A 57,671-nucleotide genomic window follows, 5' to 3' on the forward strand; every position below is an offset into this window, starting at 1 on the left:
CGGAATCATGGAGTGAACCAATGAAAGGTCTTTATTTTCCAAACGCTTCAAATAACGCATCATTTTGGATTCCGAATGATACTTGTTGAATGTTGCGTGTGTGAATACTGCATCTGTTCTCAACACAGAAGCGCTCAATGCTGATTCTGCTGTCGGTGCGCTTGCTCCGAAAATGTCCAAAATCGCTGCAACATCTTCTTTTGTATGAGGTTCTCCGAAGCTGATAGTCAATTCAGAGTCATTGATGATGCGGAAGTTCATTTCCTTCGCTTCTGCAGCTGCTTTGATTTTTGCCGTATCTACTCCTTTCACCCAAACAGTGTCGAAGAAAGAATCGGAACCAACCTGGATCCCTGCTGCTTTCAATCCGAGAGCAGTTGAAGTTGCCAGGCTGTTTACATGCTCAGCAATTTCTTTCATTCCTGCAGGACCGTGGTACACTGCATACATGGAAGCCATTACTGCAAGCAATGCCTGCGCCGTACAAATATTGGATGTTGCTTTATCTCTTTTAATGTGCTGCTCACGTGTCTGCAAAGCCATACGCAAAGCCATGTTGTCATCCGCATCTTTCGATACCCCGATGATACGGCCCGGCATGGAGCGCTTGTATTCGTCTTTTGCCGCAAAAAATGCTGCGTGAGGTCCTCCGTAACCCATCGGAACTCCAAAACGCTGGGAAGAACCAAATACGACATCAGCTCCCAGTGACCCCGGTGATTTCAACAGAACAAGCGACAATATGTCTGCAGCTACTGCTGTTCTCAACCCGTTGTTTCGGCTGATAAATCCTGCAACATCAGTAATATGTCCGTGAACATCCGGATATTGAACGATTGCTCCGAAATAAGTTCCGTCATTTGTAAAGGTTGTTTCGTCACCTTCGATCAATTCGATCCCCAGGTTCAATGCACGGCCCAACACCACTTCTTTTGTTTGTGGGAATGCATTTTTAGAAATGAAGAATTTATTCACTCCGTCTTTAATCTCCTGGCGGGAACGTGAGTTCCAGAACAAGATCATTGCTTCGGAAGCCGCTGTTCCTTCATCCAATAAGGATGCGTTTGCGATTTCCATTCCTGTTAGTTCCATCACCATCGTCTGGAAGTTCAACAAAGCCTCTAAACGGCCCTGGGAAATTTCAGCCTGGTACGGAGTATATGCCGTATACCATCCCGGATTCTCCAATACGTTACGCAAAATCACGGAAGGAACGATCGTTTCGTTGTATCCTAAACCGATGAAAGACCTATATACTTTATTCTGAGCACCCAATGCGGTGATATGCTGCAGGTATTCCTGCTCGCTCAACGCATTGTCGATCTTCAATTCTCCTGATAAACGGATGTGTGAAGGAATGGTTTTATCGATTAATTCTTGAATTGATTGAACACCAATAGCAGCTAACATCTCAGATTTCTCAGCTGAATCAGGGCCAATGTGGCGGGATGAAAATGCACTCATAAAAATTTCACTTCTTTTTTGAAACTTACTTTTACTAGTAAGCAGGTGCAAAGATAGCGAATTTCACGTTTTATTATTTCGATTTAGTTTGGAATATTTGTTAACCGGAAATGGAGACTTTCCATAGCCGTTCAAGAATGGATTTTAAATCATTGACCGAACTGAAATCCAGGCAAAAAAGATTGTGGCTTACTCCTTACAGCTTGCCTTTCTTTCGAGCATTTCCGGACCGCTCATCTGCTCAAACTCCTTGCATTTAGCCTTCTTTGTTTGGATCAATTCTTTGACTTCTTTTTGTCCTTTGTTGCTCAATGCTTTTGTACGCAGCTCATCATATTTTGCATTCAATTCATCACTGGCGCGAATACAATCACAGATAGAATCTTCACTACAGGAGGTGAATAAGAGGCTAAAAAATACCGGGAAAGCTAAAAAACGGAGTTTCATTCAGTTCATTTTAAGTGAATTCCCGTTAAAATATGCCTGTTTGCATACCATATAAAGCAGGAATGATTTACTTTGCTACTGCAAACAAATGTAATCCATGCAGACAAAACTTCCAAAAGTAGGAACCACCATATTTTCAACGATGAGCCAGTTGGCCAATCAATACCAGGCAATTAATCTCTCACAAGGCTTTCCAAATTTCCCGATTGATCCTTTGATTGAAGAATTATTGGCTAAAAACAGTACTGAAAACGTGCATCAGTATGCCCCAATGGCCGGGCTTCCGGCTTTGTTGGAAGGAATTGCGCAAATGGTACACCGTGTTTACAACAGAGAGGTTAATCCTTCTACCGAAATTTTGGTTACTTCCGGAGCTACTCAGGGAATTTTTACAACACTTCAGGCATTGGTTCATCCCGGAGACGAAGTTGTTATCCTGGATCCGGCCTATGATTGTTACAGTCCGGCGGTTCATTTGGCCGGCGGGAAGGCAATCCATATTCCCATGCGGGAAGATTTCACGATCGACTGGCGCGAGCTCAGACAAACAGTGAATCAAAAAACGTGCATTTTGATCATCAATAACCCGCACAATCCTTCCGGGAAAATGATGGACCAGGAAGACTTTGACGCATTGGTACAGGTCATGACGGATCACCCCAACCTGATTTTGTGTTCCGACGAAGTTTATGAATTCATTACTTTTGAAAAGAAGCATTTTTCCGCACATCATCATGAAATCTTGCGGAATAGAAGCATTATTGTTTCATCATTCGGAAAAACTTTCCATTTAACCGGATGGAAGGTTGGTTACCTGATCGCACCGGAACCTATCCTGAAAGAAATCAAAAAAGTACACCAGTACCTGGTGTTTTCCGTGAACAGCGTGGCACAAAAAACATTGGCGGACTACATTTCCGCAACCGATGTGACAAACCTAGGTGGATTCTACCAGGATAAACGCGATCGTTTTAGACAACTCATGACCAAGAGTAAGTTTGAATTCCTGCCCAGTGAAGGGACTTATTTTCAAACGGTGCGGTACAATGCAATTTCCGATCTTCCGGATGTTTCCTTTTGCGAATGGCTGGTAAAAGATATCGGGGTGGCAGCTATACCACTCTCTGTTTTCTACGAGGAATTGAACGATTATCACACCATCCGTTTTTGTTTTGCGAAAACAGATGAAACATTAATCCGGGCAGCAGAAAGATTATGCAAAATCTAAGAATAACATTCGTCCAGGCAGATCAGCGGTGGGAAGACAAAACTGCCAACTTCGAACATTACGAGGAACTATTGAAATCGGTTTCGGAAACAGACATCATCCTCTTACCTGAAATGTTCCAAACCGGGTTTTCCATGAATGCGAAACAACTTTCCGAAAAAATGGAAAGCAGCGCAAGCATTTCATGGTTAAAGGGGAAGGCAAAAGAAAAAAGAGCGGCGTTCTATACTTCACTTATTATTGAAGAGGAAGGAAAATACTACAACCGTGGCGTATTCATTGAGCCCGACGGAAAGATCACTTGTTATGACAAGCGGAAACTATTCGGAATGGCAGAGGAATCGATTCACTTCACTGCCGGCTCAAAAGAAGTCATTGTGGATTACCTTGGATGGAAAATAAACTTACAGATTTGTTACGACCTTCGCTTCCCGGAAAATATACGCAATGGAGAAACGGATGGGAAGCCTGCTTATGATCTTTTGCTCTATGTAGCAAACTGGCCGGAAAGAAGGATTCATCACTGGTCAACACTTTTGCCCGCACGTGCAATTGAAAACCAATGCTACGTTGCAGGATTGAATCGTGTTGGGAATGATCATTCAGGTTTGTCCTACAACGGACAGAGCAAATTAATTAACCTGCTTGGCGAGGAACTTTCCAACCTTTTGAATTCCGAAAGCGTCATTACACAGGACATTAGCTACGATGAACTGGGTCGACTCCGGGAGAAATTACCTTTCTTAAAGGACAGTGATTACCGTTTATTTCGTAATTAATACCGTTTAATAAATAAACAGACCTTTTATGGGTCAAATAATTAAATTTAGAACTTCGTAAATTAAAGAAAACATGAAAAAACAAATTACTTTGTTATCGGGATTGTTGCTGGTTACAGGTGCTTTTGCTCAAAATGCGAAAGTAACGGCATCACCTCGAATGGCACAAACAATTAGTACTGCAAACCACAAAGCAGCTCCGGTTTCCGCTCCGAAAGCTCTAGGAACTACTGTCTGGTCAAGTGACTTTTCAACTCCAGGTGATTGGACTATCGACAACGACAACCAAACGGGTGGAAACTTCGGTTGGAATATCAACGCAACAAAAGAAGGTTGGGCAAACAATGCTACGCAAGGAATTATCCTTTCTACTTCCGGAGGTAACTTCGCTGAATTAGGGAATGGAAACCCGGCTGCAACTCCTGCAACTCAGAAATTGGATGTTGATTACTATTTAACAACAGCAGCTCCGATCGATATCACAGGACAGCCAAACCTTATTTTATCTTTCATGCAGAACGGTGCATTGTTCAATGACCTGCAGGAATTCCAAATTTCTTTGGATGGTACTACATGGGTTACTGTAGGTGATAACACAGATAAAGGTACTTTATCTCAGGCAGGTGGAGATGCTTATGCGAATCCAACTGAGGAAATAATCAACATCACTTCTTATGTTCCAAACGGATCAACTGACCTTTGGGTTCGTTTCCACTGGACAACTCGTTTCCCTCAATCCGCAACAAATCCTAACGTTTGGATTACTTACGGATGGAACATTGACGATGTAAAAATTACTACACCTGCTGAATACGATTTAGCAATCACTAATGATTACTGGGGTACTGAAGGATTGGCATATTTCAAAATCCCTACCACTCAAATCGCTCCTATCGATTTCTCTTTGAATGTTAAGAACGAGGGCTCATTGTCCATGACAAACGTAGTATACAATGTTGCAATAACTGGTGCTGCTACTTTCAACGGGTCAAATACTCCTGCAACTATCGCTTCCGGAGCTGATGACAGCTTATTCATGTCTACTCAGTTTACTCCAAGCGTTGTTGGTACTTATAACGTAGCAAGAACATTGAATTCGACAAATCCGGATGATGTTCCAGCTAATAATTCACTGGGGGCAAACTTCTCTTTCGATGTAACAAACCACATCTATGCAAGAGATAACGGTGTTGCTGACGGATACACAACTAACGGTGCAGATTTGTTCCAGGCTGGAAACTTCTATGATATCTGGACTGCTCAAACTTTAAAAGGTGTTGATGTGCGTTTTGCAACTGGAACTCCTGTAAACTCTGAAGTTTATGCTAGAATTCACAAGATTGATCCGGTATCCGGAGATATCGTTTACGCTGGAGAATCTGCTGTTATTTCATTGACAGCTGCACAAATCGGTACTAACATTACGCTTCTTTTGACTAGCCCTATTCAAATGGAGGCAGGTACAACTTACTTCGTAATGGTTGGTAGCTACTCTCCGGATGTTAGAATTGCAAACGCTGGAACTTCAGTTCCTCAAACTTCATTCTTCGTAGACGGAGATGATATCACAACTCAAGCAAACAGATTCTACCAATTGGAGACTCCATGGGTTCGTTTGAACTTCGATCCTTCATTAAGTGTTGAGGAATTGACTACTGCATCTAACTTATCTGTTTACCCGAACCCGTTCGCTGGTACAACAGAAGTTAAGTTCGATTTGAAAGCTGACGCTAGCGTTTCTGCTGTTGTTACAGATCTTTCAGGACGTACAGTTGCAACAGTTCCTGCTTCTAAAATGGCTGCTGGTTCTCAAACTATCGCTATCGATGGTACTAGCTTCCAGGCTGGAATCTACAACGTAACTTTGACTGTTGGTAACGAAACAACAACAAAACGTATCGTTAAGAAATAATTTTCTTTAGAAAAAACGAAATGGGGATCTGCTGTGGTAGATCCCCATTTTTTGTTTCGTAAGTTTGCAGCATGATCGAATGGGGTTTAATTGGATTGTTCTTGTTATGCTTTCTGGCATCAACCATTATTCCGTTTCCTTCCGAAGCCACACTTTTATTCTTTTTGAATTCGGGAGACTACTCACCGGTTTCTGTTCTAATTACGGCAAGTCTTGGAAACTGCCTGGGCGGAAGTACCAATTACTTACTGGGATATTATGGTCGTAAAATACTCGGAAAAAAGCAGTTGATACGCAGTGAATCACTGGTTCAGCGCTATGGTTTTTGGACAGCCCTGTTTTCATGGGTGCCCGTTATCGGCGATCCTTTATTGGTTGTACTGGGAATTTACCGGGTATCTTTCCGGAAAACGATGACTTTAATGTCTCTCGGAAAAATTGTTCGCTATTTGGTGGTTTTCTGGGCTTATCTTACAGTTGCTTAAATACAATCTCACGCGCAATCCGGTCTGTTTCCACATAATCTTCATAACCCGGCGCCGCAATAAACGGAGTCTGCAGCATTACCTGCTCATTGATCCGTGCAATATCCAAAAAACCGATTTTTTCTTCCAGGAAAAGCTGCACGGAAATCTCATTGGCTGCATTTAAAGCACAAGCCGCTGTTCCGCCTTTTTCCAAAGCATCATAAGCCAATTGCAAATTCCGGAAAGTATCCGGATCAGCCTTTTCAAAGGTAAGCTGGGGATAATCCAAAAAGTTGAACCGCGGAAAATCTGTTTTAAAACGCTCCGGGTAAGTTAACGCAAACTGGATTGGCAATCTCATATCCGGAAGGCCCATCTGCGCTTTCAAACTCCCATCCTGAAACTGCACCAGCGAATGGACAACCGACTGCGGATGAACGATCACATCAATTTGTTCGTTCTTCAACCCAAACAGCCACTTTGCCTCGATCACTTCCAGTCCTTTATTCATCATTGAAGCGGAATCAATGGTAATCTTCGCTCCCATAGACCAATTCGGATGTTTCAATGCCTGTGCCGGAGTTACCGATTTCAACGTTTCTGCTTTCCAGCCCCTGAAAGGTCCACCCGAAGCTGTGAGGTAAATTTTCTCCACCGGATTATGAAACTCTCCTACCAAACATTGGAAAATGGCAGAATGTTCCGAATCAACCGGGTAAATATTAATTCCTTTGGCACGTGCACGTGCAGTGACCAATTCACCGGCAACTACGAGTGTTTCTTTGTTGGCCAGGGCAATATCCTTTCCTGCGTCTATTGCTGCAAGTGTCGGTTTCAATCCTGCATATCCAACCAAAGCTGTCAGGACTACATTCACTTCATGGAATTCCACCACCTGGCAGAGTGCCTTGTTTCCGGCATAAACGTGAATATCCTCCGAAAAAAGAGCTTCTTTTACTTCCTGGTATTTACTTTCGTCAGCGATCACTACCGCGTTTGGCTGAAATTTCCTTGCCTGTTCGATCAGTAGTTTTGCATTTGACTGAGCGGTAATTACTTGCAGGTCGAATTTATCCGGATAAGCCCGGATAACCTCCAAAGCCTGTGTCCCGATAGAACCCGTAGAACCAAGAATTGCAACGCCTTTTTTCTGCATAAAACAAAAATACCTATTTTAGCCAGATTTGCACCGTAACCAAAACCGGATTTCAACTTATTGAACAAAACCTAAAACAATTACTTATGAAAAAAGTATTTCTCCTGGCATTATTGCTGCCCGGTGTCTCTTTTGCCTGGAAAGGCCCTCATTCAGACGAATATATGTTGAGTTACCTCCGCTGGGGAGCAAAATATGAATTCGGAAATGAGTATCAGCAAAATATGTATTACGGTGCGAAACCAGAAGTTATAAAACAAAATAAAGTTGGTACGGTGAAAGCGTTCAATATCACTAAAAAAGGACACAAAAAGGATTGGTATGAGCGCACCTACGATGTTTCAGGAAGATTAGTCCGAATGAAAACCGAATACGGCACTGTGAATTACAAATTCATGGATACTTTATTGAGCGAAATCCATAACACCACGAAAAAGTATGCTTTCAAGACACTGATTTCCTATGATTCGGAGTCCCGGATTACAAAAATCCAATCCTTCAAGGACGAAAAGTTAACCGCAGAAACCAATTATGTCTATTTCAACGGGAACCAGGCCTCATTGGTGGAAAAGAAAATCTTTGGAAAGAAAGAAAAAACCTACAGGCTTGAAACTGATTATGACGACTTATTGAAGAAAGCCACGGAAACGCGATACGTAATCAATGGTGAATTGAAAAAGCGATGGACCTACAGCTGTGACGAAAAAGGAAAGGTACAGGAAATAAAAGTGGAAGAGGTAACCCAGTGCCAGTACTACAGTTCCAACAACGACGGATCATACATCAGTTATATGCGAACGATCGAAGACGGAAAAGACTATTTACAGGAAACTTCGTTCAGCAAAGACTCCGTGCTTACTGAATACAAACGTTTCCTGCATGATTCCATTTTGGTGAATCACAATACTTACTCAAAAGAAAAAGATGTATTTGAAGGGTATTCCAAAAAAGGGAAGCGGAGTTACCGGCTGATAGAAGAAAAAGACCATCTTGGAAATATTGTGAAACGCATGGACCTTTACAAAAGATCGGATAAACACACCATTACAACCACCTCCAGCTATTCGGAAAAGAACCTGATCCGGGAGGTAACTTATAACGACGGAAGGAAAGTACAATTCGAGTATACCTATTTGTAAGGGAACACTAACTTTGCAGTATGAAATACCGCATTTTATCCGACGAAGAACTACAGCACCTGGAAGGTGATCTAAAGGCTTTTTTGATCATCAACGGTGTTCATGGTGAAGAATGGGCTGAACTCAATCAAAAGGAACCTCAAAAGGCTTTGGAACTCGTTGAGCTTTTTTCGGACCAGGTCTTACAGACCGTTTATGAAAAGGTGAAATTCCTGGAACACCGTACCCCCGATTCCTGTATTGTATTTCATTTGGGTGAAAATGAGCAGGAATTGATAGCTATTCAGAAGAACCCGGGATCTGCTGTTGATCTTTCGAGCGTGGACGGAATTCATGAAGCACTGACCAAAACACCAAAGGATCTTTCTTTTTTTACCAGTAAGAAAAACTACAACGATTCACGGGAAATGGAAATTCATCAGCTAATCACGCAAGGTGCCGTTCTATCTGATGCTGTTTTTTGGAATTCCCTGAAGGAAATTTTGTAGAATTTTCACCCAATACTAGGAAAGCATAAGTAAATTGCACAGTCAAATCGGACAATTGCTCACTCAAAATTTGCTTAAATACAATCTGCAAAAAAAGTAGTTGGAACTCTGTTGAGAAAGCTTAGTTTTACCCAAGCACCCCGGCTTAATTATTATGAAAATTCGTTTTACTTACTTACTATTCGGACTGCTTTTCTTAGTCCTTGCTGCTTGCTCAAACTCCAATATAGATGATCGACTGGTCAAGAAATGGACACTTGTAAAAGTAGATGGTTTTGGTCCCGACAAAGACAAGATCTTAGGGATCAACAATATTTATTTTGATCTGAAAGACGACGAGACCTTTACAGGTCGTTGGTATGATCAAAACAACATGACAGATTTTATCGAAATGGAAGGAAAGTGGCTCAGCACCCAATATGACGATAAGATCGATCTGTTCTTATTCTACGGTCCCAACCAAAAAAAGTCAATCATTTTCAACATCTCAAAAGTTGAAGGAGATGATATGACTATGCGCATTTCAGAAATAGACCATTTCTTTAAGGCGAAATAAACAATATAAACCAATAACCGATGAGGGGCTTCGGCCCCTTTTTTATTGCAGATACTTCAGGAAAGGATATGCAGAAAGCAAGACGGATACACTATATTTGTCCTCATGGAACTTATCAAGGCATTTGAAAACCGTTTTGGAGCTCACCGGGTGAAAGCTATCCAAAATCCTTTGCACAACGAACAGGAATTAATTCTCCTGTTTCTTGAGCTGGATGTTCCTGTAACTATTTTAATGACTGCCCGGCTTTCCGAATACCAAATGCCGGTGTTGGATAAATGGGTCGGCAGGGAGTTTAACGAGATTTATTTTTGCTTACCTGCTTATTGGAATTTCGAGGACTATGACAATCCCAATTTTTCCTGGATATATACATGGATCTACAAATTGGAACGTTTTGTACGGGACAAAAATACCTGGTTCGGTCCGGGGCATACTATTCCAACCGGAAATCCGGAAGTTCCGATTTCCAATTTGATGAAACAGGAATATTTCATTTTCCTGGATCCTATCCTGCTTCAAAAAGAGCTTAGCCCTGTTTCTGTCTCTGGCAAAAACATTCATTTTCTAAGCATCGTTCCTATTTTCGGAGACGAACTTGATTTCAAGATGGGCAAGGGTACGCAAAAATTTGTACGCCGCTTCATTCAGCGAAACCTGGATGAAAAATTAGACGATTACCGCAGCTCCGTACTAAACAGTCGTCTGCGATTCTTCTGATTACTTTAAGTTTGCGAAAAATGTACTGGCAGACTCCACTTCTTTTTTGGCGTTTCCAATCCAGATATGATCATCATAAATGACAAAGGGGCGCTTCAAAAAAGTATATTCTTCCAGCATGTATTTGCGGTAATCCGCTTCCGCCAAGTTCATTTCGTGTAATCCCATAGACCGGAATTTCATGGCTCTCTTGGAGAACATTCCCTCATAAGAGCCTACTTTTTCCTTCAGCCAATCGAGGGTTGCCGCATCAATATTGGTTTGTTTGATATCGATCAGTTCCACATCTTTCGGTAAGTCCAAAGCCTTCATAATCTTTTGACAGGTGTCACAAGAGCTTAAGTAGTAAAATCTTCTCATGGAATCAGCTATTAACGGTTTTGCATGTATTCGTCGTTTCTTTTTCGGTCTTCCGGTGTTCCCGTGTTACAACCATTCGATTTTTTAGTGAAATGGTGGATCCAGCGAATTTGGAACTGCACCGGCCAGTAGTTACTTGAAAACCACTGAATAGTTGGTCTTGCACGGTTCGGCTCATAAATACCGATTGCAGGGACCAGGAACCCGAATGTCAAATAATCACCTCTGCGGATCGTTCTCGTAAAGCCTAAATGCAGGTGGAACTGCGCCATAAAATCCTGCTGGAACTTTAAAGGTGCAACTGTGGGAGCGTAAGGTGCTTTGGGAGCCGGAAGTGCATTAAACAGGAAGTTAAAGCCTAAACCGGTTTCCAAATGCCAGCCATCTGCAATCTTGGTAAAGCGGTCGATCGTCACGCGAGCCGTCAAATATCCGTTGTAGAAAGAACCTGTACTTTCATCAAATGAAGAAGCTCCTGTACCCGGATTGAATAATTCAAAGCGTGTTCGCTCACTTCCACCGATGTAATTAAAGCCCAGGCCCCAATCCAGGCGGTGGAACAAATTTGCCCCAATCCACTTGATTTCTCCCTTGTCTCCACGTTTTTTGTACCATGCATCCAAAACACGCGACTTTTTCAAGCGGTAATGTGCCGCTCCTATTTCAATAAACGCCCCTGGTTTTCCAATTGGGTCGACTTGCGCCGTAACCGGCCTTCCATTGGCATCCGTTCCGGAATACTCCGTGATTTTCGGATTGGTAAAGGTATAATTCGGCCCCACTGAAATTTGTATCCCGTCTTTTGTCAACTGTCGGTAATCACGCGCACCCCCGAAAAAATCTTTCCGGCTTTTCCCTCTAAGGTTCCGGGATTGAGCGAACGAAGTTCCGGCCAGGGTTAAACAAACAATTGCAAGGACAAATCTCATGATCGAATTTTTTTATAAATATGACAAGTTTCGGGATTGGTTACGAAATAAGTTCTAACATTTTTTCCATAACGAACGGTTCATCCCATCTTTCATGAATGTTTTCGATCTTCAAAATCTGCTGCATCAAAGCATCTTGTTTTCTTCCATTTCGCAATGCATCGCTGTAACGGGTATTGCTGAATGTAACCTGTGAATAAAGCGGAGTCCATTTATCCGGGTGTAATCGGGAGAATTTTCCTTCGATCTTTTTCTGCAGCAAAAACTCAGGATCCGCAGTTTTATCACGCATTTCCACGTAATTATCCAAAGCCAGGTCTAAAATTGCATTGGCATCCGGAACCCGCTGGTCGGAAAAACGGCTCAACAAACCGGTCCAGTCTCCTTTGCTTTCATCGTACATTTCATTGAAAACCGTGCAGTCCTCGAACCCGCAGTTCATTCCTTGCCCGTAGAAAGGAACAATAGCATGTGCTGCATCTCCAAGTAAAACGATGTTGTCTTTGTAGTTCCATGGCTCACAACGAACCATAATCAATGAACTGGTAGGATTCGCGAAGTAATCATCCAACAAAGTCGGCATCATCTCTACCGCATCCGGGAATGTTTTATCAAAAAAGGCCGCTACCTGCTCACGTGTTTCAAGCGTTGCAAAAGATGTTTCCCCTTCCATCGGGAAGAATAAAGTACAAGTGAAGCTCCCGTCCAGGTTCGCCAGTGCGATCATCATGAACTCACCTCTCGGCCAGATATGCAAACAGTTCTTGTCCAATTTATGGCTTCCGTCTTCGTTAGCAGGAATAACCAATTCTTTATATCCGTGGTCCAAATATTTCTGGGAATAATCGAAGGTCATGGATTTCTGCATCCGCATACGAACTGCTGAATAAGCTCCGTCAGTAGCAAAGATCTTATCCGATTCGAATTGTTCTACCTGATTCGTTTTCTCGTTTTGGAATGAAAGTGTATTTGTTTTCAGGTTTACATCCAGGCATTTCCTGTCGAAAAAATATTCAATATTCGGATAATTATCTGCCAGGTTCATCAACTTCTGATTCAAACCTCCACGTGAAACCGAATAGATCGCTTCGTTGTTCACCCCATAAGGCTGGTAAGTCAGGGTTCCGTCCAGGGCATGCATACAGCGGTTATACATCGGAATGGCAATTTTGCGAATATCTTCGGCGATGCCAGCAATTTCAAGTGCTTTCCACCCGCGGTCCGATAGTGCTAAGTTGATTGACTTCCCACCAACCAAAGCTGCTTTTCTTAAGTCCGGTCTTCTTTCAAATACAGAAACCTGGTATCCCTTCTGTGCCAGTAAAATGGCTTGTAAACTTCCTACAAGTCCTGCTCCTACTACTGCTATTTTTTTCATACTACTAATTTCTCATTTACCACATAGGTCACATAGTAAATCTGCGTTCTTCTGCGTCCTCTGCGGGAGATTTTTAAATGCCTTTTGTGGTTAAAATATATGCTGCTCCTACTGCTCTATGATTGCTTCTTCCAAATACTTCCCCAGGAAATAAACATCCTCAAATGAATTGTATAAGGGAACCGGCGCTACACGAATCACATTTGGTTCTCTCCAATCTGCAACTACTCCCTTTTCAGAGATCGCATCAAAAATTTGTTTTCCTTTTCCATGTACCAGGATAGATAACTGAGCTCCTCTGCGTTTCGGTTCTTTCGGTGTGATGATTTCAAAACGGCATTTATCTGCGTATTTTTCCGATAATCCATCCAAAATAAATTCCAGGTAACCAGTCAGGGCCTCGCTTTTTGCTTTGAGTTTGTCCATTCCGACTTCGTCAAAAATCTCCAGGGAAGCCCAATGAGCTGCCATTCCCAAAACCGGTGCATTACTCAGCTGCCAGCCTTCTGCTCCTTCCATTGGAACAAAGCCGGGCTCCATTTGAAAACGGGTGCTTTTATCGTATCCCCACCATCCTGCAAAACGTGGAAGTGATGCGTTTTTCGCATGTTTTTCATGAACAAACATCCCCGAAACTCCTCCAGGACTAGAGTTTAAATATTTATACGAACACCAGGCAGCAAAATCTACTCCCCAATCGTGTAATTTAACCGGAATATTCCCGGCAGCGTGAGCCAGGTCAAATCCGACCATTGCCCCAACTCCTTTTCCGGCTTTGGTGATTGCTTCCATATCCAGCAATTGTCCGGTATAATAATTCACTCCCCCAAACATAACAAGTGCCAGAGAATCTCCCATTTCAAGGATCTTCGCCAGGATATCTTCATCTCTTAAGGTATGCTCTCCTTCTCTCGGGCTCATTCCCACCAAGTCAGTTTCCGGGTCCAAACCGTGGAAACGAACCTGGGATTCCAGGGCGTACAAATCACTCGGAAATGCCTTTGCTTCACACAAAATTTTGGTTCTTGTTCCTTTTGGCTGATAGAATGAAACCATCAATAAGTGCAGGTTGGTTGTCAGGGAATGTGTTACAACAACTTCCTTTGGCAATGCACCCACAATTCTCGCAGAAGCATCTGTGAGGAATTCATGGTATTTGTACCAGGGATTTGTCCCGTGGAAATGCCCTTCTACTCCCCATTTTGCCCAATCGTCCAATTCAAGATTGACTTTCTCTCTCGTCGATTTTGGTTGTAAACCCAAAGAGTTTCCAGTGAAATATCTCACAGGATTGCTTGTGAAAGTTGGAAAATGGAAACGGTCTCTATAGGCTTTCAATGGATCTGCTGCGTCCATTTGTGCAGCAAACTCGGGAGTAAATTCGTATTTCATCTGATAAATCGATTGTTCTGTTGAGAACGGGTAAAAAATATGTTTCAAATGTAACCAATCTTCGCGATTTTTTAACGACAGAACCAGCATGTTTCGCTACAATACTTTGAAAAAAAATTCTTTTAATTCTTCAAAGTATAAATCAGCATTTCAAGAATAAATTCACCGTGACGTACTATTGCGGAATTACGTCTTGCCTGACAGATGGGATGATTCCGGATTTTAACCCCACTAAACCCCTGCTTTCACAGACTTTAGAGTTTCAAGATCCCTTTTTTAACTTAGAATCATTCAAAATTCCTCCTTTCTTCTATAAGTCTGCCAATCGATTAGTACCTTTGTATCAAATTAAAACATCGTCACAATGGCAGCAAATAAACTCAACAGAGCAACCTCCGAAGCACTTTACGAAAAAGCGAAAAATTACTTCCCGGGAGGAGTGAATTCACCTGTAAGAGCATTTAAATCTGTTGAGGGTTCTCCTTTGTTTATTAAAAAAGGAGACGGCGCTTACATTTGGGACGAAGACGGAAACCAATTCATTGATTTTTGCGGAAGCTGGGGACCCCTTATTTTAGGTCACAACCATCCGAATGTATATGCGGGCATCGTTGCTGCTCTTGGAAACGGAGCGAGTTTCGGGGCGCCGACACGCCTGGAAAATGACCTGGCGGAATTGATCCTTTCGAAGAATCCGTTTATTGATAAGATTCGATTTACCAGTTCGGGAACGGAAGCCGTTATGTCTGCAATCCGCCTGGCAAGAGGTTATACCGGAAGAAATAAGATCGTAAAATTTGAAGGATGCTATCACGGTCACAGTGATTCCTTACTGGTAAAAGCAGGTTCCGGTTTGGTTACTTTCGGGAATACTTCCAGTGCCGGAGTACCTGAAGTATTCGCCAATGAAACATTGGTTCTTCCGTTGAATGATTCCGAAGCTTTACAAAGCTGTTTTGAACAGTTCGGAAAAGAGATTGCCTGTGTAATTATAGAACCGATTCCCGCAAATAACGGATTGTTACTGCAAGAATTGAGCTTCCTGAAAGAATTGCGCGAAACATGTACTAAATATGGCGCTTTATTGTTCTTCGACGAAGTTATTTCAGGATTCCGGGTAGCATTTTCAGGAGCGGCCGAATACTATGGAATTGCTCCGGATTTGGTTACCTACGGAAAAATCATCGGAGGCGGACTGCCGGTTGGAGCTTATGGTGCGAAAAAAGAGATCATGGCCAGTGTTGCTCCCGACGGACCGGTTTACCAGGCTGGAACTCTATCCGGAAACCCGGTTGCCATGGCAGCAGGTTTGGCACAATTGACCGAATTGAGCAAACCCGGATTTTACGAAGACCAGGAGCGCAGGACTAAATTGTTCACAGATCAAATCAACTCGCATGCTAAAACGAAAGGATATGCTTTTGAATTGGTAACGATCGGTTCTATTTTCTGGATTTCCTTCGATAACTCCAAACACATTCGTGCAGCCGAAGAGATTAACCCGGATATGACAAACTTCAAGCATTTACACCTTGCATTGCTGGAAGAAGGATTCTACATGGGACCAAGCGGATATGAAGTTGGCTTCATTTCCCACGCACATACGGATGAGATTTTAGAAACAGCTGCACAACGATTCATCGCAGCGTTAGACCGTATTATGAATTGAAAATAATCAGAGGACTTCGACTCCACTCAGTCGCCTGCCTTTAACATCATAAAAAAGGTCGTTGAGCAGAGTCGAAACGCACTTTTCAATTTTACATTCTCAATTTTCAATTAGTTGTATCTTTCGGATATGAAATCTGCAGTGGAACTATTACCGGTCGGAACGTACTTTTACTTCCGCAAGGACTCGCTTTATTACCTGTTCCAGTTATTGGAAGTTTCCCCGAACCAAATCCTGGCGCAAACTTTTTGGTCCACGACCAATGTTCCTTCCATGGACAAGTTCTACCAATTCGATGTTAAAAGCGCCTGCTCGGAATTTGACGAACAATTCGATGAACTGGTTGAAATCGGGAAGGAAGAAATTACAGCAGAACAGCAAAAAGAAATCATCCAATTCCGGAAAATAAAAGCAAGCAAGGTTGCCCGGGAAGCCGGATTCCTAACCCTCAAAAGAGAAGCTCTCGAAGCATTTGAAAAAGGAGAGTACCGGGAAGCAGTGCGCTTATTTTCCCTGGCAGCACCTTATTCCAAATACGACATCGAACTTTACGAAAAGCGCGGTTTATCTTACCTGAAACTCGGACAGTATGCCGATGCCCTGGCTGATTTCGATTACTACCTCATCCACGATCCGGAGAACGAAATTGTGCGGATAGCTATGAATGAGGCTATCTCAAAAAAAAAGTAGGGGTGAAAAATTTTTCACCCCTACTTTTTTAGATCCAGTCTTTCACAACCTTCTTCGCTAGTTTCTTGCGCAGTTTTCGCAATACTTTATCCCGCGAGTTAATCCCGCCGATTTTCAGCAAATCCGTGTAAACCAATTTTCCTTCCCTATAGAAATGAAATTCGAAGGTTACCGAAACAATGTCTTCTTTATAAATCGGAAACAGGTTATCTGCTGCCAGGTCTTCTGCCAAAGTCATATTTCCGCTTGAAGGTCTGAAACGATTATCGAAACCACGAACCGAAACCAGCATCAGGGTATTAATCCCTTTTGCTTTCAATAGCTGTGTCAAAGAATCTGTCATCAAAACCTGCGGATCTCCGCCGGCCTTCAATACATTCAGCGAAACTGTATTCTTAATCTTGGTTTTTGAAAGCACATCAGACACAGCAATTTCTAATGAAAACTGATCCGATTCCTTGTCTAAATGACTAACAACAAGCGCGTTATTTAGTTTTAAAGGTGGAAACTTTGCCTGTGAAAATCCAAGCAGGCAGGCGCCCAAAAACAAGAAGCTTAAAAGTGATTTTTTCATAATTAGAATATTTGTTCTGCAATCGTCTTAACGCTTTCAGAGGTTGACATCGTATAATAATGGATTCCCGGTACATTGGCCTTTTTAAGTTCCTGCGACTGATGGATTCCCCACGCAACACCCACTTCAAAAACCTCTTTATTACTCTTACACTTAATCAGGTCCTTGCTTAGTTCTTCCGGAAAGTCAATGTGGAAAACCTTTGGCAAGAAGGAAATATGGTTCAGTGTTGTGATCGGTTTGATTCCCGGAATAATCGGAACAGTAATTCCAATTGCGCGGCATGCGTCTACAAAGTCGAAATACTTCTGATTGTTAAAGAACATCTGCGTTACAATGTACTCAGCACCTGCATCCACTTTGGCTTTCAGATAAAGCAAGTCTGTGCTCAGGTTCATAGCTTCGAAATGCTTTTCCGGATAACCGGCCGCCCCGATACAGAAATCTGTAGGTGCCAGTTGAATATCATCTACCAGGTAATTTCCTTTATTCATTTCCGCGATTTGCTCAATAAGCTCAACTGCGTACTTGTGTCCTTCCGGATCCGGTTTGAATGTAGACTCTGTTTTGATCGAGTCGCCTCGTAATGCCAGCACGTTGTCAATTCCCAGGAATTGCAAGTCGATTAAGGCATTTTCAGTTTCTTCGCGGGAAAATCCGCCGCAAATTAAATGCGGAACTGCATCTACATAATATTTGTTCATAATCGCCGCACAGATACCAACCGTTCCCGGTCTTTTTCGGATGGCGATCTTTTCAAGCAATCCTTTCTCGCGCTCTTTGTAGATAAATTCTTCGCGGTGATAGGTTACATTGATGTACTTCGGTTTGAATTCCATTAAGGGGTCAATGCCGTCGTAAATGGATTGAATATTCGCTCCTTTTAACGGAGGTAGAATTTCAAATGAAAATAGCGTGTCTTTCGCTGCGTTTAAATGATCGATAACTTTCATGCCTTCAGAGAGGATATATTATAATTCGTCGTCAAAGATACATGAAATCTTATCTTAAGCGCCTATTTCAGTAAATTTCCCGATTTCCAATTAATGTTAAAAAGAACTTAGTTATGAAACAAAATCGAAATGTGTCCGTTATCTTTGTATACGCTATCATCAGAAACAAATAAAATACTTTGGTACATTATTTGTTATGATTTTAGAGGTTAGTTTTCATAAGTAGTAGTAGTTTAGGTTGGAACAAGAGAGGAGCGCCTGCTTCTCTCTTGTTGTTTTTAGGAAAGTTTGGACTTATCTATCAATTAACGAAAGACGCTGAAAAGAATATGAACGACCTTAAGGATACAAATTTAAGAACACTCTATACTCCTGTTCAGCCAACAGTCAGACAATCCGATGGTAACGTTACGTACACCGAATTTCTGCCGGAGCTCAGACTTCAATCATTCATTTATTGTTATTGGCAGCTTAAAACCACACGGGAACTTTCCGAACCATTTAATTACCGGGTTGTGGCCGACGGTTGTATGGATGTTTACTTTGAACTCACTAATCCGGAGCACAATTATGTGATGGGATTCTGTAAAAAGTTTACGGAATTTCCACTTGCCAACAGCTTCAATTATGTAGGTGTTCGTTTCCTGCCAACGATGTTTCCGCAGCTCTTCAAAATAAACGCAATGGAATTGAGCAATCGGTACGAATCTTTAGCGTCCGTTGTGCCACATTTATCAGACTTTATTTCCAACCAGTTCAATGAAACACACCACCCCGAAAAAATAAAGAAAATCCTCGACGAATACTTCCTGGAATTAATTTCAAAAACAACTTTCGATAACGACAGCCGATTATACGATGCTTTAGAAATCATTTTGAAAAATTTTGGCGTAATCGACATTGAAACAGATTTAGATACCGGTATCAGTTCAAGACAGCTACGCAGGCTTTTTGAATTTTATATCGGCGACACCGCCAAGACGTTCAGCAAAGTTGTAAGGTTTCAAAACATTTTGAGAGCCAAACCTTCCAAACAAAGTTTACAGCAAAACAAATTGTTCTTTGATGCAGGTTATTATGACCAGTCGCACTTCATAAAGGAATTCAAGAATTTTTACGGTGTAACGCCCAGCAAGGCATTCGGCAGATAAACTTGTCCGATTTTTACTATTCCTTCATTTTTGCTTATCCGAACTTTGTAGGGTAATCAAATTCGAAAAGATGAAGCGAATCCTTTTATTGATGAGTACATTTTTCTTAGCGTTAAGTGTATTTTCACAAGCAAGTTCAACAACTAAAAATCAAATCAAGATGAAATTAAATGCAGGAATCATCACGCCAAAATTGGCAGAAACAAAAGCGTTCTACACAGAAATCCTGGGATTTGGTGTAACCTTTGAAAACGAATTCTACCTGTTGCTGCATACACCCAACCACGAAGCAGAAATTAGTTTTTTACTTCCCAATCATCCGAGTCAGCAGCCTGTTTTCCAATCGCCTTTTCAAAACCAGGGAGTTTATCTGACCATTGAAGTAGAAGATATTGACAGTCTTTACAAAGAACTGAAACAAAAAAATGTTGAATTAAAAGTCGATCTCCGGGATGAACCATGGGGTGACAGGCATTTTGCGATCCAGGACCCCAACGGAATTGGCATTGACATTGTAAAATACTCACCAACAGAAGATTAATGAACTCATGGAAGTGGTTGAAGTAGGCACACGATGCATCGCACGCCTATAAGATTAGTTAAAAGACGTTAATTACACCTTTCACATGTACCAAATGGCAAAAACCTGCGTTAATAGATGTATAAGTAGTAGTAGTTAGGTTTAGTTAGGTAGCGTGTGAAGAGAGATCTTATTTCCGGTCTCTCTTCTTTTTTGGCCAATACTGAAAGTTTAATGGTTCAAAAAGTTTAAAGGGTTCAATTTGAACATTTGAACATTTGAACATTTGAACATTTTGATCCTTTTCTACTCTTTAATCAATGCTCCGGACAAATCCACCAAATAGGATTCGTTATTCCCCAGGTTTTCCCAAACCAGCTTGATTCGTTTTGTGTTGATATAATCTACCCGATAAGCAATACTCAGGTTTTCAAAGAAATGAGCATCCAGTTCTTTAAATGGAAGATCCCCGAACGCTGCATCGGAAGGAACTTTGTTCCCCGGCAAAACAAACAGGTATTCCCCGATATTGATTTTCCACTCCGCAAGCGTTTTTGCAGCAACATAGGAAGTATAAACCGGTTCTTGCTTATTATTCTGAAAAACCACGATCAATACCATTCGGTCCGTCTCATTGTGTAATTCCACCGCAATTTCCCCGGATTTTCGGTCCAAATCCCTTGTTTTTACATAGGGTTTCCCGTAAGTTTTTCCCTGGGTGAAGAATTTTGTAAACGGAACAGAATCATTACCTGCCCAGTTTTGGTACAATTTATTGAAAAGTTCATTCCTCCATTCGCGCTTTTGAACCAGGTCAATTCCTACAAAGGGTAAATTCGAGTCGAGCTGTGCGTCATTGATCATCCGTTCTTCACTTTTGATTTCTGTGATCAGTGAATCCAATTTCAGGCGCTCTTCCCTGCTGAATTCCATGTAAGCTGTTTTCTCCTGGAGCATGTCTGTTTCCGGATCAGCCTCTACGAAGAAAAGGGCAATAATTCCACTTATACAAAGCAGCAGGATCAAAATCACCAGGCTCAGCCGCAGCCAGGAAACACGTGTTGATTCAACTACGATCTTTCCTTTTTTTACATCCGTCCCAAAATTGCCGAGCTGTTTTTTGTGTTCGTCCGTAAACCGGATCTCCAACAATTTATTGGTCAAAAACATCAAAAACCGCGTAGAACTTTTCGGGTGATAGGCCAAACTCATGAAGAACTCCAATAATTGGGTTTTTACGCGGTAATGGTTCACATTCAATAAATCCAGGGCTGTGATCATATTCGAACTCAGGAATGAATGAACCAGGCGATGCAGATCCGTATCTTTTTTAGCTTTATTAATTGCCAGGCTGAGCTCCTCTTTCTGCTTGAAAATCCAATCGGATAAAGAATCCTGCACCAAATTTTGTTGGTAATCGGGCAACAAGACCGAGTAACTCATAAAAAAATGAATGTTCTTTGAAGAAACAGCTGAAAATCGAGCGGTGAAAATCGGGAACAGGTACAATTCCAGGAATACTCTGTACTCTTCAAAAAGAGCATGTTCGCTGATTTTGGAGGAATCTACGAACAGTTCCGAAAAATCCTGCTTCCTGAGAGTATTGATCAAACTGGTGTTTTCCTCCGTCCATGAAGCAAAAATGACTCCTTTCGGATTCGAGCAAACGCTCCAAAGCTGCACTTCGTCCATTTCAGAAGCATCCGGAAAAAGGGTTTTAACTATTTCGAGGAACTCTTCCTTCTGACCTTCGGAAAGCGGAAACTGCAGATTCGGATTTTCTTTTTTTACAGCTCCCAACGGAAAATACTTCATGACTTGTGATTTTGAAGTGAAGTTAAACATTAAACTGCAATTGTTCTCAAACAGCACATGTTACGCCTTAAGATTAAACTTATCCGGAAAAGAAAGATCTCACCGATTATCCGGCAAGAAGTTTCCGGCTTTAAAAATTTCAATTAATTGGAAATCAACAGATATTCTCTTAGATTTAATTTTGAAAAACGAATACTATGAAAAAACTAGCCTTTCTGATGCTCTTTGCGAGCTCTTCAGTTGCTGCACAAACCTGGAGCGACAATACGGCCTCCATTGTGTACAATAAATGCGCTACCTGTCATCATCCGGGTGGAATTGCCCCCTTCTCGCTAATGAGCTATGCAGAGGTAAGCCCGATGGCAACAGCTATTCATGATGCAATTTCTATGAACGAAATGCCTCCATGGCCTCCGGATGAAAACTACCAGCAATACAGTCATTCCCGAGCTCTGAGTGCAGCGGATAAAACCACGATGCTGGACTGGATAGCAAACGGAGCACCCGAAGGAAACCCGGCAAATGCACCGGCACCCCCGGTTTTTAATTCCGGAAGCATTTTAGGAAACGGCGATCTGACGCTGCAAATTCCATTGTATCAAAGTAAAGCTAACGGACAAGATGATTACGTCTGCTTCAGTCTTCCTACAGGTTTGACCCAAAATCGCTACGTGCGCGCCATGGAAATCGTTCCCGGAAACCGGGAAATCGTGCATCATGCATTGATCTACATTGATCCAACAGGATCTTACCAGGGCGACACTATCGGCGGAAATTGCGGAGGTCCCCCCCAGTCATCTACGATGATCGGTGGATATACTCCCGGGGCTTCACCTTTGATATTCCCTTCCGCGACCGGGTTTAAACTCGGTATGTCGATTCCCGCCAACAGCAATATTGTATTCGCGATGCATTATCCGGATGGAAGTTTCGGACAATACGACAGTACGAAAGTCATTCTGCACTTCTATCCTCCGGGTGAAACGGGTATCCGGGAAGTGTATGCTGCACCGGTACTTCAAAATTGGTCACTTTCCATTCCTCCGAACCAGGTGACATCCTTTACGGCACAATACCCCAATTCAGGCGGAGTTCCGATTAATTACAGTGTGCTGAGTGTCTTCCCGCACATGCATTTACTGGGGAATAACATTCGTGCCTATGCCGTAACTCCGGCCAATGATACGGTAAAATTTGCCGATATCCCACACTGGGATTTCCACTGGCAGGATTTCTATTTCTTCAAGTATTTGCAGAAAGTCCCTGTAGGATCAGTTATGAAAGGTGAGGCTACTTACGACAATACTGTCAACAATATGCACAATCCGAACAATCCGCCGGTGTGGGTATTTGCGGGTGAAAGCACCACAGATGAAATGTTCCTGGTCTACTTCCATTTTCTACAGTACCAGCAAGGAGATGAATTAATTGACCTGGAAAGCCTGATTTCACTCGGTATGCAGGAGCTTACATCTGACGATGACTGGAAAATACATCCGGTTCCATTCTCGGAAAGTGTTTCTATCAAACCTGCAGATCTGAAGGCCGGAGATGTGGTTTCACTGGCGATTTACGATTACCAGGGAAGATTGGTACGCACCCTTTGCAGCAAACAAACCATTCAGTCGGTATTCAGCGGATTTGAATGGGACGGTTTGTCGGATACAGGCTCGGAAGTAAAAGCCGGGACCTATTTCATTTCGATGAACTGCAACGGATCGCTGAGTTCACATCCGGTCCTTAAACGATAAAACAGAAAAGATCAGCGCTTCAGGAACTGGAGCGCTTTTTGAACTTCCTTGTCATACGAAGCGACGATAAAGAAATAGCCTTCCTCGATAAACAGCTGACGGGCAATTTCTGCTTTCATCGCCTGTTTGATCAATCCCTCACTTCGTTTGTAATCTGCCGCACTGTATGGAATTTTCATTTTTTCGCCCTCTTTGATCAACTTTTGCAAAAGCGGCTTGGTTGTTTCAAATTCCTTCGTGAATTCCTGTATTGAAGACCACTCGTGTCGTTTGTTTGCCACAAAATCAAAAGCAACCTGCTGAAACACTCCCGAATAACGTAAGGTCAAATAATAAATCGTCGAATTCGATGTGTCCAGGGGAACAAAAATATCCGGGCTGATTCCTCCGCCGTCATAAACGATTCTTCCTTTGAGTGTTTTGAATTTGTTGGCATTCTTGAAAATGGTCGAATCCGGGGCGAAATATTCCCCGTTATCCCTGCGCTTCTCATTGCTGTGGTAATAATCCTCATAGCTTTCCCCGAAAGGTTTTTGGATGCATCGCCCCGATGGCGTGTAATAACGCGCAATTGTCAATCTCAGGTCACTTTTATCCATCAGCGAGAAATCCTGCTGCACCAATCCTTTTCCAAAAGATCTCCGTCCGACAATCATTCCTCGGTCGTTATCCTGGATAGCACCGGCTACAATTTCAGAAGCCGAAGCAGAGTTTTCATTGATCAATATTACCAATGGCGTTTTTTCCAATAATCCGCCCGCTCTTGCATAGCGAGTGGTATTCAGGAATTTTTTTCCTTTGATCATCACAATCTTTTGACCTTCGGGTAAAAATTCATCTGCAATCTTTACTGCTCCATCAAGAACTCCGCCACCGTTGTCTCTGAGGTCGAAAATAAGTTTTTGCATTCCATCCCGCTTTAACTGTAAGGCTGCATAATGGAATTCTTCCGCACTGGTAACCGAGAAATTATCCAAGCGGATATACCCGGTTTTTTCATCCAGCATCTGGGCGCATACAATGGAAGGTATTGGAATAACCCCACGTACTATGTTTTTTTCGATCTTCTTTTTATTGCGGTAAAGCTGGACTCTTACTTTCGTATCCGGCTCGCCTTTCAACTTACCCAATACGTCTTCATTCTTGATTTTCTTGCCGGCAACATTCTTTCCGTCGATCATCAGGATCTTATCTCCGGCCAAAACTCCCGTACCGAAAGAGGGAGAATTGGGAATCACATTGGTAACACACAAGGTATCACGGATAATTGCAAAACGAATTCCGATTCCGCCGAACTTCCCGTCAATTTGTTCATTTACAGTCTGCAGGTCCTCATACGGGATATAATTCGAATGCGGATCGAGTTCATGAAGCATATCCGAGATGGTTTTCTCGAATAATTTCTTGCTTTCGATCGAATCCACATATTCCCTGTCCAGCAAGCCGATGATTTCCTGCATTTTGGAATAATTACCGGAAACTTGCTGCTGAGCAGGCTGGTTTAATTTAGATCCAAGCAGCAAACCAATGGCCAAAAAAACCATCAGCAGGATTGGATAAACAAAGGCATATTTTCTATTCATTCGTTCGGATCTGAGATATGGACAACTTCAACGCCGGCGCTTTTTAAGAAATCAACACCAGTCGTATCTTTATATTCCGTCATGTAAACAACTCTTTTTATTCCGGCCTGCAGGACAAGCTTGCTGCAATCCTTACAAGGGGAAAGTGTAATGAACAAGGTTGCACCGCTGCAGTCGTTGGTAGAGCGGGCTACTTTTAAAATGGCATTTGCTTCCGCGTGCAATACGTACCATTCGGTTTCTCCCTGTTGATTTTCGCAGCAGTTGGGGAAACCTGCCGGTGTTCCGTTATAACCGTCAGAAATAATTCTCCCGTCGCGCACTATCAAAGCGCCCACTTTTTTCCGTTCACAATGCGATAGTTCCGCCCAGGTTTGAGCCATTCTCAAATAGGCTTTATCGTAACGCAGTCTTTTTTCTTCTGTTATTTCTCTGTCAAGTTCTACAACCATGCTGCAAAGATAGGATTAATCAGGTAAGGTAAATTTATATCCGACACCGCGGATCGAATGAAAAAACTGCGGATTCTTCGGGTCTTCTTCGAATAATTTCCGGAAGCTCAAAATGTAATTATCAATCGTTCTTCCCGTTGGAAACTGGTCATTGGTCCATAAGGTATTCAGGATTTCATCGCGGGAAACTACCTCATCCTTCCGGGAAAAGAAAAGCTGAATGAGTTCCATCTCGCGTTTGCTCAATTCCTGTTTCGCACCGGTAAGCATACTTTCTACTTCAAAAGAAGCCGGCAGTATCCGGTAATTTCCAATTTTTATTTCAGAAGGAATGTGGATCTGTTTTTTATTGGGCTGCACCAAAACAGAGCAACGCAGAATAAATTCCTCCAGATCGAACGGTTTTGGCAGGTAATCATTTGCTCCCAGTTTCAATCCTGCAATCCGGTCGATGGTATTTCCTTTCGCCGAAATAAAAATAATCGGGACATTCGACACTTCCCTGTAAGCACGGCAAATATCCAATCCGCTCACTTCCGGAAGCATCACATCCAAAATCACCAGGTCATAGTTATCCAATCGGTTTTTCATTGTTAAAGCTTCTCTTCCGTTGTTAATGGTAGATACGGAATAGCCTTCCAATTCCAGGTTAAATTGAATGATTTCAAGCAAACTTTGCTCATCTTCGATAACTAGAACTTTATTCATTCGACAAACTTCAATAAAAAAGCGTTTTTAAGTTTGGTTTCTTGTGTTAAAAGAGTGTAATTTTGAGAAAACTACACATAAATATAAGCACAATGCTAAAATATCTTTTAATGCTCGGCATATTCCTGTCGCTTGGTACAGCATTAAATGCACAGATAAGTGAGGGCGGACTTCCGATCGGGTTGCAAAAAGTGACCGCTGACGGCGTTGCTCCGTTTCAATATGCTCCTTCTGTTTATATCCTTAGCAAACCGAATGTTGCGGCGGCAAAGAATGAAGATGCAGTAAATGATTCCAAAGGTGCTTACCGGGTTGGTTTGAATGTTCCGGTTTCTATCACCATGAACAATTCAGGTGGCTGGACTTTATTACCTGACGGAACGAAAGTCTGGAGATTGGTCATTTCAGGAAAAGGCGCTCTTGCACTTGGGTTGTATTTCTCCGAAACTGTTCAGATTCCCGCAGGCGGAAAGTTATTTGCCTACAACGCAAACGGAAAACAAGTGTTGGGAGCCTACAGCTCTGCAACCGATGACTTCCAGGCGATGGAAATGGTGCAGGGAGAAGACATGTACCTGGAATACAGTGCACCGGCATGGGTTCAGGAAACTCCTGTTTTCACTATTCAGGAAGTTGTTTATTTCTACCGCGGCGTTGAAGAACATGTGGACGCTTTTAGCACCGGTGAACAAACTTCTGAGAAAGCCGGAAACTGTGAAGTGGATGTGGCTTGTTCGGAAGGAAACAACTGGGGAAACCAGATCAGATCAGTTGTACATTATACTTTTAATGACGGGACCGGAACGTATGTTTGTTCGGCTTCTACCATCAATAACACTGCAAATAACTGCAAACCTTACATCTTAACAGCGTGGCATTGCGGTGAACGTGTAGCAGGGCAGTCCATTGCTACATGGGTTTGGTACTGGAAATACCAAAAAACAACCTGTTCACCCGGATCAGGGAATTATACAGACCCTTCAAAGGGATCAAAAACAATGACCGGCGGAATCGTAAGAGCATCTTCCGGAAACGGAACACTGAATAATCCTCCGGGACCTTCCGGAGTTGCGGGATCTGATTTTTACCTCGTAGAACTAAACGCACAACCGCCTTCCTCTTATGAAGTGTTTTATGCCGGTTGGGACAGAACGAATACTACTTCTTCAAACGGAGTAGGAATCCACCATCCGGCAGGAAGTTCCAAAAAAATCTCTACTTATACGGAAGAGTTGGATTCCGAAACATACAATGGCGGAGCTCCCAATGCACATTGGAAAGTTTACTGGTCTGCCACAGCAAATGGTCATGGAGTTACGGAAGGCGGATCTTCAGGTTCTCCTATTTTTAACGCTGCCGGAAGAATTGTCGGACAGCTTTCAGGAGGTAGGTCTGCTTGTTCGAACAACGGACAAACCGGACCTGACATGCCCGATCTGTATGGAAAATTCTATTCCGACTGGGATCAAAATGGTTCTACTTACAGCTCTCAGCTAAAACCCTGGTTGGATCCCAATAGTACAGGAGCTACCTACCTGAATGGAATAGCTGCTCCGTGCGTTATTAATTCAACTCCTGTGGCACAGTTTGTAGCAAATCCAACAACTGTTAGCATTGGTGGTACTTCTCAATTTACAGATCAGTCTACCGGAACTCCTGCTTCCTGGTCCTGGACAATCACTCCCGCCACCGGTTGGAGTTTTATAGGGGGAACAAACGCAAATTCACAGAATCCGCAACTTATTTTTACTGCAGTTGGATCTTACACTGTTGAACTAACGGTTGCGAATAGCGCCGGTTCAGACTCTGAGCTAAAAACTGATTACATCTATGTGACAACTGCTACGTCTCCATGCACAGCAGCTTCTACGTATTGCGATGAGTTCATTCAGCAGGTGATCCTGGAAACCATTAACAATGAAAGCGAATGTACCAACTACAGCAATTATAATTTAAGTACAACATTGGTCAAGGGTCAAACCTACAGCATTGCAATCATTCCTCAAATTAGCGGAGGACCTCCCGGTAGTGCTTATGTTGGAGATGAGATTGCTGCCTGGATCGATTTCAACAGTGATTTTGACTTCGATGATCCCAACGAGCGCATCGCTTTTGTATCCATTGTTGCAGGCTCATCACTCGTTTTCAATTTTACAGTTCCTTCCAACGCAGTAACGGGAATTGTTAAGATGCGTACACGGATTGTTTTCAACCCTGCACAAGGAGGAGAAGGCCCGATACAACCTTGTGGAAATACCAATTACGGTGAAGTAGAAGATTACAACATCATTCTTACCAATCCGCTTGGACTGGAGCAAAGTCACCTGGCATCGGTATCCATTTATCCGAACCCGGTATCTGATGAGCTAAAAATTGACTTATCCGGAATCTCCGGTGAAAACATTTCCCTGGAATTGTTGGATATGACCGGAAAAAGAATTCAAATCCAGCAAACTATTTCAGGAGGTATCAGCGTTTTTGATTTGAGCACCGTTGCAAAAGGCAGTTACCAGGTCCGCATTTCTGACGGAACACTGCAACGCATTGAACGCATCGTAAAACTATAGATTGAAAAAACCAACAGTTATTGTCAGCGTTATCAATGATTTGAACACCGATCAGCGTGTCCATAAGGTTTGTTCGTTTATTGAAAACCAGGGATACGACGTGCTGCTCGTTGGGCGCAAACTCAAATCGAGCCAGGAAATGGAATACCGGAGTTACCGCACCAAACGTTTCCGGATGTATTATGAAAAAGGTGCTTTGTTCTATGCATGGTTCAACTTTCGCCTGTTTTGGTTCCTGCTTTTTCGTCGGTCAACTATTTTGGTGTCCAATGACCTGGACACATTACTTCCGAATTACCTGGTCTCGAAACTGAAAGGAAAAAAACTGGTTTACGATTCCCACGAGTATTTCACAGAAGTTCCCGAATTGATCAGCAGGCCGAAAGTAAAAGCTGTCTGGGAGCGGATCGAACGTTTCATTTTTCCCAAACTGAAGTTCGTGAGCACCGTCAATCAATCGATTGCTGAAAAATACCGCGAAAAATACGGTGTTTCGCTCAAAGTGGTCCGCAATGTTTCTCCACTTTGGAACCCTGCTCAAATCCGCTCAAAAAAAGAACTGGGAATTCCGGAAGGGAAACACATCCTGATCATGCAGGGTGCCGGATTGAATGTCGACAGAGGAGTTGAAGAAGCAATCCGGATGATGCCTTTCCTGGAGAATGTTGTTTTAATCATTGTTGGGAACGGCGATATTATCCCCGATATGAAAAAACTGGTTGAAAAAGAAAACTGGCAGGATCGGGTACTTTTCTTTGGAAAACGGCCTTATTCGGAATTACTTCAATACACGCAGCAAGCTGATCTGGGTTTGAGCTTCGACCAGCCCACAAACCCGAATTACTTGTTTTCATTACCCAATAAAATTTTCGACTACATCCATACTTCAACGCCCATTATTTGTTCCGACCTGGTAGAAGTTGCTAAATTGGTAAAAAGTTACGAGGTTGGGGAAATCGTAAGCGATTTCGACCCGCAACAACTGGCTCAGCAAGTACAGGCCGTTCTAAACAATCCCGAATTGATGGACCGCTGGAAAAACAACTGTAAAATTGCTGCCGGCAAAGAGAATTGGGAGGTTGAAGTACAGCAGTTAAACGAATTCTATCCGAAAGTCCATGCATAAAAAAATCCACGTTGTTTCTTTTGATGTTCCGTTTCCACCGGATTACGGCGGTGTGCTGGATGTATTCCTGAGAGCAAAAGGATTAAAGGTACTGGGATATTCCGTAATCCTTCACTGCTACGAATACGGGCGCGGAAGAAATCACGATTTTTCTGAAATCGCCGATGAAATTTATTACTACGATCGAAAAAACGGGGTGAAATCGGCACTGTCGAGCCTTCCCTACATTGTAAAAAGCAGGAACTCGGAAGAATTACTCAAGCGTTTACTCGCGGATGATGCTCCCATTTTACTGGAAGGACAGCACAGTACCTTTTGGGTCGATGAGCTCATCAAAAATAACCGGAAAGTAGCCGTTCGCATGCACAACATTGAATGGCAGTATTATCGGGACCTAACAGCTGACGCAAAGACTACTTCCGAGCGCTTATTTTTCGGTTTGGAATCCCGAAAACTGCGAAAGCAGGAATTGAAACTGAAAGGAATTCCGCTTCTATGCATTTCGAAAAGCGACCGGGAATATTACCAAAACGGGGGTTTTCAGACTGTTTATCTTCCCGTTACAATCCATCCTGATTTGGTATTATCACCCATCGAATCGGAACCATTTGGATTGTATCACGGAAATTTATCCGTTCCCGAAAACCGGGAAGCTATTGAGAAACTGATCGAAGAAAACAAACGGGAGAAATTCGATCTTCCAATCGTAATTGCCGGGAAGAACCCAAGTGTCAACCTCGTAAAGAAAATTGAGGGGCAAGGCTGGAAATGCGTTGCAAATCCGGGCGATTCCGAATTGAATGATCTGATGAGAAGCTGTTCACTGCACTTGTTGATCGGTTTTAAATCCAGTGGGGTCAAATTGAAAGTTATCCGTGCATTGCTTACCGGAAAAACGTGCATTGCCACCAAAGAAATGACCGGGACAAGCGGTTTGGAGAAACACTGTGAAATCTGGGATCCTGTATTGCCATTAGCCTCAAAAATAAAACAGGTATTGGCGGAAAACCGTCCGGCGGAAAATCGGCTGGAAGATCTGGAGAAAGCGTTTGGAGTTGAGAAATTGAAAGAAGTTCTGGAAGAGATCGGATTTTTAACCACAATAGGTCACATAGGAACATAGAAAATATCCATTTAGAACTATGTGTTCTATGCTTCTATGTGGTTTTATTAATCAAACAGCGGCTGGAACGGATCGAAGCGATGCATCGTATCCAAAGCCTTTAATTCGCGGTTTTCTACTTTGTAAACCCTTCCCGGGAATTTTTCAATCAAAGACATATCGTGTGTTGCCATGATCACGGCAGCTTTTTCTTCTTTTGCTACGGCAACGATCAGGTGCATGATTTCCGTAGATGTTTCCGGGTCCAGGTTTCCTGTCGGCTCATCGGCAATAATTACTTTGGGATGATTGATCAAAGCTCTTGCAATCGCCACGCGCTGCTGTTCTCCTCCGGAAAGCCGGTGAGGCTGAACATGTTCTTTTCCTTCCAAACCCACCATGGATAAAACCGTCCGGATTCGCTGATCCATTTCGCGCTTGTCCTTCCAGCCCGTAGCTTTCATTACAAAACGCAGGTTGTCATTGATCGAACGATCGGAAAGCAACTGGAAATCCTGGAAAACAACCCCCAATTTGCGGCGAAGGTTTGGAATCTGCCGCTTGGAAAGCTTTTTCAGGTCATAATCTACCATGGATCCCGAACCTTCAGTCAGGTCCAATTCCCCGTAAAGTACTTTCAACAAGCTGCTTTTCCCGGAACCTGTTTTACCGATTAGAAAAACCAATTCATCCGATTCCACCTCGAAATTGATGTTATCAAGAACTGTCTGACCAAGCTGATCAATTCTCCCGTTTTGAATACGAATAACTTTCTCCACTTCTTTTCAATTTATTGAATTATGTCATTTCTCCCGAAAGCCAACTAATCCGAGTTTTCTATCAATACTTCAGTTCAAAGGGTTCAAATCTTCTTTCACTGACGACCTTCGGTGTCAGGATTTGAAAACGTTCTTCGAACTTCGAAGGTTCAAAAGAGTTTAAAAAGTTCCATTTGAACATTTGAACATTTGAACATTTTCCATTGTAAAATTCGGGTTTCCGATTCGTAAAATTCAGGTGTAACGAGATTATCTCTTAACAGTTATAAGTTTAAAACTTTTGAACACGCGCGCCCTTTCTCCCTCAGGGACTACTTAATTTTAGGATCTTAAAATAGTTGTAATGCGTTTTCTTTTTATCCTTTTTCTACTTGTTGCAAGCTCTTCGGCATGGTCCCAGGCAAGTGAGAAGTACCATTCTCCGCTTAGTGGGTTCTACAAAGCAGAAGATTTGTTTGAGAAAGAACAATACAGTGCAGCACGCAAAGAATTTCGTCTGTTTATCACAGATTACAAGGGTTCCAAAAATGATTCATACTACATCAAAGCCTTGTATTATGAAGGTCTTTCCGCATTGGAACTCTTCAATAATGATGCTATTGATCTCCTGGAAACCTTCAACAGGGAATACCCGGAAAGCATTTACCGCAGCAATATCCTCTTCCAGATCGGTCGGTATTACTACCAAAAAAAGGATTACAAAAAATCCATCGAATACTTCAAACAGCTAAACAGATCTACTGTAGATAAAGAGAACCAGGAAGAATATTACTTCAAATTGGGGTATGCTTACTTTGACGAAAAAAATTATCCGGAATCCAAACTGGCTTTCTTTGAAGTAAAAGATTCGACCAGTCAGTATGGGGCTCCGAGTTTGTATTACTACTCACACATTTGCTATTTGGACAGTTCGTACCAAACGGCATTGGAAGGATTCGAAAAATTACTGAGCGACAACCGCTTCAACCGCGTTGTTCCTTATTACATCACACAAATCTATTACATCCAGCACAAATACCAGGAAGTGGTTGATTTTGCACCGAGCAAGGTCGATAGTCTCAAACCTGCTGAGCAAGTCGAGATCAGTCACATCATCGGGGATAGTTATTTCCATTTGGAGAAATACGATGAAGCGCTTCCTTACCTGGAATTATACAACGCCAAATCGAACACGACGCGGGATGATGATTATGCACTTGCTTTGGCTTATTCACGCACGGCGAATTGCACGAAAGCTGTGAAATACTTTGACCGGGTGGCACGTGAAAAGGATGTTTTGGGACAGATCGCACTTTATCATGCCGGAGAATGTTACACCAACCTGAATGAACTGGTTTATGCCAGAACGGCCTTTGAAGCTGCAAGTCAGATGGACATGGACAAAATGATCCAGGAAGATGCCTTATACAATTACGCCCTGCTTTCTTATAAGCTGGATATGAATGCCTATGATGAAGCTGTTGAAGCATTCAAACTGTACCTGGAAAAATACCCGGATTCCAAACGCAAACCGGTTATTTACCAGTATTTGGTGAACGTGTATACTTCTACCAAGAATTATCAAAAAGCGCTGGAATCTTTAGATCAGCTTACCAACAAGGATATTAAACTGAAATCTGCTTACCAGCTAATCGCATTTAACAGAGGTGTGGAATTGTTCCAGAAATCTGAATACACCAATGCAATTAAAGCCTTCGAACTGGTAGACAAATACCCCATTAGTCCCGAAGTAAGCGCAAAGGCCATGTATTGGAGTGCTGATGCTGAATTCTACCTGAAAAGGTATTCGGAAGCAATCAAGAAATACTCCAAGTTCATGGGAATGTCGGGTTCACAGATGAGTGGTCTGCGAAACGATGCGATCTACAACAAGGGTTATGCCTATCTGGCTTTGAAAGATTACCAGGAAGTCCAGGCAACTTTCAGAGATTACCTGAAACAGCCAAACCTGACAGATATTCCTAAAAAAGCAGATGCCTATATGCGTTTGGCGGACGAATATTACCGGGTCCTGAATGCAGATATGGCCACGAACCAGGCCGCTATTGATAATTACAAAGCCGCTTACAATTTGAAGGCAGGTTATGACGACCAGGCTTTGTACTACATGTCGCGTGTGTATAACTTCATGAATAAGCCGAATGACCGCATCCAAAGCTTAACCGACCTGATCAATAATTACCCGAAATCGAGGTATTTGCAACGGGCCATTCTGGAAGTTGCGCGCGCTTATTTTGAAATCGACAATATGGACAAGTCTGAGCGTTATTACAAACAGTTTATTGACGATTATCCATCCAGTACTTCGGTGAAAGATGCTTACCATTATTTGGGCGACATTGCCTTCAAACGCGCTAATTTCAACCAGGCAGAAACTTATTATACAAAAGTCCTGAATGAATTTACTATCAACGATACCATCTGTGAACGCGAAGTAAGTTCCCTGGTTTCTGTTTACCGCGCCCAGCGTTTGCTGAACAAAATTGAATTGCTTGCCGGAAAATACAGCTGTGCCGATTCCATTGCCACACAAGTGGAAGACGAGTACTACCGCCTTGGCTTCGATCAGTATGACAAATCCGAATGGGAAGCTTCGATTAAGGAATTCGATAAGTATTTGAATAAGTATCCGAACGGTAAATTCTACCGCGATGCCATGAACCAGAAAGCAGATGCTTTATACCGTTTGAAACGGGAAGCAGAAGCCGTTGCGATTTATCAGATTACCCTTGCCGGCCCGAATGACGATTACACGGAGTTAGCTTCGGTGCGAACCGCCAAGTTCCTGTTCAACGGTAACCAGAAAGAGGACGCACTTCCATACTATAAACGAACCGAAGAAACGAGTTCCAATCCGGAATTCCTGAACAATGCCCGGATCGGGTTGATGCGCTGTCATTTCCTATTGGAGAATTATGCCAATGCGGTTGAATACGCTCAAAAAGTATTGGGTGTTCAGCAAACCACTCAGTTGAAACTGGAAGCCGAATACATCAAAGGAATTTCACTTTCCAAAGAAAAACGCTACGCAGAAGCACAGCTTTCATTGGATTATGTGATTAAAAATGCAACAACAGCCTGGGCAGCAGAATCCAAATATACTTTGGCCCAAAATGCATTTGAGCAGGCCGATTATACCAAAACGGAAACCATCATCCGGGAATTGCTCAAAATGAAACCGGGTTATGATTACTGGATTGCAAAAGGACTGATCCTTCAGACAAAAGTATTGCTTCAGAAAAAAGACCTGTTCCAGGCAGAGAATACCATTAAGTCCGTTATCGATCATTACCCGGTAAAAGACGACGGTATCCAGCAGGAAGCAGGTGAATTGTACAATGAGATCATGCAATTGAAAACACAACCGAAAACTTTAACCAATCCGAGCGAGCCTACAGTGATTGAATTGGATGAAAAAACAGGGAAATAATGAAAGGAAATACAAATAGATTATTGGTTTTAAGTGCCCTGTTCATCGGATCTGTTTCGACTGTTTTCGGGCAGGGCAATGAAGTAATTATTAATACTACCGGAAGCAGAACGGTTGAAAATGCAAGCCGTCTGAATTCACAGCCAAAAGTATTGGATACGGTTTTCCCGGTTCCAACGACTTCTTTTCCGTTACTTTCCATCAATTACGAACCTACTTTTGAAATTCCGAAGATTGAACCGGCAAAAGTAAACCTGCAGCAAAAGCTGCCGCAATTGTATAACGGCTATGCACGGATCGGGATCGGATCTTTACTGATGCCACTTGCAGAAGTTTATTACAACAACGGACGAAGCCGCAAATTAAACTATGGCGGAAGCATTCAGCATTTGAGTTCTTTCGGTAAAATGCGCAATGTAGCGCCGGCAAATTTTGACCGCACAAATGTTCGCGGATTCGTGGGTGTGAACGAAAAGAAATACAGCTGGGATGCAGAATCTTACTACCGCAACCAGGGACTTCATTTCTACGGTTTCCCGAATGAAGATGCAGATAAAGACAGTATTGCACAGCGTTTCAACACCTTTGGTTTAAGAGGAGGCTTTCATTCACACGCAAAGGATAGTTTGGGACTGAACTGGAAGCTCGGAATGGAATACCGTCATTTCAACGATAAAAAACCGAAAGCAGATTCTTTGAACGATTGGAATGCCCGCGAGAACTTCTTTGCAATCCGCACGGGAGCCGAGTATAAATGGGGAACAGAAATTTTTGCTGCCGATCTGGACATTCTTCACAACTCCTACAAATACGGGGTTATGAACGATACCATGCCCGGCTTTTTAAACACAGGTCTTGAAAGCAAAAACACCATTATCAGTTTGAAACCGAGTATCAGTACCTATTCCAAAAATCGGAAATTAAAGGCTAAAATCGGTGTGGATCTGACCGCAAGTTTCGGGGCGAAAGACAAAGTATATCTTTACCCGATCGCTGAAGTGAAATATTCCCTGTTCAATGATATCCTGATCCCTTACGCAGGTGTTACCGGAGGTTTGACCCAACAGTCATTCAAACGAATTACCGATGAAAACGAATTCGCACTTTCAAATGTTTCCCTGCAGAATGAGCACAAAGCCGCAGACGGTTTTGTCGGTATCAAAGGAACTTTGTCCAAGCGCATCGGATTCAATGTCTTTGCAAGTTTCTCACATGTGAAAGGAAAAGCACTTTTCGTAACCGATACTTTATACTCAGGTGGAAACCGCTTCCAGGTAATCTACGATACGATGAACATCACCAAACTGGAAGGATCGATTTACTACCAGTTAAAGGAAAAAGTAAAGATTGATGTCATCGGAAGGTATTATTCCTACAATGCACGAAACAATATTTTTGCATGGAACCTGCCTCAATTCCAAATCGTGCTGAGAGGAACTTACAACTTGTATGATAAGTTCATTTTAACTGTTGACGCGAACCTGGAAGGCGGAAGAAGAGCACAGGTATTTGCTCCGGGAAAAGATGTATTGGAAGAAAACAACCAATACGGTTTGAAACTTGGGTTCCTTGCTGATGCGAATATCGGGTTGGAATACCGATACAACAAACGCATTTCCGGATTCGTCAATCTGAACAACGTGGCCGCACAGCGTTATAAAAGATGGTACAATTACCCGGTTCAGGGTTTCCAGGCAATGGTGGGTGTGACAATCCGATTCTAAGAATGTTCAAAAGGGTTTAATTGTTTAAACGATGCTATTTGAACATTTGAACATTTGAACATTTGAACATTTGAACATTTGAACATTTGAACATTTGAACATTTGAACATTTGAACATTTTCTTTTTTTTGGATTCTACCGTTTGGTTTTCATACCTTTGAAGCATGAAAAGCATTCTGCCCCTTATCGCACTTCTTTTAATTCTTGCTGCATGCAAGGACCCAAGCGTAAAATACAACCAGGTTATTCAAAATGATTCTGATTATGATGTCTGGGTAAGAGTCTATGAACGCACGGATTCTGCTTCCGTGGTATTTTTTACGGTAGACAGCTTCCTGGTTGCCAAAAAAAGTGAAGTCATTATTCTTGAGCGAAACGGTCATAAGAACATGGATATCTTCAAACCATGCAGAATGTATGCAGATTCCATCAGTGGAAGAGCCGCAGACACTTTATTGGTAGTTGGCCTGGACTTAAACAGTGATACGAACTACGTATTCAACGAAGTAGAGCGCAACAAGAAAAACGGTGGTACTTGTGAATGCCGTGTTGTTTTCAAAAACATTCATATGTACTAATTTCAGCTGTTGCTGAACAGGTGTTTTCGGTGATTGGAGCCCCATCTTGCCAATTCGGCGATAATTGGTTCCAATGTTAACCCGTAAGGCGTAATCTTGTATTCTACCGTAATTGGTTTCGTGTCACAAACCGTCCGCGTGATCAATTGATTGATTTCCAGTTCCTGCAATTCCTTGGAAAGCATCTTGGCACCTATTCCCGGAATGTTTCGTTTCAATTCCATAAACTTCATAGAATTCTCGAATATCAGTGTTCCAATGATCTGAATCTTCCACTTCCCGGAAAGCAATTCCAGCGTGTCCCGAATAGCCAGCATTCTTCCTGCGCAGGCGGCCGGCTCGTGTATCATTTTCTTTTTCATTACCATAATACAAAAATACGGTGTTAAAGGATCGATTTTACAATAAGTTTCTTCGTGGAAACTAGTTTCCAAAAGGAAATATAGGCAAAAAATAAATCAGGTATCAAATAGCTTTGCGTCCAATAAATCATTCCCGGCGATAAATGCCGGATATCAAAAATATGACACATGAAAAAGAACAACATTATCTATTGGACAACAACAGGCTTATTTTCACTCATGATGCTTTTCTCAGCTTCTATGTATTTTACTTCACCCGAAGTTCAGGCAGGTTTTGTCAAAATGGGCTTCCAGGATGCTTTTCGCATTGAATTGGGAATCGCTAAAATTATCGGAGCATTGGTTCTCCTGATTCCATTTTTCAAAGGATCTATCAAGGAATGGGCGTATGCCGGTTTTGGTATTACACTCATTTCAGCAAGCATTCTTCACGCTTCAATCGGAGATCCGGCATCGAATATCATTTCACCTTTGATTTTCCTGGGAGTTTTGGCGGTGTCACACATCTTTTGGCACAAACGGATACAAACAGCATAGTTTCATCTTGAAGGTGGTATTGAACTTATCGGTTCTGCCACCTTTACATGCGTATAATTGCACCGTCTTCCATTTCGATGATACGATGCGTTCTTTGGGCAAATTCGTTATCATGCGTAACAATCAATAAGGACTGACCAAATTCTTCGGCCAGTTCTTTGAATATTTCGAATACAATTTCGGTGTTTTTTTTGTCCAGGTTACCGGTTGGTTCATCCCCCATTAAAATTAAAGGGTTATTAATCAGTGCTCTTGCAATAGCAACCCGCTGTTTTTGTCCACCCGAAAGTTGGTTTGGTTTTTTAAATGCCTCATCCTGGATTCCGAGGATTTTCAATTTCTCATAAGCATGTTGTTCTACTTCACCGGCACTTAGTTTATTCAGCTTTAAGCCGGGAAGCATGACGTTTTTAAGCACTGAAAATTCGTTTAGCAAATAGTGAAATTGAAATACAAACCCGATTTTCTCATTTCTTACGCGTGCCAATTCTGCTTCCTTTTTTCCACGCATGAGTTGTGCATCTATGAACAAATCTCCCTGGTAGTCTGTATCCATAGTGGAGAGAATATATAGTAAGGTTGATTTCCCGCAACCTGATTTACCAATAACGGATGCAAATTCACCTTTTTGTATTTCAAAACTGATATTCTTCAATACCTGGATATCGTAAGGGTCATGAAAATATTTTGAAATCTCCCTGGCCTGTAGAACTGGTGTACTCATCTTATTTTCCTCTAATTATAACAACCGGATCCACCTTGCTTGCTTTCCGTGAAGGGAAGTATCCTGCAAAATAAGTGGTAACAATTGAAAAAATTCCCCCTATCAGATAATACCTCGGATCATAATTGATCGGATAGGTTTTAATCGTTGGAAGTGCTTCCGTTTTGAACGGGATCTGGTCAATTCCCGAAGAAATTAAAAACCCGAATAAAAGACCGAATAACCCACCGAAAATTCCGATGGTAAGCGCAATAGTAATAAAGACACGTTTTACATCCTTTCCTGAAAATCCGGTTGCTTTTAAGATTGCTATTGTATCCATTTTCTCGTAGATCATCATATTCAGGATATTATAAATCCCAAAACCTGCCACGATCAACAATGTAATTCCAACAGCATAAGAAATTAAAGTGCGGATGGCTGTTCCCGTCTCAAATTGCGCATTTGCTGTTTGTATATCAACAGCTTCAACTTCATAGATCTGCCGGTATTCCTTCGCAACATCCGGAGCCTGATTCATATCGAAAAGTTTTACCTGGATATCGGTAATATAACTGTTGCTTTCTCCCAGCAATTTTTGAGCCGTCGTCAGTGACACATAACTTTGTACCTTATCAATATCCTGAAGCCCGGACTGAAAATACCCGACAACCTTCAGCTGAACACGTTCTCCTCTTGAAGTAGTTATCTGGATGTTGTCCCCCAGATTTGCCAGCATTTTTTCAGCAGCTCCTTTCCCGAGAATAATGCTGTTCGGAATGTTTTTTAATTCCTGGTAATCGCCTTCTACCACATAATCGGAAAATGAAAATAAACGATTCTCCTCTACCACATCTATTCCGTTCAGTACACCATTCAAATCTACCGCTCCGATGTTGTAAAATACCTGCACATTTACCTTGGGACAAACTCCCAAAACCCTTGGATCATTTCTAAGCGATTTCATGATAACCGAACTGTTTCGCAGATCCAGCAGATCATTTTTCGGTTTGACGGAACTAATGAAATGATGTCCTTCAGAAGTGTAATCAATCGGTTGTTTCTCAGACGGGAGAATTTCTTTGTAAATATGAACATGTGGTGTTCGATTAAGGATCAGGCCATCCAGCATTATATTCAAACCCGTCATGAAACTCAACAGGGTAATAAACATGGTTATACTGAAAGTAACACCAATTGCAGCTATCAGGGTTTGTTTCCAGCGCGCGAGCAATAATGCTTTCGATATGCTTATGATCAACTTTAATCTCATTCTGTTTCCAGCATTATTTCATCTTCGGGTCTCAATCCTGCAAGAATCTCCACGAATTCGAAATCACGAAGCCCAATCTTTACTTTTACTTTTTTACCATTGGCCAAAAGCACCGAATCTCCTTTCAATAAATAGGTTCTTGGGATAGTTAGCACTTCTTTTTTTGATTCCAGTACAATATTGGCTTCAAAAGAGGTGTTCGGAAAAATCTTTTTCGGTGCTTTCGTAAAGACTGCCTCAACCTTAAAAGTTTTGGAGCGTTCATTCATCAAAGGGTTGATCTTATTTACCCTGGCTTCAAAAACTTGTCCCTTGTAACTATCCATTGTAACCAAAACACGCATGTTTAAATCTACTTTTGCGATATCATATTCATCTACCTGCATTTCAAGAATAAAACTATCTGCGGATCCTATAACAGCTAATGGTATTTGTGGACCTACCAAATCCCCTTTCTCAATCAATACGCTATATACTCTTCCGTTTATATCACTTCGAATTTCAAAATCAGAAACAGATTTAGACGACAGGGCCAGGTTGTTCTTTGCTTGTTTTGCGCTGAAGTTGATTTGACGCTTCAAATCGTTATAGCGGATAATTGAATTGGAAAGTGCATTTTGAGAACTTTGGTATGCCAGCTCGCGCTGTTCCAATTCCACCTTTGAGATCACATTTTGATTAAATAAATTCAATTGACGGACATACATGAGGGAATCCGTTTTCAGTTTTTCCCTTGCCAGCCGGATCGCATTCCGTGCATCTTCCAACTTATCCTGATTGGACCCCAAATCATAATAGGAGGCGGAAAGTGCTGCATTTTCTTCATTGATCAGCTGTGACCTATTATCAATTTTAATCAGGAGCTGTCCTTTTTTCACATAATCACCATCATCTACAAAAACGTCCTGTATGATCCCGGAAACTAAGGGAACTGCCTGGTATTGGCTTTTACTTTTAATAGTTCCGGAAGCATAAACCGAAGAAGAGATGTTCTGGACTTTCGGATGGATTGACTCGCTTTTTGAGCTGCATCCTCCAACAATAATCAGAAGTAAAATTGGAACAAATATTTTCATTCGTGTAATGAACTAGTTACTACACCAATGTACGACTAAAATCGAGATTAAAATATGACTTGTATCATTTCAAAATCCAGGGAGCAATTCCCAAAGCTTTCAATTTTGGTTCCAACTGAGCATATTGAGAAGCATTTCCGGCAGTAACACGGATTTTTCCATTCGTTTCCATGATTTGTCCGGTCATTCCGTTAGATTGCAATAATTTGATCAAATCTTCCGCGTTCTTTCTGTCAGAATAGCTTCCGACAATGATTTGTCCCCCTTTCGGCAATACCGGAGCCGGATTAGTCTTGGGTTGTTCTACCACTTTTTTAGGGGTTTGTGCCATCGCTGAAGCTTTAGGCGACATGCGATCAGCAACAACTTCGGAATGTATTTCTGTTTGAGGATTTGTTTCTTCAGCATGTTTCTTTTTCTTTAAAGAAACCGGAATGTAGGTATCCTCATCCATTTCGTAAGAAAACGTTTCTACGTTCTTCGGTAACTGCTGTAATTGGTGCTTACCTGCTCTTTTTGGGAAACTATAGTTTGTTTCCGGAAGGATGTATGTCCCTTTTTTCGCTGTATGGAAAGGATTAAAATCAGAAAGTGAAACCACTCCGGATTCCAGTACATCTGTCTTTACAGGAATCCAGAACGAATAAAAAGCAACCGGAAGCAGACAAGCCGCAGCCACGTATCTCCAGGTGTTGGATTTCTTCTTAATTGGAAAAACCGTTTGCTGGATTTGCTCCTCGTGAACCACTTCCAAAACCGGAACGATTGGTTCTTCATTTAAAATGAAAGAAGGCTCTGAAGCCGGTACGGTTTGTTTTTGCTCGATCTCAACGGCCTTCACCACATGCAAAATTGCCTGGTGTGACTCCTGTGCCTGAGCATCTGCAACAGACACGAAGTGAACAGAACTCAATCCGAAGGATTCCAGCAGCAAATTATAGAAACGATCCTGTTCAAAACACAGGTTTCGTTCCTGGTCGTAAAACAGGTTCCCGACACGGTCGATGGTGATTCTCCCGCCCATTTGAAGCCTTGCTTCCCATTCATTGATGTGCGCCTGAACTTCTTCAGCCGCCTCAGAATACGGAATGGAATTCGCCTGGGAAAGTGCTGCGATCAACAATCCGTCATTATTGATGAGCTGCTTATTGAACAGTACAGATTTTCTCGGAGGAATAATGACTCCCTTCGTCGAATCAATTTTTGCAGAAGTACGCTGTGCAACGAACCCTCCGAAAGAAGGAACGATCACACAATTGTGCTGCAATAATAAATCACCGATAAGCTGTTCAACTGTCAACATGTCACAAAGTTATGAAAATCACAGTTTATATACGTAATAAATGAAAAAGAGTTGCAGGTTTAGATGCGATCCGTTAATTTTGATTCAAATTTAACTCTATGAAACACCTTTATTCGCTTGTTCTTGTGCTGATTGCACTGACAAGTTCACACCTAAGCTCAGCACAAATTGTTTATTCTCTTCCTGCAACCACTCCTTCCGGTTGTGATGGTTCAGTACACTTTTACGACAATGCCAATTACGACCAACCCGATTGGACCTGGACCTGGTATGAGGATTCCACTACAATCATTGCTACCGGGGATTCCGTGGTTTCAAACTTATGCCCCGGCCTTTATTCCCTGGTGCTTGATTCTGCCGGTACCATCCTTACCGTTTTTGTTACTGTAACCGATCCCTGCTCCAATTTTTCACTCAGTATGTATAACACTCAAACCACTCCCGGAAACTGTGTGGGCTATGCAAGTGCTTCGCCATCCGGTGGAATGTCTCCATATTCATTTAGCTGGTCCAATGGCAGTGCAACGTCCTATCAATATGGACTCTGTTCAGGAACTTATACTGTTACCTGTGTAGATGCAAACGGGTGTTCCATTTCCGGAAGTGCTGTAGTTATGGATTCTATTCCTCCATTAAACCCGGGATTGGTTGTAGTAGGTGATTCCAGTGGTTCCTGCAATGGAGTTGCTTCTGTTTCACCAACCGGCGGAGTGGGACCATATTCTTATTTGTGGAGCAACGGAGCAACAACGAGTTATATCCCGAATCTTTGTGTCGGAGCTTATTCCGTAACCATTTGGGATACAAACGGTGATAGTATCACATCCAATTTTAACGTTACGAATCCTTGTGCGGGTCTTTCCTTCACTGTTTCTACTACTCAATCCATCCCGGGGAATTGCATCGGAATTATTAGTGTCACACCAAATTTCAGTTTTTCCGGCTATAGCTGGTCGAATGGATCTAATAGTCTGACTATTTATAACTTATGTGCAGGAACCTACACCATTACTTGTGCAGCTACAAACGGATGCTCGGTTTCTGAAAGCATTACTATTGCAGATTCCCTTCCGGGAAGTCCGTTCAATGCAGGATTATCTTTAACCGACGATCTTTCGGGTAATTGCAGCGGCTCTGCAACAATTCTTCCTACCGGTGGATTTGCGCCTTATTCCTATTATTGGAGTACAGGTGAAACAACCGGCAGCATTGACAATTTGTGTGCGGGAATTTACTCTGTTGTGGTTTGGGATGCCACGAATATCGATACGATGTATCTTTCTTTTGTAATCAACGATACTTCCACCGTTTACGGAAACAATCCATATCCGAACGGAGCCATCAACGATACCTTGTATACGGATTTAGTGACCAACTGTGTCATCGATTATACGGATATTGATTCCGCTTCCCTTTACCAGGCAGTTTACGATTCCATCAATCAGAACTTATATGTTACCTGGGCGGTTTATTCACCAACAGATACTGTTTATCTCAGCGATACACTTGGATTAGCAGGAGCTCCGGGATATTATGCACTAACGATCTCTGTTTACTGCCCGAACAAATCGGGTAACGACTTTTTGACCATTCAAGGTGTGATCTATTTTGACGGAACAACTGTACATTATTCAACACTGGGTGTTGCTGAGCATGCTCTCGACAACATATCTGTTTATCCGAATCCGTTTACTTCCTCGATTGCTGTAGATAATAAAGACGGTTTAATCCGATCCCTAAAACTGGTTGATTTGAACGGACGGGTTCTTTCGGAAATGAAGTCTGTGAATTCCGGAATGGTGAAAATGGAACAACTGGAGTCTGTTTCTTCGGGAACTTATTTATTGATTCTTTCGGGAGAAAACTTTTCTAAAGCCTATAAAGTAATTAAGTAAGAATCTTTATGACTTTCATATTGAATCCCGTTTGTCAGTTGATAGACGGGATTTTATTTGGAGAATAATCACTAGTTTTACTCAAAATTCAATCTATATGAAACACCTTTTTTTACTTGCTTTTGTCTTGATTGCCGGAACTTATTCAAATTTTGGCAATGCACAAATGGTCACTTCTACGAATTCCAGTTCATCATCAGCGTGTGATGGCTCCGCATTTTTTAATAGCTACAGTGCATACAATCCTCCGTTTTGGAGTTGGCATTGGGAACAAGATTCCATTCAGGTTGCCGGGGCAGATTCTATGCTTCTTAATTTATGCCCGGGAAATTACTCACTGGTCCTGGATTCTATGGGTATCTCCATTTATTCCGAGCCTTTTGTAATCGGGGATATTTGTAACGGTTTTACAGGGTCCATTAGTACTACTCCTTCATCAGGACCAGCCATTTGCGACGGATCCGCTATGTTCAATCCATTCAACGGAACCGCACCCTACACTTATACCTGGAACAATGGAACAACGACCCAATCTATTACAAATCTATGTTCAGGAAATTATACCGTAACCTGCACAGATGCTGCCGGTTGTGCAATCACAGCAACTGGGACAATTGTAGACACAACTACAACAATGCCTCCTCTTGTAATTAACCTGACTACCAGCGACGATTTGACAAACAACTGTAGTGGGTCTGCTTCTGTATCTCCAACAGGTAGTTCCGGAGTTTATTTTGTTGAGTGGAGTAATGGGCAAACAACCAATTCAATTACGAATTTATGCCCTGGAGTTTATTCCGTACTTGTTTGGAGCACTCTTTATTACGACAGCACCTTGGTTAGCTTCGTGATAACGGATTCTTCTTCTACTTACAACAATAATCCTTATCCAAATGGCGCAATTAACGATACACTTTATACTGACCTAGCTGCCAACTGCATCATTGATTATACAGATATTGACTCTGCTTCTTTGTACCAGGCGGTTTACAATTCGAGCAACCAAAGCTTGTTTGTTACCTGGGCTGTTTATTCCCCTAATGATACGGTTTACATCAGCGATACGCTTGCTTTGATCGGGAATCCGGGATATTATGCATTGACGATCTCCGTTTATTGTCCTAACAAATCCGGGAATGATTTCATGAAAATCAATGGGGTCATTTACTTTGACGGAACAAGTGTACATTACTCAACACTTGGTGTCACTGAGAATCCTCTCGAAAATGTGTCGGTTTATCCGAACCCGTTTACTTCCTCTATTGCTGTAGATAATAAAGACGGTTTAATCCGATCCCTAAAACTGATGGATCTGAACGGACGGGTTCTTTCGGAAATGAGCCATGTTCAGTCAGGAGTTGTTGAAATGAATGCGCTGGAGACCCTTTCTTCGGGAACTTACTTATTGGTTCTTTCGGGAGAGAATTCTTTGAAAACGGTGAAAGTAATTAAGTAACTGATTTTACTTCGATACAATCCCATTCGCTTCGGTGGATGGGATTTTTTATTTCCTGCGCAGCGAAGAAAGCTTGATCCCTTCAACCGACATGACAATGTAAATGAAGAAGACGATCAGTAAGTTATTCAGTGCGAATTTGATCAGGGAATGATCTCCATAAGGAATTTTGGTGGTTACAAAATAGATCAGAATACTTAATCCCAGGTACAGGAAGAATTTACGCAGGTTGTACTTGATCGGGAAGTGTTTTTGTCCCCATAAATAAGAAACGGTCATTTGAAAGGCGTAGACGATCAGGGTTGCCCAAGCGCTTGCTACAAATCCGTATTTAGGAATAAACAGGTAATTAATTCCGATCGTCAGAATAGCACCCATAATGGAAATGTAAGCACCAAACTTGGTTTGATTGGTGAGTTTGTACCAGATGCTTTGATTGAAGTAAACTCCCAAAAACACATTTGCCAATAAGAGCACCGGAACGATATGCAATCCCGCCCAGAAAGTCTCGTTCGAAATAAAGAATTTGAAAATATCCAGGTTTAAGGAAACAACCAAAAACACCAAACAGACAACTGCAACAAAGTAATTCATCAATTTGACGTACAGCTTATTGCGGTCCTGGTTTTTCATTTGGTTGAAGAAAAACGGTTCGGCTGCGTACCTGTAAGCCTGCAGTAAAATCGTCACCAACATGGCCAGTTTGTAACAGGCACTGTAAATCCCGATTTGTGCATCCGCCATTTTTGCTGTAAACCCATTCGCAGGATCATAAAGCATTTGCTTCAGCATGATCCGGTCGATTACTTCGTTGATAATTCCGGCAAAGCCTGCAATGACAATCGGAATGGCATACACCAGCATTTTTTTCAATAAAGAGAGGTTCAGCTTGAATTGAATTCCCAGGAAATCTCTTCTCAACATGATCGGTTTAACGAGACTCGAAACCAAATTTGCGATCAAAATGTAAAACACTCCTTCTGTCGGTTCTTTCCAATCGACGAAAAAATAGAGCAATACCAGGTTCAGGAGAATATTTACCCCGATGGATGTGAATTGAATAATGGCAAATTCTTTGGCTTTTTCTTCGGCTCTGAGTTTTGCAAGCGGCAAACTGGATGTTGCGTCAATTACCACAATAGCCCCCATCAGAATGATGTATTCCGGGTGTTCCGTAAACAATAAGGCCTCTGCGATATTGTTGTTCAGGAAAAGAAGTCCCAGGAAGAAGATGCAGTTTAACAGGACCACCGTGAGGAAACTATTTTGAAAAACCTTCTTCCGATCATCACTATCCTGGATGAATCGGAAATAGGTGGTTTCCATCCCGAAGGTCAGTAAAATCATTAAAAAGGCTACAAAGGCATAGAGTTGTGATACGATTCCATATTCTTCAGGATGCGTCTCAAAAACCTTGGTATACAGCGGAACCAATAGGTAATTCAGCGTTCTACCAAGAATACTTGATAACCCGTAAACAGCTGTCTGCCCTAATAGTTTTTTAAGCGGATTCAATTATCCTCTGAAGTTTGGTTTTCTTTTCTCAATAAATGCGGTTGTACCTTCCTTGAAATCAGCAGTTCCGAAGCACAAACCGAATTCTTCCACTTCTTTATCAAATCCTTTTTGTCCGCCTTCAGCATACAATGCATTTACCGCACGAATCGCCGATGCAATAGCCGTTCCGGAATTCTTCAGGATTTTCCCCGCCAGTTCATTTGCCAGTTCCATCAATTCTTCGGGAGCACACACGTGATTCACCAATCCCCAGGATTTTGCTTCATCTGCTGTGATCATTCCCGCAGTAAAGATCATTTCATTTGCTTTTCCACGACCAACCAGCTGAGCCAAACGCTGTGTTCCTCCGTATCCCGGAATGACTCCCAACGATACTTCCGGAAGTCCCATTTTTGCAGTTGCAGATGCGATCCGGATATGTGATGCCATTGCCAGCTCTAACCCTCCGCCAAGCGCGAATCCGTTTACTGCAGCGATAACCGGAGTAGTCATATTCTCAATAAAGGAAAACAACAATTGTTGTCCCTCAGCAGCCAATTCACGGCCTTTTTCAATCGAAAAATGGGCAAACTCTTTGATATCGGCACCGGCAACAAATGCCTTTTCACCGGATCCGGTCAAAATAACAACTCCTGTTCCTGCATCTTCGTTCGCAACACTTAATGCGTAATTTAACTCGGAAATGGTTTGCTTATTTAAAGCATTTAATTGGTTCGGACGATTGATAGTAATGGTTTGAATGTGCCCGTTTTGCGACACTAAGATATTTTCGTAAGTCATTTTCAAGTCTTTTTGTAAAGTTATTCTTTTTTAGATTTAAATCTTAATCGGTTTCTAAAACGAATCAGTTCTTCCGCAGCCGTTTATAAAGCTTTATTCCCATCATTAATGCAATCCCAACTCCGAAGAACCCGATTACTCCGCCAAGCCATCCCAAACTGGTTTTTAGGATCACCAGGAAAACAATAGCTACCAAAAGAAGAGTAGCGACCTCATTCCAAATCCGCAAGTGCCCGGAAGTCCATTTGGAAGAACCATGCTTCAAACGATTCATAATTCCCTGGCAGATGAAATGATAAACCAATAAAATGGCAACGAACGTCAATTTGAAATGCATCCACGGCATTTTCAAAAGTGCCGGATTTGCAGTAAGCATGAGTGTTCCAAAAACGACTGTCAGGATCATCGCCGGGGTTGTGATGATATACCACAAGCGGTTCTGCATGACGTTGAATTGTTCCTGCAGCACGCGCTTTTCGTCTTCCGGACGCGTGTTTGCTTCCGTATGGTAGATAAACAATCGCACCATGTAGAACAGTCCGGCAAACCAGCTCACTACAAAAATGATGTGCAGTGCTTTCCAAACGTTGTAATTTTCTATCAAAAAATTCATCCCTGCAAAGTTAAAAAGAAACGGGAACACAAATTGTGTTCCCGTCTCCAATATCCTGTTCCCTGTTGTTAAACTTTCATTCCCTTAACAACGCGGTCTTTACGTTTTGTTTTCTGAAGCTTTTTCAAACGCACCTGTAAGAATGCGCTGCTTCCTCCGGAAGCAATGGTATAAGTTTCACCGCCGTATTCCATGGTTCCGCCATTATTCTTCCAGTCTGCAACCAGATAGTACTTCCCGCTTGTTTGTGTTGCACGGGTAGCAAACTTTACTACACGGCCCGAACCAACTTCAAAACGAACAACTACTTCATTGTTTGCGCCGATTTTTTCAAAAACACCTCTTGTATTTGAAGGAATAATGATGCGGTCCTGTGTTTTGGATGAACTAACTACCAACTCTCCTGCACTTCCTGTCCCCTGGTTCCCGGAAGACTGGCTTTTCTCCAAAATAATATTGGAAGAAGTGTAGAACTGAACCTTCGTCATGTTCTCAGGTGTTAAATCAAAATCCTGTTTTACCTGGTCTGTGTAAGGAATTTTTTGAGCACAGCTTGCAAGAAGAAGAGTCAAAACAGCAAAAGCAAAAAATCGTTTCATGGTTAAAAAATTTGTCGTTCTTGAGACACCAAAAATAGCGCCATTTTTTAATTTCTAAGCAAATATAATCTTTTTAATCCTCTGCATTTCGATGAAGCGGAAACAAAACCGGCCTGCTGGGTGTAGCATCATTTACAAAAGGTGCTGTCTGCAGGTTCAACATGTATTCTCCATCCAAAACATCATCCGGAATAAAGATCATTTCCGTAATGGTCCGGTCGAAGCGCTGCTCATTAGGAACTCCCCAAAATCCGTGATGAAAAGCCAGCTCGCCATCGTCCTTTTCCCGATCCACAGAAGGTGTGTCGACTAACAAATGAATGACCCCCAATTCGTTTAAAAGCGGTAAAATGTTTACATCGCAATACGCCGGATTGGTGTCTGAATAATTCAGATGCATCTTCCCTTCTTCATTCGGAAGTGTGCGGATAAGCAGGGCTTCACTTTTTAATCCTTCCAACTGAGAAGATATACTTGCCGCCGTGATAACGCGATCAACAGATCCGTCAGCCTGTAAACGGATTTCAGGCGCAACGGTAATAACCAGCGCAGGATACAACAACTTGTCAATTATTCCATTTACGGAATGCACTTCAGAAGTAATGTGCCCCAAACATTCTGTGTGGGTTCCGTGTCCGTGCGGGTTGAATTGGATGTTGCGGAAATTCACGCTTCCTCCTTCAGCAACTGATCCGACCCAGCCATTCTCACGAACAGGTTCGATAACAGGTGGTGAAACATACCAGGCACGGACATTTTGTTCCGATCCTTCCAATGGAATAGAACAATCTATCCCTTCATTCGTTAAAATATAGCTTCCGTCTCCGAGAAATAATTGCATATAAGTGTTTAAGGTAATTTGGCTATGACCTTTTTATACTCTGAAGTAAAATCGTTTACTCCCTGGCAGGCCATTTCAATTCTGTAATTTCTAAAATTTTCGATCCGGTTTTCCGGATTCGGGTGTGTGCTCAAAAATTCCGGTGTGCGGGATCCTCCGGCAGCATTGATCTTTTCAAAGAAACCTGCACCGCCATCTGCCGCATAAACCGTAGGACAAAGGTAAGTTACCGAACCTTTATCCGCCTCCGACTCATGATTACGGGAGAATTTCAAACCAACCAACCCGGCTGTGATCTGCGACAATTGCTGGCGGTTTCCTGCTACAATCGCAAGCAATACTTCCACTCCGTACATTTGTGTCATCTGGCGTGTTGAATGACGGAAATCAGCATGAGCAATCTCATGTCCCAATACTCCGGCCAATTGAGATTCGTTATCCAGGTATTTCAAAATACCGGTATATACGTAAATGTATCCTCCCGGAGTACAAAATGCGTTCAATGTGCTGTCGTCTTTGATAATACGCAGTCTCCACGCAAAATCATTTTTATGCTGTACCTGTCCCGAATTCAAAATCGTGTTGCGGATTTTGTACAAGTACTGGTAAACCTCTTTGTTTGAAGCTGAATCCAATATAGGGTATTCCTTCGGGTTCCCATCAATCTCAGCGGCTACCTGCGCTCCCAATTGACGATCCTGGTCCACCGGGAAAAGATTAAACCCCGATCCTAATTTTTTAGATCCGTTACAATTCATCAAAGAACCTGCTCCGGCTACTAACAATAAAGAAAAAACAATCACTCTTTTCATACTACCGACATTTATACAAAAATAGATTAATTCCCAAAACTTCTGTTGCAAAGCGTTTATTTATAAACACAGCATATCCCGATTTTCAGACATCTTGTTTAACTTTACATGGTGGAGGACAAAAAAATGGACATCGGATTAAAATTGAAAACGCTTCCTGATAAACCCGGAGTGTACCAATATTTCGATAAGAACGGGACCATTCTATATGTTGGAAAAGCAAAGAACCTGAAAAAAAGGGTTTCTTCCTACTTCAAAAAGAACCACGAGCACGCAAAAACTTACATTCTTGTCAAGAAAATTGCCGATATCCAATACATTGTAGTGGATTCGGAAATGGATGCCTTGCTGCTCGAAAATAACCTCATCAAAAAATACCTTCCGAAATACAATATCCAGTTAAAGGACGATAAAACTTATCCCTGGATCTGCGTCAAAAAAGAGCCGTTTCCAAGGGTTTTTTCTACGCGTGTTCTGGTCAAAGACGGTTCCCGTTACTATGGTCCGTATCCGAGCGGAAGAGTCATGCACACGCTGCTGGACCTCATCCGCGAAATGTTTCCGTTAAGAACATGTGCACTTGATCTGGCAGCCAACAAAATTGAAAAAAGCGCTTACAAGGTTTGTTTGGAATACCACATTGGAAAATGCAAAGGTCCCTGTGAAGGAAAACAAAAAGCATCCGAATACAACGAAATGATCGAGCAGATCGAAGGAATCCTGAAGGGGAATATTTCGAGCGTTATCCAAAATTTAAAACAATTGATGAACCAGGCTTCTGCCGATTTCCGGTTTGAGGAAGCCCACGATATCAAAACCCGCATTGAGATCCTGGAAAAATACAAGGCAAAATCAACAGTGGTTTCTCCGACCATTCACCAGGTGGATGTAGTTTCCATGGTAGAAGACAATGACATCGTTTTTGTGAATTACCTGGTGATCAATCATGGGGCCATCATTCATGGAATTACGGTCGAAGTAAAGCGAAAATTAGACGAGACCCAGGCCGATATCATCACTTTCGTATTGCCCGAACTGCGTGAGCGTTTCCAAAGCCAGGCAAAAGAAATCCTGGTTGAAACAGATGTAGATTGGGAAATGGAAGGTGTTAGATTCTTTGCGCCGCAGCGCGGAGATAAAAAAGCATTGATCGATTTGTCTCTTAGAAATGCCAGGTCATACCGCATGGAAAAGATCAAACAGGAGAAAATCAAAGATCCTGAAAAACACACCAACCGCATTTTGGAAACCATGAAAACCGATCTGCGTTTGAAGGAACTTCCGGTCCATATTGAATGTTTCGATAACTCGAACATCCAGGGAACAAATCCGGTCTCGGCCTGTGTTGTTTTCAAGGATGCGAAACCCAGCAAAAAGGATTACCGCCATTTTAACGTACAAACCGTGGAAGGTCCGGATGATTTTGCCACGATGCGTGAAGCTGTTTACCGCAGATACAGAAGATTACTGGAAGAAGATCAGCCTTTGCCGCAATTGATCATTATCGACGGTGGAAAAGGACAATTGGGTGCTGCACTGGAATCCTTGGAAAAACTAAACCTGCGCGGAAAAATTGCCATTATCGGAATTGCCAAGCGGCTGGAAGAATTGTTTTACCCGGGAGACAGTCTGCCGCTTTACCTGGACAAGCGATCTGAAACACTGAAAGTCATTCAGCATTTAAGAAATGAGGCTCACCGTTTTGGAATTACCCATCACCGCAACCGCAGAAGCAAAAGTGCATTGAACAACGAACTGGAAACCATTCCGGGAATCGGCGAAAAAACGGTGCAGGATCTGATCAAGACCTTCAAATCCGTAAAGCGTGTAAAAGAACAAAGCGAAGAAAGTTTAGCTTCCGTTGTCGGGAAAGCGAAGGCAAAAGTGATCGTTCAGTTTTTCGGATCGAATTAGACAAAAAAGAACATTACCAGGATAAGCCCCAAACCAGCAGATGCAATTACTCCAAAAACAATAGCAGGTATCCCAAAACCATAACTCAATCCCTTGAATGGTTGTTTAACCGGATTCTTTCGCATAGACCTTAGGACAATAAGTGCGAAAATCAGGGCGATAAAAAATCCTAATGCCACGCCGATTAAGGCTTCAGCATAGAAAGTAACAAAGAACATACAAGCGATTGCTATGCTCCACATTCCCCAAATTCCCCACATCAGCGGGTGCATTCCTCGTTTTGGTTCCTCCGCGTTTTCTTCTTTTTTAGTGATTTTGATTTCCGGAGTTTCAATCTTTTTATCCATATCCGTCTGCTCTTCTGATTGAACTGACTCATCGAATGTGTTGTGATCATCAATTAGCTCTTCCTTCAAAACATCCGGAACTTCAATAATTAATTGCTTCGGGACACCAGAATCCGGCTCTGCGATAATAGCCGCGAAACCCGTTTTTGATTCCGATTCTTCCATTTTCGGATTTTCTTCCCAACCAGTTCCCGTTTTGATTTTCCGGTTCCATTCCACATGATATCCATTTCCAAAATGGCGTTTGGTAATGGTGCAGGAACATACAACCGTTGCGAAGATGAAAAAAAACAAGCGCTTTTTCATAGTATAAGTTTCTGATACAAAGAAACAAACTACTCATTAAAAGCACGTTGCAATTTTCCGTACTCAATTAATTCTATCCGTACAACTCACAGTTTATAACTCAGCTGAACCATAAACGATCTTGGCGCCTGGATATCTCCCGGCCGGGTCATATACTCCGCATTCGCGATGTTATTCACTATAAAGGCGATCTTGTATTTTTCCTTGTAACAATAACCGATCCGCGCATCAAACACGATTGTTGGCCCGTTGTTTTCTTTCCGGTAATCTTTCAGCCCCGGGAGAATCTCCTGTCCCAAAAATCCGTTTTCAAAAATCGCATCCACGTTTTTCATGTAGCTGTTAAAACGCATCGACCCTCCGATACTGATCCCTTTCCACTCCAACTGAAGATCTGCCTTTGCCAGGTGATTAAACCGGTATTTCAGCATGTTGGAGGAAGTGTCTGAAAAAGTGGATCGGTAAGCAGAATCCTGGTTTTTCGAGATCGGGTTCATGTAGGTGTATCCCAATAAAGCCAAAACCCGGATCGGTCCGATGGTTCCTTCCCCTGAAACCGAAATTTCAGCTCCGGCTATATCTGCAGATTCTGCATTTTGTGCCCGGAACCCCAGCCATTTTTGAATAAATCCCGGTGAATTGGGGTTGAGGCTTAATGGTATTGAATCCGGTTTGTACAGCCCGAAGGTAAATTCCATCATGTTGTCATAGTGATTGATAAATCCGGCCACATCCACAAATCCCTTCCAGTTTCCGATCTTTACACCTTGTTTTATTCCTAATTCTGCGGCCCATCCGGTTTCCGGTTTTAAATCCGGGTTGGCAAAAATGAGCAGGCCTCCGACCGAAGTGGTGGTGTATCTTTCCGCAACACTCGGATAACGAACCCCCTGCCCGAATGAAGCACGTAAATGCGTGTGTTTTAGAACCGCATAATGAATCCCCGCACGGATAATCGGTCTGATCGGTATTTTTTTCGTAGAATCTTTTCCGAAATAATAATCCGAATCTCCCTGTCTTCCGTCCTGCTGGAAATATTCCCCGCGGATTCCGGCAACGATGTTCACTTTTTTCCAGTTCTTTTCTCCCTGCAGGTAAAGTGCCCCGTTCAGGGAATTGTGGTCTCCGAATAAATACGATCTGACTTCATTGGCGATGGCGGTCACTCCGGTTGTCAAAACCCAGGAGTTGTTGTTCCAGCCGCGCTGGAACTGGTAGTCACCATACCAAACTTCCGATTTGGAGCTTTGTGAAAGATTGGTGTAATTCTTATTATCTATGAAATAGAGCCTTCCCCGCAATTGGTGCTTGTTCCCAAATTTATCCACATATTTCACACTCGGATCTACTGACAAACGGATTCCACGGTTATAAGTTAAACTCGAACCTGTTACGCTGGTGTCTGCTCCGCCGAAAGGCTGGTAAGCCAAAGAATCGCTTTGCCAGATGATGAAATTCCCGGTTTTTTGCAGCTGTGCATTCCATCCGAGTGAAGCTTTGAAATTTTTAATTTTCTTCGGGCGGTAGCTGATGGTTCCGTTGAAACGTCCGCGGTCTTCCGTTTCCCCCTGGCGGTAACCGTCGTTGGTAAATCCGTAAGCTCCAAGTGTCAATCCAAAACGCCCGAACTGCTTGGAAAAAGTAACATCACCCTGGTAGAACATGGGATTTTTATTCCACCATTTCAAACTTGCACGTTTCGGATTATCATAAATTCCTCCCTGCACCTGGACATTCAAACTGGCTTTTTCCGTCGGTTCGCGCTCAATCAATGAAATCATCCCGTTCAGTGCTCCCGAGCCATATAGTACGGAAGATGCTCCTTTGATCACTTCAATCTGCTGGGCATTCTCAATCGGAATAGAATTCCATTTTGCATCTCCCACATCAGCGGAAAGCAGCGGGATTTCATTCCAAAGCACCAAAACCCGGCTTCCTGCACCGTAAGTAAATCCGCTTCCGCCGCGAATACTTACCTGCCCGTCCATGGTATATGCTCCCGGAACCTGGTCGACCGCTTGTTCCAGATCTGTTATTCCTTTATTGGCAATCAACTCGGGTTTTATAATGTCTAAAGAAATAGTCAATTCCTGCACCGATTGTTTTCTGCGGGAAGCAGCCACAACTACGGGACCGATATCCTGAACAGGTGTCAGAGGTTTTAAGCGGATGGCTTCAATCCGGGTAGAAGTGATGATTATCGTATCCGGGTAATAATCCGTAGCCGAAATAATACAAGTAGCAGGAAACGCTTCGATCCTGAATAAGAATTCCCCGTTCTCATTGGTAAAAGTACTAACTCCGCCTTCGATTGACAGCTGTGCAAAAGGAATCGGTTCTTTGGTTTCTTCGTCGAAAACAGTCCCGACAATCTCCTGAGAAAAAAGTGTAATGGGGGCTAAAAAAAGTAGGAGCAGCACTTGTTTCATACGGGTGTTTTTTCTTATATTCAATAGACCAAAGTACCAAAAAATTGAATTTTACAACTATTCATCATCAAATTGCACTTACCTTTTTAAGTGGTATCGGAAGTCGAAGAGCACGAGTAATCGTTTCCCATTTCAATGATCTGGAAGCATTCTTTACGGAAAAGCGGTTGAACCTGGCCAAAATTCCGGGCATTCCCGCAGATTTTGTTTCCATGAAATTGAGACTGAATGCATTGACGGAAGCAGATAAAGTCATCCGGGAACTGGATCGGATTGGCGGGGAAACTGTTTTTTTCACCGAGAAAAACTATCCGCGAAGATTGAAACAATGCGCCGACGCGCCTTTACTGCTTTATACCAAGGGAAATATTGACTGGAACCCGGACAAACTCGTCTCAATCGTTGGCACGCGCCACGCAACCGATTACGGAAAAGCGTTGACTCAGGAACTCATCGAAGGGCTGGCAGCTCAAAACGTAACCATTGTGAGTGGAATGGCTTACGGAATCGATATCCACGCTCATCTCGAAGCCCTGAAGCGAAACCTCCCGACCTGGGGAGTTTTGGGGCATGGTCTTTCGAAAATGTACCCGAGCGAACACCGTAAAATTGCAGAACGCATGCTGGAATCAGGTGGGATCATCAGTGAGTTTATTCCTTCCCAAAAACCCGAACCTCCGCATTTTCCCATGCGGAACAGGATTGTAGCCGGTTTAACCGATGCCACCATTGTGGTTGAAAGCGGAGAAAAGGGAGGATCGTTGATTACCGCATCACTGGCTTCAGATTATAACCGCGATGTTTTTGCTTATCCGGGAGATATTTCAAGACCTTTCTCCAAAGGCTGTCTAAGCTTGATCCATAAAAACCAGGCAACATTGATCCGGAATTCTGAGGACCTGATCAAAAGCATGAACTGGGAACCGAAAGAACAACTTCCCGGTCAGCAGCGCGCTCTATTTGTGGACCTGAACGGAAGGGAAGAAAAAATCATGGCTGTGCTGAAAACCAAACCGGAACTGACCTTAGACACCATCGGTTATTTGTCCTCTCTTCCCGTTAGCGAAGTTTCCAGCGACTTGTTAAGTTTGGAATTCAAGGGCTTAGTCCGCTCGCTTCCCGGAAGGCGGTTTCAACTAATACATTAAATAACAAGTCTGTTTGCAGGTAAATTTCTATTTTAGGGGCCATTAAACTAGAAAAATGAAAAAACATCTTTTATTTGGAGTCTTGGCTCTGAGTACCCAAATTACCTTTGGACAAACAGTAACAAACGCCGCAGATAGTAAGTACCAATTCACCAAAGTTGCTCAGTTGGAC

The 57,671-nt window shown here is 42.4% G+C and carries 52 protein-coding genes (2 of these 52 cut by a window edge); 25 read left to right on the plus strand and 27 right to left on the minus strand.

Features of this window, described 5'->3' with window-relative positions; all coding sequences use genetic code 11:
• Together gcvP and QZT69_RS03330 are read right to left on the minus strand one after the other, a co-directional pair.
• Nucleotides 1-1,464, minus strand: partial view of an aminomethyl-transferring glycine dehydrogenase gene (gene gcvP / locus QZT69_RS03325; RefSeq protein WP_294670497.1) — the 5' portion only. 1,368 nt of this gene lie to the left of the window's left edge; 1,464 of the gene's 2,832 nt are visible here — the first part of the coding sequence; it begins with the start codon at nt 1,462-1,464; the stop codon falls past the left edge of the window.
• A 189-nt stretch (nt 1,465-1,653) separates the two neighbouring features.
• On the minus strand, nt 1,654-1,911 hold the full coding sequence (locus QZT69_RS03330; RefSeq protein WP_294670498.1) for a hypothetical protein: 258 nt from the start codon (nt 1,909-1,911) through the stop codon (nt 1,654-1,656).
• A 97-nt stretch (nt 1,912-2,008) separates the two neighbouring features.
• Between QZT69_RS03330 and QZT69_RS03335 the strand changes: the two genes are divergently transcribed.
• The 4 genes from QZT69_RS03335 to QZT69_RS03350 all read left to right on the plus strand — a co-directional run bounded on the left by QZT69_RS03335 (nt 2,009) and on the right by QZT69_RS03350 (nt 6,315).
• On the plus strand, nt 2,009-3,139 hold the full coding sequence (locus tag QZT69_RS03335) for a methionine aminotransferase (protein ID WP_294670500.1): 1,131 nt from the start codon (nt 2,009-2,011) through the stop codon (nt 3,137-3,139).
• Nucleotides 3,127-3,918, plus strand: coding sequence for an amidohydrolase (locus QZT69_RS03340; RefSeq protein ID WP_294670502.1), 792 nt, complete (start codon nt 3,127-3,129; stop codon nt 3,916-3,918). The genes QZT69_RS03335 and QZT69_RS03340 overlap by 13 nt, the downstream gene beginning before the upstream one ends.
• 73 nt (nt 3,919-3,991) lie before the next feature.
• On the plus strand, nt 3,992-5,830 hold the full coding sequence (locus QZT69_RS03345) for a T9SS type A sorting domain-containing protein (protein WP_294670503.1): 1,839 nt from the start codon (nt 3,992-3,994) through the stop codon (nt 5,828-5,830).
• A 71-nt stretch (nt 5,831-5,901) separates the two neighbouring features.
• Nucleotides 5,902-6,315, plus strand: coding sequence for a YqaA family protein (locus QZT69_RS03350; protein WP_294670505.1), 414 nt, complete (start codon nt 5,902-5,904; stop codon nt 6,313-6,315).
• Here QZT69_RS03350 and QZT69_RS03355 read toward each other — a convergent pair.
• Nucleotides 6,302-7,453: a 1-deoxy-D-xylulose-5-phosphate reductoisomerase gene (locus QZT69_RS03355; RefSeq protein ID WP_294670507.1), complete on the minus strand. Its 1,152-nt coding sequence runs from the start codon at nt 7,451-7,453 to the stop codon at nt 6,302-6,304. The genes QZT69_RS03350 and QZT69_RS03355 overlap by 14 nt on opposite strands.
• A gap of 86 nt (nt 7,454-7,539) precedes the next feature.
• On the opposite strand from QZT69_RS03355, the gene QZT69_RS03360 reads away from it, so the two are divergent.
• The 4 genes from QZT69_RS03360 (at nt 7,540) to QZT69_RS03375 (ending at nt 10,356) form a co-directional block, all read left to right on the plus strand.
• Nucleotides 7,540-8,592 carry a hypothetical protein gene (locus QZT69_RS03360; protein WP_294670508.1) on the plus strand — a complete coding sequence of 351 codons (1,053 nt, stop codon included), beginning with the start codon at nt 7,540-7,542 and terminating at the stop codon, nt 8,590-8,592.
• A gap of 20 nt (nt 8,593-8,612) precedes the next feature.
• On the plus strand, nt 8,613-9,080 hold the full coding sequence (locus tag QZT69_RS03365) for a DUF6495 family protein (protein WP_294670510.1): 468 nt from the start codon (nt 8,613-8,615) through the stop codon (nt 9,078-9,080).
• A gap of 154 nt (nt 9,081-9,234) precedes the next feature.
• Nucleotides 9,235-9,636 (plus strand): hypothetical protein, encoded by a 402-nt coding sequence (locus QZT69_RS03370; RefSeq protein WP_294670511.1) that lies wholly within the window; start codon nt 9,235-9,237, stop codon nt 9,634-9,636.
• A gap of 105 nt (nt 9,637-9,741) precedes the next feature.
• Entirely contained in the window at nt 9,742-10,356 is a 615-nt protein-coding gene (locus QZT69_RS03375; protein ID WP_294670513.1) for a suppressor of fused domain protein, read from the plus strand.
• Here QZT69_RS03375 and QZT69_RS03380 read toward each other — a convergent pair whose 3' ends face one another.
• From QZT69_RS03380 to kynU, 4 genes are all read right to left on the minus strand, one after another.
• Nucleotides 10,357-10,716, minus strand: coding sequence for an arsenate reductase family protein (locus QZT69_RS03380; protein WP_294670515.1), 360 nt, complete (start codon nt 10,714-10,716; stop codon nt 10,357-10,359).
• Between the two features lie 11 nt (nt 10,717-10,727).
• Nucleotides 10,728-11,645 carry a hypothetical protein gene (locus QZT69_RS03385; protein WP_294670517.1) on the minus strand — a complete coding sequence of 306 codons (918 nt, stop codon included), beginning with the start codon at nt 11,643-11,645 and terminating at the stop codon, nt 10,728-10,730.
• 40 nt (nt 11,646-11,685) lie between these two features.
• The gene (locus QZT69_RS03390; RefSeq protein ID WP_294671356.1) at nt 11,686-13,032 is read right to left on the minus strand and encodes an NAD(P)/FAD-dependent oxidoreductase; all 1,347 of its coding nucleotides are present in this window, start codon (nt 13,030-13,032) and stop codon (nt 11,686-11,688) included.
• A 99-nt stretch (nt 13,033-13,131) separates the two neighbouring features.
• Nucleotides 13,132-14,415, minus strand: a complete 1,284-nt coding sequence (gene kynU, locus QZT69_RS03395; RefSeq protein WP_294670519.1) for a kynureninase — start codon at nt 14,413-14,415, stop codon at nt 13,132-13,134.
• Nucleotides 14,416-14,779: 364 nt separating this feature from the next.
• Here kynU and hemL point away from each other — a divergent pair, with 364 nt between their 5' ends.
• The gene (gene hemL / locus QZT69_RS03400; RefSeq protein WP_294670521.1) at nt 14,780-16,084 is read left to right on the plus strand and encodes a glutamate-1-semialdehyde 2,1-aminomutase; all 1,305 of its coding nucleotides are present in this window, start codon (nt 14,780-14,782) and stop codon (nt 16,082-16,084) included.
• Between the two features lie 129 nt (nt 16,085-16,213).
• Nucleotides 16,214-16,774 (plus strand): tetratricopeptide repeat protein, encoded by a 561-nt coding sequence (locus QZT69_RS03405; protein WP_294670523.1) that lies wholly within the window; start codon nt 16,214-16,216, stop codon nt 16,772-16,774.
• Nucleotides 16,775-16,802: 28 nt separating this feature from the next.
• On the opposite strand, the gene QZT69_RS03410 is transcribed toward QZT69_RS03405, so the two are convergent.
• Nucleotides 16,803-17,348: a hypothetical protein gene (locus tag QZT69_RS03410; protein WP_294670524.1), complete on the minus strand. Its 546-nt coding sequence runs from the start codon at nt 17,346-17,348 to the stop codon at nt 16,803-16,805.
• A gap of 2 nt (nt 17,349-17,350) precedes the next feature.
• Nucleotides 17,351-18,301 carry a methylenetetrahydrofolate reductase [NAD(P)H] gene (metF, locus tag QZT69_RS03415; RefSeq protein ID WP_294670526.1) on the minus strand — a complete coding sequence of 317 codons (951 nt, stop codon included), beginning with the start codon at nt 18,299-18,301 and terminating at the stop codon, nt 17,351-17,353.
• A gap of 329 nt (nt 18,302-18,630) precedes the next feature.
• On the opposite strand from metF, the gene QZT69_RS03420 reads away from it, so the two are divergent.
• Together QZT69_RS03420 and QZT69_RS03425 are read left to right on the plus strand one after the other, a co-directional pair.
• On the plus strand, nt 18,631-19,452 hold the full coding sequence (locus QZT69_RS03420; protein ID WP_294670528.1) for a helix-turn-helix domain-containing protein: 822 nt from the start codon (nt 18,631-18,633) through the stop codon (nt 19,450-19,452).
• Nucleotides 19,453-19,612: 160 nt separating this feature from the next.
• Nucleotides 19,613-19,993, plus strand: a complete 381-nt coding sequence (locus QZT69_RS03425; protein ID WP_294671359.1) for a VOC family protein — start codon at nt 19,613-19,615, stop codon at nt 19,991-19,993.
• Between the two features lie 285 nt (nt 19,994-20,278).
• Here the strand turns inward: QZT69_RS03425 and QZT69_RS03430 are convergent, their stop codons facing one another.
• Nucleotides 20,279-21,787 (minus strand): hypothetical protein, encoded by a 1,509-nt coding sequence (locus QZT69_RS03430; RefSeq protein ID WP_294670530.1) that lies wholly within the window; start codon nt 21,785-21,787, stop codon nt 20,279-20,281.
• 197 nt (nt 21,788-21,984) lie between these two features.
• Here QZT69_RS03430 and QZT69_RS03435 point away from each other — a divergent pair, with 197 nt between their 5' ends.
• Nucleotides 21,985-23,538 (plus strand): FlgD immunoglobulin-like domain containing protein, encoded by a 1,554-nt coding sequence (locus QZT69_RS03435; protein WP_294670532.1) that lies wholly within the window; start codon nt 21,985-21,987, stop codon nt 23,536-23,538.
• Nucleotides 23,539-23,549: 11 nt separating this feature from the next.
• Here the strand turns inward: QZT69_RS03435 and QZT69_RS03440 are convergent, their stop codons facing one another.
• Genes QZT69_RS03440 through QZT69_RS03450 form a run of 3 tightly spaced genes read right to left on the minus strand, consistent with a single transcriptional unit; the run spans nt 23,550 to nt 26,281 of the window.
• Complete coding sequence (locus tag QZT69_RS03440; protein WP_294670533.1) at nt 23,550-25,121, minus strand: S41 family peptidase; 1,572 nt, start codon at nt 25,119-25,121, stop codon at nt 23,550-23,552.
• Nucleotides 25,118-25,573 (minus strand): dCMP deaminase family protein, encoded by a 456-nt coding sequence (locus QZT69_RS03445; RefSeq protein ID WP_294670535.1) that lies wholly within the window; start codon nt 25,571-25,573, stop codon nt 25,118-25,120. Before QZT69_RS03445 ends, QZT69_RS03440 begins: the two co-directional genes overlap by 4 nt.
• 15 nt (nt 25,574-25,588) lie before the next feature.
• Entirely contained in the window at nt 25,589-26,281 is a 693-nt protein-coding gene (locus QZT69_RS03450) for a response regulator transcription factor (protein WP_294670537.1), read from the minus strand.
• 110 nt (nt 26,282-26,391) lie between these two features.
• On the opposite strand from QZT69_RS03450, the gene QZT69_RS03455 reads away from it, so the two are divergent.
• The 3 genes from QZT69_RS03455 to QZT69_RS03465 are packed head-to-tail and all read left to right on the plus strand — an operon-like array spanning nt 26,392 to nt 31,097.
• Entirely contained in the window at nt 26,392-28,848 is a 2,457-nt protein-coding gene (locus QZT69_RS03455) for a GEVED domain-containing protein (protein ID WP_294670539.1), read from the plus strand.
• Between the two features lies 1 nt (nt 28,849).
• The gene (locus QZT69_RS03460; protein ID WP_294670541.1) at nt 28,850-29,974 is read left to right on the plus strand and encodes a glycosyltransferase; all 1,125 of its coding nucleotides are present in this window, start codon (nt 28,850-28,852) and stop codon (nt 29,972-29,974) included.
• Entirely contained in the window at nt 29,967-31,097 is a 1,131-nt protein-coding gene (locus QZT69_RS03465) for a hypothetical protein (protein WP_294670543.1), read from the plus strand. The genes QZT69_RS03460 and QZT69_RS03465 overlap by 8 nt, the downstream gene beginning before the upstream one ends.
• A 47-nt stretch (nt 31,098-31,144) precedes the next feature.
• On the opposite strand, the gene QZT69_RS03470 is transcribed toward QZT69_RS03465, so the two are convergent.
• Nucleotides 31,145-31,855 (minus strand): cell division ATP-binding protein FtsE, encoded by a 711-nt coding sequence (locus tag QZT69_RS03470; protein WP_294670545.1) that lies wholly within the window; start codon nt 31,853-31,855, stop codon nt 31,145-31,147.
• 343 nt (nt 31,856-32,198) lie between these two features.
• On the opposite strand from QZT69_RS03470, the gene QZT69_RS03475 reads away from it, so the two are divergent.
• The 3 genes from QZT69_RS03475 to QZT69_RS03485 all read left to right on the plus strand — a co-directional run bounded on the left by QZT69_RS03475 (nt 32,199) and on the right by QZT69_RS03485 (nt 37,587).
• Nucleotides 32,199-35,285 (plus strand): tetratricopeptide repeat protein, encoded by a 3,087-nt coding sequence (locus QZT69_RS03475; RefSeq protein WP_294670547.1) that lies wholly within the window; start codon nt 32,199-32,201, stop codon nt 35,283-35,285.
• Nucleotides 35,285-37,009, plus strand: coding sequence for a hypothetical protein (locus tag QZT69_RS03480; RefSeq protein ID WP_294670549.1), 1,725 nt, complete (start codon nt 35,285-35,287; stop codon nt 37,007-37,009). Before QZT69_RS03475 ends, QZT69_RS03480 begins: the two co-directional genes overlap by 1 nt.
• 164 nt (nt 37,010-37,173) lie before the next feature.
• Complete coding sequence (locus tag QZT69_RS03485; protein ID WP_294670551.1) at nt 37,174-37,587, plus strand: hypothetical protein; 414 nt, start codon at nt 37,174-37,176, stop codon at nt 37,585-37,587.
• 2 nt (nt 37,588-37,589) lie between these two features.
• On the opposite strand, the gene QZT69_RS03490 is transcribed toward QZT69_RS03485, so the two are convergent.
• Nucleotides 37,590-37,949: a helix-turn-helix domain-containing protein gene (locus QZT69_RS03490; RefSeq protein ID WP_294670552.1), complete on the minus strand. Its 360-nt coding sequence runs from the start codon at nt 37,947-37,949 to the stop codon at nt 37,590-37,592.
• Nucleotides 37,950-38,117: 168 nt separating this feature from the next.
• Between QZT69_RS03490 and QZT69_RS03495 the strand changes: the two genes are divergently transcribed.
• Complete coding sequence (locus QZT69_RS03495; RefSeq protein WP_294670554.1) at nt 38,118-38,486, plus strand: DoxX family protein; 369 nt, start codon at nt 38,118-38,120, stop codon at nt 38,484-38,486.
• Between the two features lie 43 nt (nt 38,487-38,529).
• On the opposite strand, the gene QZT69_RS03500 is transcribed toward QZT69_RS03495, so the two are convergent.
• The 4 genes from QZT69_RS03500 to QZT69_RS03515 form a co-directional block, all read right to left on the minus strand.
• Nucleotides 38,530-39,210 (minus strand): ABC transporter ATP-binding protein, encoded by a 681-nt coding sequence (locus QZT69_RS03500; protein WP_294670556.1) that lies wholly within the window; start codon nt 39,208-39,210, stop codon nt 38,530-38,532.
• Nucleotide 39,211: 1 nt separating this feature from the next.
• Nucleotides 39,212-40,462: an FtsX-like permease family protein gene (locus QZT69_RS03505; protein WP_294670558.1), complete on the minus strand. Its 1,251-nt coding sequence runs from the start codon at nt 40,460-40,462 to the stop codon at nt 39,212-39,214.
• Nucleotides 40,459-41,538, minus strand: coding sequence for an efflux RND transporter periplasmic adaptor subunit (locus QZT69_RS03510; protein ID WP_294670561.1), 1,080 nt, complete (start codon nt 41,536-41,538; stop codon nt 40,459-40,461). Before QZT69_RS03510 ends, QZT69_RS03505 begins: the two co-directional genes overlap by 4 nt.
• 64 nt (nt 41,539-41,602) lie before the next feature.
• Nucleotides 41,603-42,841 carry an SPOR domain-containing protein gene (locus QZT69_RS03515; RefSeq protein WP_294670563.1) on the minus strand — a complete coding sequence of 413 codons (1,239 nt, stop codon included), beginning with the start codon at nt 42,839-42,841 and terminating at the stop codon, nt 41,603-41,605.
• A gap of 98 nt (nt 42,842-42,939) precedes the next feature.
• Here QZT69_RS03515 and QZT69_RS03520 point away from each other — a divergent pair, with 98 nt between their 5' ends.
• Nucleotides 42,940-44,736 (plus strand): T9SS type A sorting domain-containing protein, encoded by a 1,797-nt coding sequence (locus QZT69_RS03520; protein ID WP_294670565.1) that lies wholly within the window; start codon nt 42,940-42,942, stop codon nt 44,734-44,736.
• Between the two features lie 97 nt (nt 44,737-44,833).
• On the plus strand, nt 44,834-46,192 hold the full coding sequence (locus QZT69_RS03525; RefSeq protein WP_294670567.1) for a T9SS type A sorting domain-containing protein: 1,359 nt from the start codon (nt 44,834-44,836) through the stop codon (nt 46,190-46,192).
• A 48-nt stretch (nt 46,193-46,240) separates the two neighbouring features.
• Here QZT69_RS03525 and QZT69_RS03530 read toward each other — a convergent pair whose 3' ends face one another.
• From QZT69_RS03530 to QZT69_RS03555, 6 genes are all read right to left on the minus strand, one after another.
• Entirely contained in the window at nt 46,241-47,707 is a 1,467-nt protein-coding gene (locus QZT69_RS03530; protein ID WP_294670569.1) for an oligosaccharide flippase family protein, read from the minus strand.
• Complete coding sequence (locus QZT69_RS03535; protein WP_294670570.1) at nt 47,708-48,490, minus strand: enoyl-CoA hydratase-related protein; 783 nt, start codon at nt 48,488-48,490, stop codon at nt 47,708-47,710. It lies immediately after the preceding gene.
• 64 nt (nt 48,491-48,554) lie between these two features.
• Nucleotides 48,555-49,103 (minus strand): protoporphyrinogen oxidase HemJ, encoded by a 549-nt coding sequence (gene hemJ / locus QZT69_RS03540; protein ID WP_294670571.1) that lies wholly within the window; start codon nt 49,101-49,103, stop codon nt 48,555-48,557.
• Between the two features lie 68 nt (nt 49,104-49,171).
• A complete protein-coding gene (locus tag QZT69_RS03545) occupies nt 49,172-49,702 on the minus strand; it encodes a hypothetical protein (RefSeq protein WP_294670573.1) in 531 nt (176 codons plus the stop codon).
• A gap of 73 nt (nt 49,703-49,775) precedes the next feature.
• The gene (locus QZT69_RS03550; RefSeq protein WP_294670574.1) at nt 49,776-50,543 is read right to left on the minus strand and encodes a cyclase family protein; all 768 of its coding nucleotides are present in this window, start codon (nt 50,541-50,543) and stop codon (nt 49,776-49,778) included.
• Between the two features lie 8 nt (nt 50,544-50,551).
• Nucleotides 50,552-51,355 carry a M48 family metalloprotease gene (locus QZT69_RS03555; protein ID WP_294670576.1) on the minus strand — a complete coding sequence of 268 codons (804 nt, stop codon included), beginning with the start codon at nt 51,353-51,355 and terminating at the stop codon, nt 50,552-50,554.
• Between the two features lie 126 nt (nt 51,356-51,481).
• On the opposite strand from QZT69_RS03555, the gene uvrC reads away from it, so the two are divergent.
• Nucleotides 51,482-53,269 (plus strand): excinuclease ABC subunit UvrC, encoded by a 1,788-nt coding sequence (gene uvrC / locus QZT69_RS03560; RefSeq protein WP_294670578.1) that lies wholly within the window; start codon nt 51,482-51,484, stop codon nt 53,267-53,269.
• On the opposite strand, the gene QZT69_RS03565 is transcribed toward uvrC, so the two are convergent.
• Together QZT69_RS03565 and QZT69_RS03570 are read right to left on the minus strand one after the other, a co-directional pair.
• Nucleotides 53,266-53,922, minus strand: coding sequence for a hypothetical protein (locus QZT69_RS03565; RefSeq protein ID WP_294670579.1), 657 nt, complete (start codon nt 53,920-53,922; stop codon nt 53,266-53,268). The genes uvrC and QZT69_RS03565 overlap by 4 nt on opposite strands.
• A gap of 86 nt (nt 53,923-54,008) precedes the next feature.
• Nucleotides 54,009-56,351 carry a TonB-dependent receptor gene (locus QZT69_RS03570; RefSeq protein ID WP_294670581.1) on the minus strand — a complete coding sequence of 781 codons (2,343 nt, stop codon included), beginning with the start codon at nt 56,349-56,351 and terminating at the stop codon, nt 54,009-54,011.
• 44 nt (nt 56,352-56,395) lie between these two features.
• On the opposite strand from QZT69_RS03570, the gene dprA reads away from it, so the two are divergent.
• A complete protein-coding gene (gene dprA / locus QZT69_RS03575; protein ID WP_294670582.1) occupies nt 56,396-57,499 on the plus strand; it encodes a DNA-processing protein DprA in 1,104 nt (367 codons plus the stop codon).
• Between the two features lie 55 nt (nt 57,500-57,554).
• Nucleotides 57,555-57,671, plus strand: partial view of a C1 family peptidase gene (locus tag QZT69_RS03580; protein WP_294670583.1) — the 5' portion only. It continues 1,080 nt past the right edge of the window; 117 of the gene's 1,197 nt are visible here — the first part of the coding sequence; the start codon lies at nt 57,555-57,557; the stop codon falls past the right edge of the window.

The sequence above is a fragment of the uncultured Fluviicola sp. genome, from assembly GCF_902168135.1.
Classification (GTDB): domain Bacteria; phylum Bacteroidota; class Bacteroidia; order Flavobacteriales_D; family Crocinitomicaceae; genus Fluviicola.

Coding starts and splice junctions, on each gene's coding strand:
- QZT69_RS03345 (WP_294670503.1), top strand. CDS start 3,992: ATGAAAAAACAAATTACTTTGTTATCGGGATTGTTGCTGGTTACAGGT.
- QZT69_RS03445 (WP_294670535.1), bottom strand. CDS start 25,573: ATGGTTGTAGAACTTGACAGAGAAATAACAGAAGAAAAAAGACTGCGT.
- QZT69_RS03405 (WP_294670523.1), top strand. CDS start 16,214: ATGAAATCTGCAGTGGAACTATTACCGGTCGGAACGTACTTTTACTTC.
- QZT69_RS03425 (WP_294671359.1), top strand. CDS start 19,613: ATGAAATTAAATGCAGGAATCATCACGCCAAAATTGGCAGAAACAAAA.
- QZT69_RS03440 (WP_294670533.1), bottom strand. CDS start 25,121: ATGAATAGAAAATATGCCTTTGTTTATCCAATCCTGCTGATGGTTTTT.
- QZT69_RS03535 (WP_294670570.1), bottom strand. CDS start 48,490: ATGACTTACGAAAATATCTTAGTGTCGCAAAACGGGCACATTCAAACC.
- QZT69_RS03430 (WP_294670530.1), bottom strand. CDS start 21,787: ATGAAGTATTTTCCGTTGGGAGCTGTAAAAAAAGAAAATCCGAATCTG.
- QZT69_RS03550 (WP_294670574.1), bottom strand. CDS start 50,543: ATGCAATTATTTCTCGGAGACGGAAGCTATATTTTAACGAATGAAGGG.
- QZT69_RS03545 (WP_294670573.1), bottom strand. CDS start 49,702: ATGAAACGATTTTTTGCTTTTGCTGTTTTGACTCTTCTTCTTGCAAGC.
- QZT69_RS03380 (WP_294670515.1), bottom strand. CDS start 10,716: ATGAGAAGATTTTACTACTTAAGCTCTTGTGACACCTGTCAAAAGATT.
- QZT69_RS03420 (WP_294670528.1), top strand. CDS start 18,631: ATGAACGACCTTAAGGATACAAATTTAAGAACACTCTATACTCCTGTT.
- hemJ (WP_294670571.1), bottom strand. CDS start 49,103: ATGAATTTTTTGATAGAAAATTACAACGTTTGGAAAGCACTGCACATC.
- QZT69_RS03480 (WP_294670549.1), top strand. CDS start 35,285: ATGAAAGGAAATACAAATAGATTATTGGTTTTAAGTGCCCTGTTCATC.
- QZT69_RS03355 (WP_294670507.1), bottom strand. CDS start 7,453: ATGCAGAAAAAAGGCGTTGCAATTCTTGGTTCTACGGGTTCTATCGGG.
- QZT69_RS03385 (WP_294670517.1), bottom strand. CDS start 11,645: ATGAGATTTGTCCTTGCAATTGTTTGTTTAACCCTGGCCGGAACTTCG.
- QZT69_RS03455 (WP_294670539.1), top strand. CDS start 26,392: ATGCTCGGCATATTCCTGTCGCTTGGTACAGCATTAAATGCACAGATA.
- kynU (WP_294670519.1), bottom strand. CDS start 14,415: ATGAAATACGAATTTACTCCCGAGTTTGCTGCACAAATGGACGCAGCA.
- QZT69_RS03495 (WP_294670554.1), top strand. CDS start 38,118: ATGAAAAAGAACAACATTATCTATTGGACAACAACAGGCTTATTTTCA.
- QZT69_RS03340 (WP_294670502.1), top strand. CDS start 3,127: ATGCAAAATCTAAGAATAACATTCGTCCAGGCAGATCAGCGGTGGGAA.
- hemL (WP_294670521.1), top strand. CDS start 14,780: ATGGCAGCAAATAAACTCAACAGAGCAACCTCCGAAGCACTTTACGAA.
- QZT69_RS03505 (WP_294670558.1), bottom strand. CDS start 40,462: ATGAGATTAAAGTTGATCATAAGCATATCGAAAGCATTATTGCTCGCG.
- QZT69_RS03485 (WP_294670551.1), top strand. CDS start 37,174: ATGAAAAGCATTCTGCCCCTTATCGCACTTCTTTTAATTCTTGCTGCA.
- QZT69_RS03335 (WP_294670500.1), top strand. CDS start 2,009: ATGCAGACAAAACTTCCAAAAGTAGGAACCACCATATTTTCAACGATG.
- QZT69_RS03450 (WP_294670537.1), bottom strand. CDS start 26,281: ATGAATAAAGTTCTAGTTATCGAAGATGAGCAAAGTTTGCTTGAAATC.
- QZT69_RS03370 (WP_294670511.1), top strand. CDS start 9,235: ATGAAAATTCGTTTTACTTACTTACTATTCGGACTGCTTTTCTTAGTC.
- QZT69_RS03465 (WP_294670543.1), top strand. CDS start 29,967: ATGCATAAAAAAATCCACGTTGTTTCTTTTGATGTTCCGTTTCCACCG.
- QZT69_RS03515 (WP_294670563.1), bottom strand. CDS start 42,841: ATGTTGACAGTTGAACAGCTTATCGGTGATTTATTATTGCAGCACAAT.
- QZT69_RS03520 (WP_294670565.1), top strand. CDS start 42,940: ATGAAACACCTTTATTCGCTTGTTCTTGTGCTGATTGCACTGACAAGT.
- QZT69_RS03350 (WP_294670505.1), top strand. CDS start 5,902: ATGATCGAATGGGGTTTAATTGGATTGTTCTTGTTATGCTTTCTGGCA.
- QZT69_RS03500 (WP_294670556.1), bottom strand. CDS start 39,210: ATGAGTACACCAGTTCTACAGGCCAGGGAGATTTCAAAATATTTTCAT.
- QZT69_RS03410 (WP_294670524.1), bottom strand. CDS start 17,348: ATGAAAAAATCACTTTTAAGCTTCTTGTTTTTGGGCGCCTGCCTGCTT.
- QZT69_RS03510 (WP_294670561.1), bottom strand. CDS start 41,538: ATGAAAATATTTGTTCCAATTTTACTTCTGATTATTGTTGGAGGATGC.
- metF (WP_294670526.1), bottom strand. CDS start 18,301: ATGAAAGTTATCGATCATTTAAACGCAGCGAAAGACACGCTATTTTCA.
- QZT69_RS03365 (WP_294670510.1), top strand. CDS start 8,613: ATGAAATACCGCATTTTATCCGACGAAGAACTACAGCACCTGGAAGGT.
- QZT69_RS03435 (WP_294670532.1), top strand. CDS start 21,985: ATGAAAAAACTAGCCTTTCTGATGCTCTTTGCGAGCTCTTCAGTTGCT.
- QZT69_RS03475 (WP_294670547.1), top strand. CDS start 32,199: ATGCGTTTTCTTTTTATCCTTTTTCTACTTGTTGCAAGCTCTTCGGCA.
- QZT69_RS03555 (WP_294670576.1), bottom strand. CDS start 51,355: ATGAAAAGAGTGATTGTTTTTTCTTTATTGTTAGTAGCCGGAGCAGGT.
- QZT69_RS03375 (WP_294670513.1), top strand. CDS start 9,742: ATGGAACTTATCAAGGCATTTGAAAACCGTTTTGGAGCTCACCGGGTG.
- QZT69_RS03330 (WP_294670498.1), bottom strand. CDS start 1,911: ATGAAACTCCGTTTTTTAGCTTTCCCGGTATTTTTTAGCCTCTTATTC.
- QZT69_RS03360 (WP_294670508.1), top strand. CDS start 7,540: ATGAAAAAAGTATTTCTCCTGGCATTATTGCTGCCCGGTGTCTCTTTT.
- QZT69_RS03570 (WP_294670581.1), bottom strand. CDS start 56,351: ATGAAACAAGTGCTGCTCCTACTTTTTTTAGCCCCCATTACACTTTTT.
- QZT69_RS03525 (WP_294670567.1), top strand. CDS start 44,834: ATGAAACACCTTTTTTTACTTGCTTTTGTCTTGATTGCCGGAACTTAT.
- QZT69_RS03565 (WP_294670579.1), bottom strand. CDS start 53,922: ATGAAAAAGCGCTTGTTTTTTTTCATCTTCGCAACGGTTGTATGTTCC.
- QZT69_RS03490 (WP_294670552.1), bottom strand. CDS start 37,949: ATGAAAAAGAAAATGATACACGAGCCGGCCGCCTGCGCAGGAAGAATG.
- uvrC (WP_294670578.1), top strand. CDS start 51,482: ATGGACATCGGATTAAAATTGAAAACGCTTCCTGATAAACCCGGAGTG.